The following is a 52,288-nucleotide window of genomic DNA, read 5'->3' on the forward strand; positions in this document are numbered from 1 at the left end:
AGCGCTGGAGCAGATCTTCTCCAATCTGATCGACAACGCCATCAAATATCTCAAGCCCGGCGTCGCCGGCGAGATCAGAATTCGCGGGCGCACCAAGCTCGGCTACGCTATCTTCGAGATCAGCGATAACGGCCGCGGCATCGACCCCAAGGACCACCAGCGGATCTTCGACCTGTTTCGCCGCGCCGGAACCCAGGACAAGCCCGGTCAGGGCATCGGTCTTGCGCATGTGCGTGCACTTGTGCGTCGCCTCGGCGGCACCATGTCGGTATCATCGGAACTGAATACGGGCAGTACCTTCACCATCACGTTGCCCATCACCTGGAACGCCAGCAACCGGAACGCGGATCAATGACCCAACCCGTCAGCATCATCATGATCGAGGACGACGAAGGACACGCGCGGCTGATCGAGCGGAACATCCGCAGGTCCGGCGTCAACAACGAGATCATCTCCTTTGCCAACGGCACGGACGCGATGAAACATCTGTTCGGCCCCGATGGCAGCGGGCTCGTGCAGAAGGGCAATGCGCTCCTGATCCTGCTCGATCTCAACCTCCCCGACATGACCGGGATCGACATTCTGAAGCAGATCAAGGAGAACAAATATCTGAAGGCCTCGCCCGTGGTGGTGCTGACCACCACCGACGATTCCCAGGAAATCAAACGCTGCTACGAGCTCGGCTGCAACGTCTACATCACGAAGCCCGTGAACTACGAGAATTTCGCCAATGCCATCCGGCAGCTCGGCTTGTTCTTCTCGGTCATCCAGGTCCCGCCCGCCGCCTCATGAACCAGCGCATGCCCACATTGCTCTACATCGACGACGACGGGGCGCTTGCGCGCCTGGTCGATCGCGGCCTGACACGGCGCGGCTTCAAGGTCGTTCACGCCGCGAGCGGCGAGGAAGGCCTCGAGCTCATCCGCCGCGCGGGTGCGCAGGACAGCATTGACGGCGGCATCGACGTCGTCGCGCTCGATCAGTACATGCCAGGCCTCGACGGACTGGAGACGCTGGAGCAGATCATGGCGATCCCGGGCGCGCCGCCAGTGGTCTTCGTCACGGCGTCGCAGGATTCCAGCATCGCGGTGACGGCGCTGAAGGCGGGCGCGGCCGATTATCTCGTCAAGGACGTCAAGGGCGACTTCATCCCCCTGCTTCACGTCGCGGCCGAGGGCGCGCTGCGCCAGGCCGAATTGCAGAAAGCCCGCGAGGAAGCCGAAGCCGAGATCCATGCCTCGCGCGACCGCTACGCTGCTCTTGCGGCCGAACGCGAGCTGCTGCTGCGCGAGGTCAACCACCGCGTCGGCAACTCGCTGCAGATCATCGCCTCCCTGCTGCACCTGCAGGCCAGCTCCGCCGCGCAGGACGAGGTCAAGGCTGCGTTGACCAATGCGATGGGCCGCGTCGCCGCGGTCGCACAGGTGCACCGCCGCCTCTACACCTCGCAGGACCTGAAGAGCGTGGTCCTGAACCAGTATCTGGACTCGCTGCTCGAGGACTTGCGCCGCTCGGCCGAGGGCAACCGGATGTCGCGCCTGACGCTGAAGGCCGAACCGATCGAGATCGATCCGGACCGTGCGGTCGCCGTCGGCATCATCGTCAACGAGCTGGTGATGAACGCGGTGAAATACGCCTACCCTGACGGCGCCGGCCCGATCCATGTCGAGCTGACCTCGCAGGGCGACGATCTCCTGCTGTCGATCAGCGACGATGGCGTCGGCGACAACGTCAAGGCCGATCCGCGTTCCACCGGCATGGGCCAGCGTATCGTCGCCGCCATGGCCAGCAAGCTCGACGCTTCGGTCGAGCGCGACCCCACCCATTCCGGAACCCGAATCATGTTGAGGTTCCGCCGTGTCCCGGCTGCCGCCGACAAGCCGGCTGCTGCCGCAGCGAACTGATCCGCTCCCGCCCATCGCAACCGCATTGCGATCCTGCTATTGTCGCGAGCCATGACTTCGCGCGACTCTGCCCCATCTGAAATCACGCCAGCCGTGCTGCTGCGCGCCTATGCCTGCGGCATCTTTCCGATGGCCGAAAGCGCCGATGATCCGACCCTGTTCTGGGTCGAGCCCGAGTTGCGCGGCGTCATCCCACTCGACGGATTTCGCGTGGCCTCGCGGCTTTCACGCACCGTGCGTTCGGATTCATTTCGTGTGACCGTCAATACCGCCTTCAAGGCCACGATCGCCGGCTGCGCCGCGCCGCAGGCCGGGCGCGAGGACACCTGGATCAACAAGCGCATCCGCGACCTCTATGGCGGGCTGTACGAGCTCGGCCATTGCCACAGCGTCGAGGCCTGGCAGGGCGAAGACCTCGTCGGCGGGCTCTACGGCGTCAGCCTGGGCCGGGCTTTTTTCGGCGAGAGCATGTTCCACACCGTGCGCGATGCCTCCAAGGTCGCGCTGGTGCATCTGGTCGCGCGGCTCATCCATGGCGGCTTCGAGCTGCTCGACACCCAGTACGTCACCGAGCACCTGAAGAGTTTCGGCGCGGCCGAGATTTCGCGGCGGCGCTACACCGCGCTGCTCGACAAGGCGCTCGCGGGCGAGCCCGGCGATTTCCTGAGGCTCCCCGCCGGTGAAGCGATCCCGGGTGCACGCGCGCTCGAGATCATCGCCGCGCGGCAATAATCAGCAATTGCCTGCCAAACCCGGGGCGATTGGCCTAGCGACCAAACGCTGGGGATTTGGCCTAGCGGCCAAACCCGGGAATACCGAACAGACCCGGCCGCTGCTCGGGCGGCGGAGGTGGCGGCGGCGGTGCCGGCTGCTGCTGCTGGATCGGCGGCAATTGCTGCGGCGGACGCTGCTGCACCTGCTTGGGCGCGGCCTTCTTCTGCGCGGGCGGCGGCGGTGCTGCCGGCTTGGTGCCGGGATCCGGTGCCGCGGTCGCAATCGTTTGCTGCGGCTCTTTGCAGTCGGTGAGCCAGATATCGTAGATCGGGTGCTCGACGCCGTGCAGGCCCGGACTTGCCGCGTACATCCAGCCCGAAAAGATGCGCTTCACCTCACCCTGCAAGGTGATCTCGTCAACCTCGACGAAGGCGTCGGTGTTGGCGGCCTCGGTCGCCGGCCGCGTGTAGCAGGCGTCGGTTTTGACGCGCAGCGCACCGAACTGCACGGTCTCGCCGATCTCCTCGTCGAAATTGATGATGCGCCCGGTGATCTTGTCCAGACCGGAGAAGGTCGCCTTCTTGTTCACGATCTTCTGGGCCGGCGGCTCGGTGACGACCTCGTCGCCCGGCTGAAGGCTCGCCGGCGTCTGCGGGACAGCGCCGCCCGGCCCGCCCTTCTGCTGTGGCTGGCGCTGACCGGGCGCACCCGGGGCGCCTTGCGGATTGGGCGGAGCGACCGCGACGGGCGGCGGCTGGTTTGGCGGAGCGGCGCTAGAACCGGGCGGCGGCGCCAGAGGCTGGGTCTCGACAGGCCCCGGCATCACATTGCCCTGCCGACCCGGCGGCGGCGCCATCGGACGCGATGGCAGCACACGGCCCTGCGGCGGCAGCTCCGGCACCTCTTCGTCGTCATCGGGAATCTGCGGCTGCGGCTGGGGCTGGCCACGCGGAATGTTACCGGGCGGCCGCAGCGGCGGCGGATCGGAGAAGATCGTGCCGATCTGCGCCTGCGCCGGCGTCGCAGCCGTCAGTGCGGTGGCGGCCAGAAGCGCCGCAAGACCTGTCAGAGTAAATGTTCGAAACATCTCGCGCGGCTTCAACAGCGAATCGGGCTTGCTGGACATTCTACAGGGGATACCGCCGCTCGCAGGCCATCCGGTTAACACGGCGAATACGGCGGGGGAAGGGCGGCACCCCTGCCCTTCCCGGCCCGGTCTGGCCAGATCGGCCGCCGGATGGGATAGTCGAGCACTCCTCCCAGGGGTCAGGCGGGCATCGCCCCCGAAAACGACGTCCAACGAACAATCAGAAACCCGCAAGGTCGCTTCCCATGCCCGTTGTGCTCGATCCCGATGCCGCCGCCGTCTACAAGGCCTTCCAGGAGGCCGGCCCGCCCGCCTACGAGAGCCTGACCGCGCCGGAAGCGCGGGCCTACTACGCGCAGGCGCGCTTTGCGACCAATCCCGAGCCACCGGACCTCGCACGCATCACGCCGCTGTCGATCCCGGCACCGCACGGCGCCATTCCCGCACGCCTCTATGTTCCGAAAGAGCCGCGCCGGCATGATGGCTTGTCCCCGGCGCTGGTGTTCTTCCACGGCGGCGGCTGGGTGATCGGCGATCTCGACTCCCATGACGTCGTCTGCCGCCAGCTCGCCGACGCCGGCGCGCTGATCGTGATCTCGGTGGACTACCGCCTCGCGCCCGAGCACAAGTTTCCCGCCGCCATTGATGACGCGATCGCCGCGACCAAATGGGTCGCTGCCAACGCGCGCGAACTCGGCATCGACGCCTCCCGGCTTTCGATCGGTGGCGACAGCGCCGGCGGCAATCTCGCCGCAGTCGTCGCGCTCGCCGCGCGCGATGGCAACGGTCCCGAGATCGCGGGCCAGTTGCTGATCTACCCCGCGACCGATTTCGCCATGACGCATGGCTCCCACAGCGAGGCCGAGACCAGCGTGCTGCTGACACATTCGGTGATCCGCTGGTTCCGCGACCATTATCTCAACGGCGCCGCCGATATCCACGACTGGCGCGCCTCGCCGGCACGGGCGACGAACCTGGCCGGCCTGCCGCCGGCCTATGTGCTCACCGCCGGTGCCGATCCCCTGCGCGACGAAGGCAACGAATATGCCGAGCGGCTGAGGCAAGCGGGTGTGCCCGTGGCTACCAAGCATTATCCCGGCCAGTTCCACGGCTTCTTCACCATGGGAAAATTGCTGCGAGAGGCCAATGTCGCCGTGAGCGAGATCGGCACGTGGCTGAAAGGATTGGGCTGAGACGCCATTCCCGATGACGCCCGCTCTTCAAAGCATCTTCGCCCTCCCCCTGCGCGGGCTGACATGGCTTGGCGGTCAGGGCACCCGCGCGGTGGCGGCCGTCGTGTTCATCGCGCTCGCCGTGCCGCCGCTCGGGGCGTTGCTGCGCCCCTACGTCACCGAGGCGATCTTCGTTCTGCTCTGCATCTCCTTCATGCGGGTCGATCTCGCCGCGCTCACCGGCCATCTGCGCCGGCCGGCGCTGGTGGCGGCCGCGACCGTCTGGACCATGATCGGCGTGCCTGTGATCGTCGGGCTGATCGTCCACGTCACCGGGCTCACGGCGCGCGCGCCCGACCTTGCGCTGGCCTTGATGCTGCAGAGCATGGCCTCGCCGATGATGGCCGCGCCGGCGCTGGCCGCGCTGATGGGCCTCGACGCCACGCTGGTGCTGGTCACGCTGGTGATCGCGACCGCGCTGGTGCCGTTCACGGCATCGCTGTTCGCAAGCCTGTTCCTCGATGGCATGCTCAGCATCTCGCCGCCTGCGCTGGGGCTGAAGCTGCTCGGCATCCTCGCAGCATCGCTGCTGGCGGCGACTGTGATCCGACACATCTTCGGTGCGGCCGCGATCCAGCGCCACAGGCAGCCGATCGACGGCTTCAACATCGTCATCCTGCTGGTCTTCGCGACCGCGATCATGGGCGACGTCGCGAGCGATCTCGTCGCCCGGCCGGTCTCCACCATCGGCTTCGCAGCGCTCGCCTTCGCGATTTATTTCACGCTGCTCGCCGTGACCACGCTGCTGTTCCGCCGCATCGGCTATGAGCGCGCGCTGGCGCTCGGGCTGATGGTGTCACAGCGCAATCTGGGCCTGATGCTCGCCGCGACCGCCGGCACGCTGCCGCCCACCACCTGGCTCTATTTCGCGATGACGCAGTTTCCCATTCACCTGGCGCCCTACATGCTGATGCCGATCGCGCGGCGCTTGACGGCGCGCGCACAGGCCTCGGGCGCCGCGGCGACCGGCGGCAAGGCCGCATCGGGCTGAACAACACGCAAGTCTTGTCAGCTCTGCCATCGCGAGGCCGCTGGTGACCAAGCGAATGTCGTCACGCAGCGCGCCAATGGCCCTTGTGAATATCGAACTTCACGGCGCCTTCGTCACGCATCTTCAACAGGAGCGATTGGCAGTCGTCCTGATTCTTGATGTTGACGCGCTTCATGACTTCGAAAGTCTTCAGAGGTTTTTCGCGAAGGGCAATCAGAATCTTTTCTCGATCGGTCATTGGAGTTCCTTGCATAGGTGTCGGCGACGGTACGTGTTGTACAGATCGTCTACAACGGGTGCATTCGCTTGACGAGGTCCGTTCCGGGCCAAAAGGCGGAATGCCGCGCAATATGCAAGTCTGCTCACCCGCTCAAGCGGTCTCTCCAAATCGGGGGATTCTCCCTACCCGGCCCTTGCCGCGCGCCGCAGCGCTTGCGGCGGCTGACCGAAGGCGCGGATAAAGGCACGACGCATGCGCTCGGGATCGCGGAAACCGGTCGCCTCCGCGACGAGTTCGATCGCCTCGCGCGAGGACTGCACGCGCTCGCGCGCGACCTCGATGCGCAAGCGCTCGATGGCCTTCGAGGGCGTCGTGCCGGTCTCGGCGGCAAAGGCGCGGGCAAAATGCCGCGCGCTCATGCCGGCGCGGTCGGCGAGATCTTCCACCGTCAAGCGGGCGTCGAGGTTCTCGCGCGCCCAGGACAGCAGCGCACCGAAGCGGCCGTTCGGCGTCTTCAGTTCCAGAAGTGACGAGAACTGCGACTGGCCGCCGCTGCGGCGATGATACAGCACGAGCTGCCGCGCGGTGTCATGCGCGATCTGCTCGCCGTGATCCTCCGTGACCATCGCGAGCGCAAGGTCGATGCCCGCCGTGATGCCTGCCGACGTCCACACATTGCCGTCGCGCGTGAAATCTGGTCCGGCTCGAACTTCACCTTGGGATAGCGCGCGACGAAATCCCGCGTGCGTCCCCAATGCGTGGTGGCGCGACGGCCGTCGAGCAGACCCGCTTCGGCCAGCACATAGGCACCCGAGCAGACGCTGGCGACCCGCACGCCGCGCCGCGCCAGCCGCTGCACGAAGGCGCGCGTGACCTCGCAGCGCGCGGCATCCGTCACCCCCGCGCCTCCCGCCACGACCAGCGTCGTGATCGCATTCGCCGACTTGAAATCGCGCGCCATCATCTCCACGCCGGACGAGCTGCGCACGGGCCCCGCGTTCACCGCCAGCACGCGGATCCCGGTCACCGTCTTTCCCGTGCAGCGCGCCGCGATCTCGAACACCGAGATCGGGCCGGCCGCATCGAGCAACTGGAAGTCCGGGAAGATTAGGATGCCGATCATGGTCATGTCCGAAAGCGAGGGAAATATGCCATTTTGGACGGAAGGGCATCATGAGAGGCTGCGTCCGTCAAGCTCATAATTGGAGGCTCGCATGTCGTCCCCGCTCCAGATCGGTCTTTTGGTGTTTCCGCGCGTCACCCAGCTCGACTTCACCGGCCCGTTGCAGGTGTTCTCGTCTCTGCCGGGCGCGAAGCTGCATCTGATCTGGAAACGGATCGAGCCGGTGCCGAGCGATACCGTGCTGACGCTGACACCGACCATGACGTTCGCCGGTTGCCCGCAGCTCGATGTGATCTGCGTGCCCGGCGGCCGCGGCACCGACGATCTGCTCAATGACGAGGAGGTGCTCAATTTCCTGCGCGGGCAGGCCGAAGGCGCCAAGTATGTCACCTCGGTCTGCACGGGATCGCTGGCGCTCGGCGCTGCCGGCCTCCTGAAGGGCTACCGCGCCGCCACCCATTGGAGCGCGATAGAGATGCTGGGCCAGTTCGGCGCGACGCCGACCAAGACGCGCGTCTGCATCGACCGCAATCGCGTTACGGGCGGCGGCGTCACCGCCGGAATCGATTTCGCGCTGACGCTGGTGTCGATCCTGGTCGACCGCACCACGGCGGAAGCGATCCAGCTCGGGATCGAATACAATCCGGCGCCTCCGTTCAATTCCGGTTCGCCGGATACTGCGTCAGCCGGCGTGCTGGAGCAGGTCAAGCAACGGATCGCGCCGAACCAGGTCCGCCGTCTCGAAGCCGTCCAACGGGCGGCGGAACGGTTGAACTAGCCTCTGCCGTCATGTCGCCAGCGCGCGGCACTGCTGACACGACTCTGTCAGGAGCCTGGTGCGACGATCCGGACTGCGATTGACAGCCACGGCCGCCCCAGGCCGCGCGCACAGGAGGAGCTGACCATGGCCCGATACCGGCTGCACTGCGTCGGAGCCTCCGGCAATTCCTTCAAGGTCGCACTGTTCCTCAACTGCGCCGGGCTCGACTGGGAGCCGGTCGGCGTCGACTTCGCCGGCGGCGAAACCCGCACACCGGACTGGCGGACCGCGACCAACGTCATGGGCGAAGTCCCCGTCCTCGAGGTCGATGGCCGGCGAATGAGTCAGTCGGGTGCGATCCTGGCTTGGCTTGCCGAGACTCACGACATGTACGGCCCGACGCCCGAGGAAGCATTCGAGGCGACGCGCTGGCTGCTGTTTGACAACCACAAATTCACGTCGAGCTTTGCGCAGCACCGGTTTCAGCGCTGCTTCATGCCGGAGCCCGCTCATCCCGTAGTGCTCGCTTATCTGCGAACTCGGACCGAAAGCGCCTTCTCGATCGTGGACAGGCACCTCTCCGACCGCAGCTTCATGCTGGGCAACCGGCTGACCATCGTCGACTTCTCACTGTTTGGTTACCTATACTATCCAACCGAGGAGACAGGTTTTGATCTTGCCACGGCATTTCCGGCCATTGATGCTTGGCGCCGGCGTATCGCCGAATTGCCTGGCTGGAAGGCCCCCTATCAGATGATGCCGGTCGGCAACTCACCGCGGCTTTATCTTTGAGCGGCCGCGCCAGCCGAAAAGCAGATCAAAGAAAAAGGCCGCCCGGTTTCCCGAGCGGCCTTTCCTGTCTTACGGCGGCTGCACATTTCATCGGGCGATTTCGGAGCTTCCAGACCGGGGGCCTATCTCCCGATCGAGTCCTGGTCGGCGGCCGCTGCATTTCGGGACAGTCGCGAACTGTTGCCCGAACCGAACGCGATGGTCTCCCATCTCCGTAAGATGCGACCATTGAGCCGCATCGCTCGCGTGGCTGCAATCAGCGCGCGGGACTCATCCCCGCTGTTCCCGCTGTCCACAGCAAAGCGAGGCGGATGCGGGTGCATCCACTCCCACGACAAGGAGTCAGAGGGGATCGGAAGCCTAGCTGGGCGTCCAGGGCTGGTAGTCGCCGGTCGCCTTCGGCCGCTTGCCGCTGACGAGCGTCGAGCCCGAGGGACGGTAGGCGTTGACCGTGCCGGTGAGATTGGGCTGGTGCGGCTTTTCCCACTCGCGCGGCTGGTAATTGTCCTGCGTCGGCGGCACGTCGACGGTGTGATGCATCCAGCCGTGCCAGGACGGCGGAATACGGCTGGCCTCGGCGTAGCCGTTATAGACCACCCAGCGCCGCTCGAAGCCGAGCGTCGGGTCGATCACCCCGCCACGGGTGCGATAATAGAGGTTGCCCTGCTCGTCCTGGCCGACCAGCTCGCCATAGCGCTTGGTCCAGAGTTGGGTGCCAAACGTCTGGCCATTCCACCAGGTGAAAAACTTGAGGAAGAACTGTTTCATGCGGCAAGGGCCCTGCTTCGTCGGGTCCTGATGCCATCCGGACGGCGAAATGTCCAGTTCGGCGCGGGCGGCGGTGCCCCGCTGCAGATGCGGTCTACCGGCACGGAACGCTGCCGCAAATCGGACGCGATCCGTTCATGCCGGATACAGCGTCGCCATGAGAACTTTTCGTCGCACGCAAACCCCCGTGATCCCAGGAACTCCGGCCCTTTCATGGGGTTTGCTTCCGGGAAAAGGAGTTTTGATCATGAAAAGTCTGAAAGTCTTGAGCGCGGCTGCGGCAGTGGCGTTGGTTCTCCCGTTGGCGACGCCGAGCTTCGCCCAGAGTCGGGCTGCAGCGGTCGGAGGCGGAGCACACTTTGGCGGCGGAGGTGGCGGTGCCCACTTCGGCGGCGGCGGCGCTCACTTCGGTGGTGGCGGGGCTCACTTTGGTGGTGGCGGTGCCCGCATGGGCGGCGGCAATTTCGGCGGCGCGAGGATCGGCGGCGGCGGTGGCAATTTCGCCGCCGGCGCAGCGGTACGTCCCGGCGGTGGCAGCTTCGTAGGCGGCATGGCGAGCCGACCGGCCTTCTCGCCGTCCTACAGCGGGACACGCAGCGTCGCGACTGCGGGCAACTGGCAGGGCGGTAGCGGCAATTGGAGTGGTCGTCCGTGGCATCATCGTCACGGCGGCGGCTTCTGGCCCGGCTTCGCAACGGGTGCTGCGATCGGTGGACTCGGCTCCTACGCCTATTACGGCGGCGGGTATTATGACGATCCCTACTACTATGGCGACAGCTACTATGACGAACCGTCAGTGGCAGTCGTGCCCGACAGCGGTGGCGATTCCGCGGGCTACTGCGCGCAGCGCTACAAGTCCTACGATCCGGCGTCGGGCACCTATCTCGGCTATGACGGCCAGCGTCATCCCTGCCCGTAACACGACCTGCAGCACTTGAAGAAGAAGGCGTCGCAGCGATGCGGCGCTTTTTTCATTCAGGCACGTCACCTGTGTCGCTCGCCTCGTATTCGTCATCGGCGATGCCGCGCATAATCGATGCGAGTGGACCTCTATTCACCGCACCGTGCATATCTACCCTTATCCAATCCCAAATTGACCCGACGCGCGATTCACCTGTATCAACTTGGCTGTGGGGACTTCGATGACTGGGAAGTGTCATGCCGCGCATTCTCGTGGTTGATGACGATCCGATGGTCGGTGCGACCATCGAGGTCCTCCTCCAACGTCAGGGCTTCGACGTCACGTTGACTGACGGCGGAGAAACGGGTTTGGCTGCGCTCGAAACTCAGAATTTCGACGTGATGTTGGTCGACATCTTCATGCCGCACATGCGCGGCTTCGAGTCCATTCGCATCTTTCACGAGCGCGCGCCGGCGGTTCCGCTGATCGCGATGTCCGGCTACGCCTTCGCGTCGTCCGCCTCGCCCTCTCCCGACTTCCTCCGGATGGCGCTGGAGCTCGGCGCGACCCGCTGCCTGCGCAAGCCGTTCACGCCGGACGCGCTGCTGACCACGATCCGGGAATGCATCGCCGAGCCGGGCGATGGCTCACAGCCGAAGGACAAGAAAGAAGCCCCTTGATCCCAACGCAGCGCGTCATTCTCGGTGCTGGACTTGCCATCCTCCTGATCATCACCGCAGCCTCGATTGGCCTCGACGTCAAGTCACGGTCCGATGCGGCCTGGGTCAATCATACAGTCGAGGTGCTGAAGAAGATCTCCGACCTGCGCGTGCTGATGCGCAGTGCCGAGAGCGCCGCACGCGGCTACGAGATCTATCGCAACCCGAGCTTCAGCGAAGAATTCCAGGCGGTGCACGCCCGGATCGCACCGGCACTCGCCGATCTCAAGCGCAGCGTGCGCGACACTCCCGAACATGTCGCGCTGCTCGAGGGCACCGAGCCGCTGGCGCTGCGCCGGATTGAGATCGCCGCCGAAGTGATGCGCCTGCGCGCCGGAAACGATCAGGCCGGGATTGCCGCGGTCCAGGGCAAGGGCGAGGGCCGTGGCCTCATGGACACGGTGATGGGCAATTTCGATCATTTGAGCGCAGAGGAAGAACGACTGCTCGCGGCGCGCTCCCAGGATTCGCGCCGCACCGGCATCGTGCTGCTCGGCATCGACGTCGCCGGCGCGCTGGTGATCCTGCTGCTGGTCGTGATGATGATGCGTGAGAGCCGGCGCACCGAGGGAGCACTCAAGAGCACGCTATTGGAGACTACGGCCGCCAAGCAGCAGCTCGAGGCCGCAGTGGCCGAGCGCACCGAGCATCTGGTCACCGCGCATGACGAGCTGCGTCTGTCGGTCAACGTGCTCCAGAGCACGTTTCACAGCATGGCGGAGGCGGTGCTGGTCATCGATGCCGAAGGCAATGTCCTTCTGTCCAATCCCGCCGCGGAGCGCATGCTGCTGCACCGGACCGGCATGAACCTGCGCAATCTGCGCGCGCTGTCCAGCGTGTTTCACGGCGACGGCGTCACCCCGCTCAAGCCCGACGAGCTGCCGTCGGCACGCGTGCTGCGCGGCGAGCCGTTCGAGAATATGGAGATGATCGTCCGCCCGCACAGCGGCAATCCTTCCCGCCATCTCATGATCAGCGGCCGGCCGATGCTGGACGGGCAAGGCAACGTCTCCGGCGCGGTGCTGGTTTATCACGACGCGACCACGTCGCGCGAGACCGAGCGGCAATTGTACCAGTCACAGAAGCTGGATGCGATCGGCAAGCTCACCGGCGGCGTCGCGCACGACTTCAACAACATGCTGACCGTGATCTCCGGCAATACCGAGACGCTGGTGGCAAGCCTGAAGCAGCAGCCCGAGCTCCAGCGCGTGGCGCGCCTGATCGACGAGGCCGCCGAACGCTGCGCCGAGCTGATCCAGCATCTGCTCGCCTTTGCGCGCAGGCAGCCGCTGCAGCCGCGCAACGTCGAGATCAACGCCGCGGTCGCGGACATCGCGAAACTGCTGCGCCCCACCCTCGGCGAGCAGATCGAGATCGAGACCGTGCTCGAACAGGGGCAGATGACCGCGCACATCGATCCGTCGCGCCTCACCAATGCGCTGCTCAACATGGCCATCAATGCCCGCGACGCCATGCCGAACGGCGGCAAGCTGCTGCTCGAGGCCCACCGGGTCGTGCTCGACCAGGCCTATGCGCAAAACAATCCCGACGTGCGGCCCGGCCCTTACGTGATGCTCGCCGTCAGCGACACCGGCACCGGCATGCCGGCCGAGGTGCAGCAGCAGGCGTTCGAGCCGTTCTTCACCACCAAGGAGGTCGGCAAGGGAAGCGGCCTTGGCCTTTCCATGGTCTACGGCTTCGTCAAGCAATCCGGCGGGCACATCAAGATCTACAGCGAGGAAGGCCACGGCACCACGATCAAGCTCTATCTGCCGCCGGGCGAAGGCATGGTCGAGGCGGCCCCCGCCACGACGCCGCAGGCGGAAGGCGGCGCCGAGACCATTTTCGTAGTCGAGGATGACCCGCTGGTGCGCAACTTCGTCACCGTGCAGCTCCAGAGCCTCGGCTACCGGACCGTCGCCGCGCCCGACGGCAAGGCCGCGCTGGAGCTGATCCAGGCCGGCCAGCCGTTCGATCTGCTGTTCACCGACGTCGTCATCCCCGGCGGCATGAGCGGGCGCGCGCTCGCGGACAAGGTGGCGACGATCCGCCCCGGCGTGAGGGTGCTCTACACCTCCGGCTACACCGACAACGCCATCGTCCACCACGGCAAGCTCGACGACGGCGTCATGCTCCTGACAAAACCCTACCGCCGCAACCAACTCGCCGAGATGATCAGGAAGGCGCTGGGCGGCGGGATGGCCGGCTAGCGTTTGTGCTTGGCAACGCATCCAATGGCGTTGCAGATGATCCGCGCTGCGCAGATCGCCCCAATATTCTGCAGATCACGCTCCGGCACCAATTCGACCAGATCGAGACCGACAATTCTGGCCTTCGAGGCGACGCCCGCGATCAGGTCTATGACGTCGAAATAGGACAGGCCGCCAGGTTGCGGAAGAAGCACACCCGGAATGACGGACGGATCCAGGCCGTCGCAGTCGATCGTGATCAGGCAATTCGCGTTTTCCCCGATTGCACTCAGGACGGCATGAACGCCCCGGCTTTTGGCCTCTCGTGCTGTAAAAATCCTGGAGCCCCAATTCCGCGCGCAACTGAGCTCCTGCAGGCCCGAGCCACCGATACCACGTAAACCAACCTGCACAATGCGTTCGACCCAAGGCAACTCGCTGGCGCGCCGCATCGTACTGGAAAAAGTATGTGCTGAGCCGTCGCGCCGGTCCTTCCAATCCAGATGCGCGTCGATCTGCAGGATGGTCAGCTTGCCCATGTCTTCGAACGCCTCGAAGAACGGTATGGGCACTGAATCATCTCCGCCGAGCAGCATGGGTACCGCGCCGGACCTCAGGATCTTTTTGGTGGCCGTCCTGATTGCATTCCGGTTTTGCTCGGGGGCATCGGGTGACGTGGCAAGATCGCCGCCATCAACGACCCGGATTTGCTCCGGGTCGAGCAGGATTCCGTCCTGGTCGAAATCCCACCTGGCAAGGTCGGTCTGGTAAACGCGCAACGCATTGCGAATGGCCGCTGGGCCGTTCGCGGCATGGCTGGTCCTGCCCTTCAAATGCGGCGTGGCATCCGCAGCTCCGAAGATGACAATGTCGGCTTCGCCAAGAGTCAGCGGAACAGGCAGAGCAAGGTCGCACGCCGCGACGCCGAGGAATGTATTGCGCTCGCTCGCCATAACCGTCTCGATAGGGGCACTCAGTCCGGGCGACAGAGCTAATCCGCAACGCTTGGACCAGTTCCTGACTTGCTCTTGGCCTGACGCCGAGCCGAACGGTCGAAGCCGCTCTCGCCTAGGACGTGACCTCGTAAACGTCGGGCTTACCAAGGCAAAGCGGAAGCTCCCACCTTGGGCGTGATCCGCGGCTTGTGACCACAGCGGACTCTCGCGCGTCGAGCTGCCCCTAAAGGAGTGGACGAGTCGGCGGGCCGCTTTCTTCTGGAACCAAATTAAATTGATTTAATTTAGTTATTGTGATTTAATTTGTGGGCTTATCTCTGGACGGAGAAAACGCATGCCGGATCAGGACGACCGTCGCGAGTTCTTAAAAACCTGCGGAAGGTTCGCGGCGGTGACGCCTCCAGCCATCACCCTACTCCTGTCGACATCCCTCACATCGGATGCAATCGCGAAGTCGGGCGCAGGCGCGGTCCACCACGACCATCACCATCACGGTAACAACGGCTGGGGCAACGGCGGCGGAGACGGCAGCCCCGACGGCAAGGACGATAGAGGCCGCTGAGACGACGACACACGGCCTCCGGAAGGAGACACAATGCAGCCCAGGCGCCGCGACGTAGATTGGCATTTCGCCAGCTTCGTTGTTTCGATGATCTGGCTGGCGGTCGTTGCTGCCGCTCTTCTTGCAGTGCTCTTCCGAGGGCACCCTTGAGGAGTTATGAAGTACATTTTCATCGCGGTCGGCTGCTGGCTGCTGCTGAACGTGCTCTTCGTTGTGCTAGTCACTCCGCCGCGTAGGCGCCGGCCGCGACAACTTGCTCGCACGATTGATGCAGTCAAGAAATTCATTTTCAGCAGACGGCAGCCCCCTACCTGACGAGGGCAGTGACGCGCTGCAAAAAACGACAGTAAGGCTGGCTGTTTATTTCCAGCGACGCCGCCCCGCAGTTCGCTGTATCGTTCCGTTTTTCCAACAGCGGATTTGATTGCCATGCACCACATCCAGAGTACGCATATTGCCGCGATATTGAAACTGACCGCCCAGCAGCTTGAAGCACTCCGCACCCGCCCAGAGATCCAAAAGGAATATTCCGAAATCCTCGTTTTGAGAGAGAAAATAAAACTGGCGACCGATCTGAAGAAGGCTCGCCGGCAGCTCCTTACTCGGCGCCTGCCAAGCGCCTGAAGCGAGATAACTCCACCCGTTCCTTGCGCTGTGAGGCTCGAGCAAGGAGCTGCTCGTTGGCATTCCCGCTTGTGGACCCTTGCGGTCATTCCGCTGTACAGGTCTGCGTCGGAGCGGTGAATAAATGCCGGGAATGTTCTATGGCCTGTTCAGCTTCCTGGTGCAGACTGGATCGCCTTTGGGCAGGGTTGGCAATCCCGTCCGAGGCGAAGCCGGTCGGCCGGCCCGCTGCACGACCCGACTGACCGGAAGAAGGCGGAAAGTCCACTGCGCCCGCCGGCAACATAGGAGATCTCCGCGCGAGTGGCCTTCTTGTATGATGCTTCTCTCTGAGCAACGGCTTCGGACAGCAGGAGTTAGCTAGAACTGGCCGTCGATCGATGCCGATCGGGTTCAGCCCCAGAGTTCAGGTCCTTACCAACCGCGGCGATGCACGGGGTTTTGCCCCGTGTTGACATGAAGCACCGTGAGCTCATGAGGATCGAACTCGGCAAACGCCTCGCGCATGAAGCGCAAGAATGCCGCCACGCGCGGAATGCCGGCGCTGCCACGCCGGTATAAAAGATGAATGCCGAAGCTTGGCGGGCATGACCATCCCGGCAGCAGTCGCGTGAGCCGACCCGACGTCAGGAAAGCCGGATCGAAGCAGGCCATGTAGATGACGCCGACGCCTGCACAGGCCGCCACGATCAGGCCTTCGCGATCCGGTGTGACGAACGAAGGTCGGACTTGGATCGCTTCGAGCATCCCATTGCGTTCGAATTTCCAATGGTCGACGGAACCAATCGACCAAGCTGGACGAAACAGCAGACAGCGATGATTGACGAAGTCGGCAGGCTGCTCCGGTGCGCCGAAACGACGGACATAGTCCGGCGAGGCATACGCGGCCGGCTTACCCTGACCGAGCCGTTGCGCCACCAGCCGGGACGGCGGAGGTTCGCCGACATGCAGCAGAACGTCGAGGTTTTCAGACTGCATGTCGCGGGGATCCTGGGTCAGCCGCGTCTCGACGAGCAACTCGGGGTATCGATCGTTCAGACTGGCCAGCCTCGGCATCAGGACATAGCGAGCGAGAGGCGCCTGCACGCCTACCCGCACAATTCCGCTGATCCGCCCATGCCTCTTCGTGAAGCCTTCTGTTAGCTCGGTAATGCGGGCAACAATGTCCACGGCCCTGCGATAGACGTCGATCCCTTCTTGGGTGAGCTTGAGCTGACGCGTCGTCCGGTTGAACAAGGGGACCTTAAGCTCGCGCTCCAGCTCGGCGATACCGCGACTGACCGCCGACGGTGTCAGGTCCATGATCCGTGCCGCCGCAGCAAAGCTGCCGCCGTCGGCGGCGCAGATCAGCATTTCGAGGCGACGGCCGCGATTCAAGACGAAACCTCACAAGCTTGGCGGTACCCGTATTCGTGATAATAACTCACGACTGAAGTTCGTCAAAGCTTCTCGACGCGACCGGCCCTGGTGCCTACGCTGCATCCTAGAATTTGCATTGTCGAGGAAGCGTGATGAGGAAGCCAGCTTTAACGACATGTCGCCGGGCTCCCGACGGGCTAGGCGTTTCGAAGTCGTCAGTCGACGGCTGCCTCGTTTTGTAACCAAAGCGGTCCGGCTCATATCCTGTGTCTTGAGGAGAATGTCATGCGTCGTCAGCGCTGGACTTTGTTGATGTTGCTGCTTTGCAGCCTGACGCCTGTCCTGCCAAAGGCAGCCATGGCCGAATGGCCCGAGCGGGCTGTGAAGATCGTGGTGACGTTTCCTCCAGGCAGCGCCAACGACGCGGCAGCACGTATTTTCGCGGATGCGTTGTCCAAACGGTGGGGCAAACCGGTGATCGTCGAAGATCGAACGGGTGCCGAAGGGACAATCGGCGTCGGCGCGTTCGTTTCGGCGCAGGACGATCACACCTTGCTCTATACTGTAATCGGTTCGGTGACGGTCGCGCCGCTGCTGATCGACAAGCTTCCTTATGATGTGGATCGCGATCTGCTGCCGATCGCCTCCACTACATCGATCGTTCTCACTCTCACGGTTAGCAACGGCATTGGCGTCGGTACCATTCCGGAATTAATCGACGCCCTCAAGGCGCAGCCCGGCAACTATGCCTGGGCTTCGGCTCCCACGCTGCCGAGATACGTGTTTGCGGGCTTTCTCAAGCGTCACTCGCTCTCGATGAACTATGTGAGCTATCGCGACGGAGCTCAGCCGCAAGCCGATCTGGGAGAGGGCAGAATCCAGGTGCTTGTCACCTCGCTGACGGCATCCCAATCTCCCGTGCAAACCGGCAAGGCGCACTTCTTGGCGGTGATCAATCCAAGCAGAGCTGCGCTATTGCCTGAGGTGAAAACCGTGCGCGAGCTTGGCTACCCCGAACTCGAGATCGATGGTCTCGCCGGAATCTATGGCGGCCGCAACATGCCGGAGATCGTAAAGGCGCGGATTGCGGCCGACGTTGCCGCCATCTGTGCAGACAGCGAGGTTCGTCGCAAGCTCGAAGCCGGCGGGCACAACGTGCTTGCCGGAACCGCAAGCGAATTGAGGGCCGGAATCGAGCGGCAGCGGAGTTGGCTCGCCGGAATACGTCAGTTGGTCGATATCCGTGACGCAAGATAACAGGCAGGAGATCCCGACGATGTCGTCACCGGCAGCACTCATACTTCTCGACTGATCCAGTCGCATCGGATCTTGCGCAGCTCGGCCTGGCTAATCGCGCAGCTTTCCTGGCCGGCGATTTCTTCGCGTCCGTCCCAGGCATTTGCGAAAGCCTCGACTTGAGTTGCATCAAGGACGTCTGCCGCTTCGACGTTTAGGCTTGTTCGAAAGGAGAGCAGCCATGTTCATAGCGCCCGACGATTTCCGGATCAAAGCAGACAACTTCGACCTCACGCGAATGGACAACGTGATTCGCATCGCTTGCGGCGCCTTCTATCTTCCTCACGTCGCCGGAAAGTTCGTCGGCTTCGGCGTTCTCAATCCGGCCATCGTCAAGTTCTTCGCGTCTGCCGGCTTGTCGCCGCCCGAGGCCTGGGTCTACGTCGCCGCCGCGGCCGAATTGTCGGTCGCCATTGCGCTGACGCTTGGCATCTGCACGCGCTTCGCCGCGCTCGGTTCGGTCGGGCTGATGGCCGTGGCGGTCTATTCGCTCCAGACTGTGAAGGGCTTTGGCTGGACCTGGAACACGGGCGGATACGAATATCCGGTGTTCTGGGGCATCTGCTCCCTCGCTTTGGCCGCGCAGGCCTGGCAGGTCTGGCTGGGCCGGCGGCAGGACGTCACCCCGGCTGGCAAGCAGGTGCGGATTGTCGCCGCGGAGTAATGGCCTCACCGCCTCGCCAGCACCACCGCCGCCAGCGTGAAGATCAGTGCTGCAATCTGCCCCGCTCTCCTGTTCGCTGTTTGTCGGTCGCCCGGGCCAGCCCCAAAACATCCCTGGTCGTCACCTGGCAAGCCAATACCCTTTACAAGCCCGAATATCGCCGGGATGACGATCAGCGTGAGCAGGGTCGACGAAATCATCCCGCCGATCATTGGCACCGCAATGCGCTGCATGATCTCCGAGCCCGTCCCGGTGCTCCACATGATCGGCAGCAGGCCCGCCATGATCGCGACGACTGTCATCATCTTGGGCCGTACGCGCTCCACCGCGCCATCCATGATGGCGTCATAGAGGTCGCCGCGGGTCAGGGCCCGCCCCTCGGCGGCACGCCTGGCTGCGGTCTCCGCCAGCGCCTGATTGAGATAGATCAGCATGACGACGCCGGTCTCTGCGGCGACGCCGGCGAGCGCGATGAAGCCAACGGCGACCGCCACTGAAAGGTTGAAGCTCAACCACCACATCAGCCAAAGCCCGCCGACCAGCGCGAACGGCAGCGAGAGCATCACGATCATCGTCTCCGCGATCGAACGGAAGTTCAGATACAGCAGCAGGAAGATGATCAGCAGCGTCACGGGCACGACGATCTTCAGCCGCGCGGTTGCGCGCTCCAGGTATTCGTATTGACCACTCCACATCACGTAGTAGCCCGGCGGAAATTTGATGCTGGCCTGCACAGAGGCTTTAGCGTCCGCGACGTAGCCCCCGAGGTCGCGATCGCGGATGTCGACGTAGATGTAGGTCGCGAGCTGGCCGTTCTCGGTCCGGATCGAGGTCGGCCCGCGCGCCGGCGCGACCTTGGCGACCTCGCCGAGCGGTACCGCGCCGCCGGCGGGCATCGGCACCAACACATCGTTGGCGATGGCCTGCGGATTGTCGCGCAGATCGCGCGGATAGCGCATGTTCACGGTAAAGCGCTGCCGCCCTTCCACGGTCGTGGTCACGGTCTGGCCGCTGAGCGCGGTCGCGATCGTGTCCTGAACGTCCTGGACCATGATGCCGTAGCGCGCCAGCGCGGCACGGTCCGGGGTGACCTCCAGATAGTAGCCGCCGATGCCACGCTCGGCGTAGGCCGATGAGGTGCCCGGCACGGCCTTGAGGACCTGCTCGATCTGCTTGGCGAGTTTATCGATCTCGACCAGGTCGGTCCCGATCACCTTGACGCCGATCGGCGTTCGTATGCCCGTGGACAGCATGTCGATGCGGGCCTTGATCGGCATGGTCCAGGCGTTGGAGACCCCAGGAAACTGCAGTGCCTTGTCCATTTCGGCGATCAGTCCATCGATGGTCACACCGGGCCGCCACTCCTGCTTGGGCTTGAGGTTGACCACCGTCTCAAACATCTCGGAGGGTGCCGGATCGGTTGCCGTCGCGGCGCGCCCCGCCTTGCCGTAGACCGAGGCCACTTCCGGAAAGGAACGGATGATCCGGTCCTGGGTCTGCATCAGTTCGCCGGCCTTCGTGACCGAGATGCCCGGCAGCGTCGTCGGCATGTAGAGCAGCGTGCCTTCGTTCAGGTTCGGCATGAACTCGGTACCGAGTTGCCGCGCCGGCCAGATGCTCACGGCCAGAATAGCGAGCGCGAGCACGACCACCAGCGTCTTGGCGCGCATGACGCCCTTGATCACCGGGCGGTAGATCCAGATCAGGACGCGGTTGATCGGATTCCCGCGCTCCGGAACGATCCGCCCGCGCACGAAGATCACCATCAGAGCCGGCACCAACGTCACCGACAGGAGCGCAGCGGCCGCCATCGAGAACGTCTTCGTGAACGCCAGCGGGCTGAACAGCCGCCCCTCCTGCGATTCCAGCGTGAAGATCGGCATGAAGGACACCGTGATGATCAGCAGGCTGAAGAAAAGTGCGGGCCCCACCTCCGAGGCGGCGGCGATCAGGACGTCGATCCTGGGCTTTCCCGGCTCGGCCCGTTCGAGGTGCTTGTGGGCGTTCTCGATCATGACGATGGCCGCATCGACCATGGCGCCGATCGCGATCGCGATCCCGCCGAGGCTCATGATGTTGGAGCCTAAGCCCAGCAGTTTCATGGCGCCGAACGCCATCAAGACCCCGATGGGCAGCATCAGGATCGCGACAAGGGCGCTACGGACGTGCAGCAGGAACACGATGCAGACCAGCGCGACCACGACGCTTTCCTCGAACAGCGTGTGCTTGAGCGTGTCGATGGCCGCGTAGATCAGGTTGGAGCGATCGTAGACCGGAACGATCTCGACCGACTTCGGAAGGCTGGAGGCGATCTCCCGGAAGCGCTTCTTGACGTTCTCAATCACCTCCAGCGCATTGACGCCGAAGCGCTGTAGCACGATGCCGCTGGCGACCTCGCCCTCGCCGTTCAGCTCCGTGATGCCGCGCCGCTCGTCGGGGCCCAGTTCGACACGCGCGACGTCGCGCAGCAGCACCGGCGTCCCGTTGTTCGTCTTCAGCACGATGTCGCCGAGGTCGTTGATCGACTTGATGTAGCCCTTGCCGCGGATGACGTACTCGAACTCGGACAGTTCGACGGTCCGGCCGCCGACGTCGGCATTGCTGGCGCGGATGGCATCGCGCATCTTCTGCATGGTGATGCCGCGGTCGCGCATGCGTTGCGGATCGAGGATCACGTTGTACTGCTTGACGAAGCCGCCGACGCTCGCAACCTCGGCGACACCCTCGGCCTTGGCCAACGCGAACTTCAAATTCCAATCCTGGATGGTCCGAGTGTCGGCGAGGTTCAATTCCTTCGACATCAAGGCGTACTGGTAGACCCAGCCGACGCCGGTCGCGTCGGGACCGATCGTGGGGTTCACGCCTGTCGGCAAGCGCGCGCTGGCGCCGTTGAGGAATTCCAGCACCCGCGAGCGCGCCCAGTAGATGTCGGTGCCATCCTCGAAGATGACGTAGACGAAGGAGACGCCGAAGAAAGAGAAGCCGCGCACGACCTTCGATTTCGGCACGGTCAGCATCGCCGTCGTCAACGGATAGGTGACCTGGTCCTCGATCACCTGCGGGGCTTGGCCCGGGTACTCCGTGTAGACGATGACCTGGGTGTCCGAGAGATCCGGGATGGCATCGAGCGGCAGATGCAGAAGCGCGTACAGCCCCGCCGCGGCGGCGAAGCCGGTCCCGAACAGGACCAGCAGCAGGTTGCGGGCGGACCAGGCGATGAGACGCGCGATCATTGCTGCGCTCCCTCGGTAAAGCCCTTCAGCGCGGCCTTCAGGTTGCTTTCGGCATCGATCAGAAAATTCGCCGAGACCACCACGGCCTCGCCCTCCGCGAGACCCTGACGGACCTCCACGAAGCCGCCGCCCCGGTGGCCGAGCCTGACCTCACGAGGCTCCAGCCGACCCTGGCCCTTATCGACGAAAACGGCTTGCCGGCTGCCGGTGTCCATCACCGCGCTCTCCGGCACTGCGAGGACGGCATCGCCGCTGCCGGTGTCGATGTCGGCGTCGACGTACATGTCGTGCAGCAGGATCAGGTCCGGATTCTGCAGTTCGATCCGCACGCGCGCCGTCCGGGTCTCCTTGTTGATCTCGGGGTAGATGACCTGGACCTTTCCCGTGAACTCCCGTCCCGGAAAGCTCCGCGCCTTGACCGTGACGGGCTGGCCCGTGGCGATCATGCCGAGGTCGCGTTCGGCGACGTCGATCAGGGCCCACACCATCGAGTGGTCAGCGATCCGGAACAGGACGCCGCCCGGCTCGACGCGCATGCCCTCGATGGCGTTGCGCTCCAGCACGATGCCGTCGCGCGGCGAAGTCCATCCGATCGACGTCGGCACGGTCCGGCTCTTCTCGATCGCCGATATCGCAGCATCGGGCACGTCCAGATTCATCAGGCGCTGGCGCGATCCACGGCCATACTGAACGTCGCCGCTGGTCGTCTTCGAGGTGATGGTGGTGAGGTACTCGGCGGCAGCAGAGGAGATGGATGGGCTGTAGACCTCCATCAGCGGCTGCCCCTTGATCACGTGAGATCCGGTCGTGACGTCGGCGACCTTCAGGATGAAGCTTTCCGCCCGCATGGCGACGACGGAGATCCGCCGCTCGTCCAGCGCGATCGTGCCCGGCGCCCTGATGACGGTCCGGATCACGCGCATCGCTGCGGGCTCCGACTTGACGCCGGTCCGCTGGATCTTGCCGGGCGAGAGTTTGATCGACCCGTCGTCGCTGTCGTCGCCCTCGTAGACGGGGATGTAGTCCATTCCCATCGAATCCTTCTTCGGCGTCGGCGATGTGTCCGGCAGGCCCATGGGATTGCGGTAGTATTTGATCTTGCGCTCTCCGGAGGCGCCGGCCGGTGTCGCCGGCGGCGGGGCTGCCACCTGCTCGTCGTCGAAGCTGACGTCGGCGCCTGCGGGCACCGCGCGGAAATCCCGGCCATCCCGGGTCTTTCTCGGCACCAGCGAGTACGACGGTTTGCCGTCCGGATCCTGGTAGTAGATCGCGGCGCCGCTCTCCTCGGCCGCAGCGGGGCCGATCACGGCGGCGATTCGCGCCGTCGGCCGCTGCGGGCCGGCGACGACGAACGCGATGCCCGCCGCCGCGATCAACGCGGCGGCCAGGCTTGCTGCGATGGGGCGGGTCACTTCTGCGCCGTGATGACGAGCTTGTTCTCGACGGTGCCGGTCTCGCCCTGGACCTTGGCTCCGAGCGAAAGCTGCCACCGCCCCGCCATGCCGAAGGTCGCCTTGAAGCGGTACGTGCCCGGCTCCGTCCCCGGCATGGGCGCGACCTTGGTCGCCATCTCCTGCATGCCGTCCGGAGCCATGTCCAAACGGCTGGCGAAGATCACCGCATCCGGCACCGGTTTGCCGGTCTTGGTGTTCACGAGCCGGACGGTGACGACCTTGTCTGGCCCGGCCTGCACCGATTGGTCGACGAGCTCGAACTTATAGTCCTTGATGTCGGCCAATGCGGCCGAGCTTGCGCCGCCGATGGCCGCAGCGATCAACGCGGCCTGGACGGCGCGCGCGAAGGTAGACGTCTTCATGTTGTATCCTCGATGTCCTGAATTCGCCGCCGAGGCGGCGCGCGTCATCCGCGCGCGCGAGGCGCACGGACGCGATCGGCGTCAAGCGCCGCTCAGGCCAGGGTTCGAGGGGGTTGGTCGGGAGGTGGACGGACCAAACCGTCGCCGACCAAATCGTCCGCCACCGAGTGGGTGGTCCGGATCGCGTGTCGCAGCGGCAAAGCGACGGCCTCGGAGGGTCCCGCCTGGGTCGTCTTCAGAACGCACATCGCAACCAGCGGGCAGTCCAGGCAGTCATTGCTCTTCTGGTCGTTGGGGCAGCAGGGCATGTCGGCCGACATCGACATGTCGCTCATGCCGTCAAGACGAGCTTGCGCAGCGGCCGCCGGCGCCGCCAAGGGCGCCAACGTCAAACCGACGGTCACCAAGACCGCGAACGCAACTCTGAGCAATCGCCGCAGATTCATGGCCCGAACATCCCACGGGCGGCGGAACTTTGGAAGCTCGCCGCCTTCACATGTTCGAAATCTTCAGCCGCAGCAAGGCGGACATCGGGCGGCCAAACTTCATGAGTCCGCGCCCTATTACCGCGTCGCCAGCACCACCGCCGCCAGCGTGAAGATCAGCGCGGCGATCTGCCCTGCTCCCAACGGCTCGTGGAGCGCGATCGCGGACGCCACCACGCCGATGACAGGCACTGCCATGGTCCCGATCGCGGCGACGGAGGCCGGCAGGCGCGCAAGGGCAGCGAACCAGCTGACATAGGCGATGCAGAACTGCACCACGGTCGAATAGACCAGCAGCCACCATCCGACCGGCGTCACCAGCTCCAGATGCGTGGTCTCGATGGCGAGGCCGATGATCGTGATCGGCAGGCAGCCGATCCCGATCTGCCAGGCCGCGGCCGTGATCGGCGGCAGACGGATGGGGTACTTCTTCGAAAACACCGTGCCGAGTGCGAAGCCGAGCGCGCCGCACAGCGCCATGATGATGCCCGGCAGCTTGTCCGCGGTGGCGGCAAAGCCGTTGCCGCCCATGATCGAGGCGAGGCCGGCAAAAGCCATCACCAGCGCGATGGTGCGCAACAAGGTCGGCCGCTCGCCCAGCACCGGCCAGGCGATCAGCGAGGCCCAGACCGGCATGGTGTAGGCGATCAGCGCGGCTTCGCTCGCCGGCAGCCACAGCAGCGCCAGGCCCATCAGCACCATCCAGCCGGTGACGTTGAGGACCGCGGCGGTCACAAGGCGCGGCCAGATCTCGCGCGGGACCCTGAGGCTGTCAGCGCGCATCAGCGCCAGCGCCGCCAGCAGCACCGCGCCCAACACGCCGGTCACCCCGCGCAAGGTCAGCGGCGGCAGCTCGGAGAGCAGGAATTTCGTCACCGGCCAGTTGAAGCCCCAGCCCACCGAGGTGATGGCGAGGAACATCAGGCCGGCCGGGGCGATGCGCGCTCGCAGCACCGGCCGAGTCGAATCAAGCATGTGGGTAGTCCGGCAAAATTTGACCGAGCTTGGCGCGGATTCGCCCCTCCCACCACCACCCCGGCGGGCATGCCTGCCCTCACCTTCCGTAGCCCTACGTGAGTCCCCCGGAGGCAAGCCCGCCATTCAAAAATATACCTGCCCTGTGAACAGCGGGGTGAAGCCTCAGCGGCGCCCCAAGATGGAAATTTTTTCGGTTGGGAATCCCTGAGGACTCACTGATACTTGGCTCAACAACAGGCGCGGGCCTGCCCCCTGTTATCCCCCACAATCCACCATATTTAGTATTTGATTCAGGAACTCGCACTAGTTCTTGACGGGCGTAACGGAGAGTCCTAGTTTTCGATCCGTTCGGCGCGAGTGTGTTTGCGTCCCGCCGGCACTCCCCCAAAGGGTCTGCAAAACAGCACTCCGCCGAGCCAGACAAAGGCAGCGGGATACGGGCTTGTCTGCCCGGCGAGAGCGGATCTTTCGGGCGCCTGAACGGGCTGGAAACAGGCTCGGATGGCAATGGTTGAAGACGTGACGTTGTGGGGCGTTGAACGCATGTCGGGCTCATCCCTTTGGGGCGGATGGGTCTGGACGTGCCGGCGGATGATCGGTGCGCGCATCGAGCAATCGCGTCGGGAGAAAACGGGCCGGGTCTACCGGCTGAACTGCGATGCCAAGGGCCACGCGGCCTCGAGCACCGCGAAATGAAATGATGACCCGGCACGCCTGAACGGAGGCGGTCCGGTCAAAGATAGGACGGGGCAAGACCATGCGGATTGAGCGGCGCCACACCACTTCGGGACAGTCACCTTACGCCGGCATCGAGTTCCGGCTGACCACGTCGGAGATCAGGAATCCCGACGGCTCGGTCGTGTTCAAGCTCGACAATGTCGAGGTGCCGACCGCGTGGTCGCAGGTCGCCTCCGACGTCCTGGCCCAGAAGTATTTTCGCAAGGCCGGCGTCGCCGCGCGCCTGAAGAAGGTCGAGGAAGAGTCCGTCCCGTCCTTCCTGTGGCGCTCCGTGCCCGATACCGAGGCGCTCGCCCTCCTGCCCGAGAAGGAGCGCTATGTCAGCGAGCTCTCGGCCAAGCAGGTGTTCGACCGTCTCGCCGGCTGCTGGACCTATTGGGGCTGGAAGGGCAACTACTTCTCCTCCGACGAGGACGCCCAGACCTTCTACGACGAGCTCCGCTACATGCTGACCATGCAGATGGTCGCGCCGAACTCGCCGCAATGGTTCAACACCGGTCTGCACTGGGCCTATGGCATCGACGGCCCCGGCCAGGGCCATTATTACGTCGACCCCTTCACCGGCAAGCTGACCCGGTCGAAATCCTCCTACGAGCATCCGCAGCCGCACGCCTGCTTCATCCAGGGCGTCGGTGACGACCTCGTCAACGAGGGCGGCATCATGGACCTCTGGGTCCGCGAAGCCCGCCTGTTCAAATACGGCTCCGGCACCGGCTCCAACTTCTCGCGGCTGCGCGGCGAAGGCGAACGCCTCTCCGGCGGCGGCCGCTCGTCCGGCCTGATGAGCTTCCTCAAGATCGGCGACCGCGCGGCGGGCGCGATCAAGTCCGGCGGCACCACGCGCCGCGCCGCCAAGATGGTCGTCGTCGACGTCGATCACCCCGACATCGAGACCTATATCGACTGGAAGGTGAAGGAGGAGCAGAAGGTTGCGGCTCTCGTCACCGGATCCAAGATCAACCAGAAGCACCTCAAGGCGGTGCTGAAGGCCTGCGTCAATTGCGAGGGCTCGGGCGACGACTGCTTCGACCCCGAGAAGAACCCGGCGCTCCGCCGCGAGATCAAGCTCGCGCGCCGCAGCCTCGTGCCTGACAATTACATCAAGCGCGTCATCCAGTTCGCCAAGCAAGGCTACAAGGACATCCAGTTCGACGTCTACGACACCGACTGGGATTCGGAAGCCTACCTCACGGTATCAGGCCAGAACTCCAACAATTCGGTGTCGCTGAAGGACGACTTCCTGCGCGCGGTCGAGACCGACGGCGACTGGAATCTCGTCGGGCGCACCACCAAGAAGATCACCAAGACGCTGAAGGCGCGCGACCTCTGGGAAAAGATCGGCTACGCCGCCTGGGCGTCGGCCGACCCCGGCCTGCACTTCAACACCACCATGAACGACTGGCACACCTGCAAGGCGTCCGGCGACATCCGCGCCTCCAATCCGTGCTCGGAATACATGTTCCTGGACGACACGGCGTGCAACCTCGCCTCTGCCAATCTGCTGACGTTCTACGACATCCCCTCCAAGCGCTTCGACGTCGAGGGCTACGAGCATCTCTGCCGGCTCTGGACCATCGTGCTCGAAATCTCGGTGATGATGGCGCAGTTCCCGTCGAAGTCGATCGCCGAGCTGTCCTACGAGTTCCGCACGCTCGGCCTCGGCTACGCCAATATCGGCGGCCTGCTGATGACCATGGGCCTGTCCTATGACAGCAAAGAAGGCCGCGCGATCGCCGGCGCGCTGACCGCGATCATGACCGGCATCACCTACAAGACTTCGGCCGAGATGGCGTCCGAGCTCGGCACCTTCCCCGGCTACAAAAAGAACGCCGCGCACATGCTGCGCGTAATCCGCAACCACCGCCGCGCCGCCCATGGCCAGTCCAACGGCTACGAGGCGCTGAGCGTCAACCCCGTGCCGATGGACCTGGTGTCCTGCCCGCAAGGAGACCTCGTCACCCATGCGCAAGCGGCCTGGGATGCGGCGCTCGAGCTCGGCGAGAAGCACGGCTATCGCAACGCCCAGACCACGGTGATCGCGCCGACCGGCACGATCGGCCTCGTCATGGATTGCGACACCACCGGCATCGAGCCCGACTTCGCGCTGGTGAAATTCAAGAAGCTCGCCGGCGGCGGCTACTTCAAGATCATCAACCGCGCGGTCCCCGCAGCGCTTCGCGCGCTCGGCTATCGCGAAAGCGAGATCGCGGAGATCGAGGCCTACGCCGTCGGCCACGGCTCGCTCTCCAACGCGCCCGGCATCAACGCCACGACGCTGAAGGCCAAGGGCTTCACCGACGAAGCCATCGCCAAGGTCGAGAAGGCGCTGCCGACCGCGTTCGACATCAAGTTCGCCTTCAACAAATGGACTTTTGGCGAGGACTTCATCCGCGACCAGCTCGGCATCGGCGCAGAGGCGATCGCGGCCCCCGGCTTCGACCTGCTCCAGGCCGTCGGCTTCACCAAGCGCGAGATCGAGGCGGCCAACGTCCACATCTGCGGCGCGATGACCGTGGAAGGTGCCCCGCACCTCAAGGCCGAGCACTATCCGGTGTTCGACTGCGCTAACCCTTGCGGCAAGGTCGGCAAGCGCTATCTCTCGGTCGAGAGCCACATCCGCATGATGTCGGCGGCCCAGCCCTTCATCTCGGGTGCGATCTCCAAGACCATCAACATGCCGAACGACGCCACGGTGGAGGACTGCAAGTCCGCCTACATGCTGTCGTGGAAGCTCGCATTGAAGGCCAACGCGCTCTACCGCGACGGCTCCAAGCTCAGCCAGCCGCTCAACTCGCAGCTCATCGCCGACGATGAGGACGAGGACGATGCGATCGAGCATCTCTACGACAAGCCGATGGCGGCCCGCACCGCCCAGGTCTCGGAAAAGATCGTCGAGAAGCTGGTCGAGCGCATCATCGTGATGCGCGAGCGCGAGAAGATGCCGGATCGCCGCAAGGGCTACACCCAGAAGGCAGTCGTCGGCGGCCACAAGGTCTATTTGCGCACCGGCGAGTATGACGACGGCCGCATCGGCGAGATCTTCATCGACATGCACAAGGAAGGCGCGGCCTTGCGCTCCTTCATCAACAACTTCGCCATCGCGGTGTCGCTGGGTCTCCAGTACGGCGTGCCGCTCGACGAATATGTCGACGCCTTCACCTTCACCCGCTTCGAGCCGGCGGGCCCGGTGCAGGGCAACGACAGCATCAAATATGCGACCTCGATCCTCGACTACGTCTTCCGCGAACTGGCGGTGAGCTATCTCAGCCGCTTCGACCTCGCCCATGTCGATCCCAGCGAGACCGGGTTCGACGTGCTCGGCAAGGGCGTCGAGGAAGGCAAGGAGCCGGATGATCACGGCCAGCGCGCCTCCAAGCTGGTGTCGCGCGGTCTCACCCGCTCCCGCACCGACAACCTCGTGGTGATGCGCGGCGGCTCGACCGCGGTCGCGCAAGGCAACGACAGCGCCCCGGCCGGCGGCAGCAAGGTCACCTCGCTCGCCTCGCACGGCGCAGGCCGTGCCGGCGACGTCCTGGAAGGCGCGGTCGCGCTGAAGCAGGAAGTGGCCCACGACCTCTCGCCCACCGAGAAGTTAGAGGCCCTGCAATGGAGCAAGGCCGGCACCGCGCAAACCGCAGTGCCCAGCAAGGCCGAGCGCCGCGCGGAGGCGAAGGCCAAGGGCTATGAGGGCGAGATGTGCTCGGAGTGCGGTAACTTCACGCTGGTGCGGAATGGCACGTGTATGAAGTGCGATACGTGCGGCAGCACGACGGGGTGCAGCTGATACCAATAGCGCAAGCCGCCCGGAGGCATTGATGCCAGTTGCATTACGCCAGGACGGCTTGCGTTACTAGTTCTTCTCAAATGAGGGGCAGCCACCCGAGCTGCCCCATATTCATGTCAAAGGCGGCGGCCGGGACGCCAAGATTTGGCTTGAGCCTGGCATATCAATAGCCGACAGTTATGGCTTCAATCCGCGGGAACTTTCGAATATCCTGCGCGTCGTGGAAGACAACCGCGAGCTTCTTCTGAAGGCCTGGCATGACCATTTCGGCAACTAGCGTTCGCTTTGACGAACACACGATGTGGGTCGAACTGTCCGATGGAAGGACACTCGGGATCCCGCTTGCGTGGTTTCCGCGCCTGCTCCATGCAACGCCAGACGAACGCACCCAGGTCGAGCTCAGCCGCGTCGGCCTGCACTGGCAAGCGCTTGACGAAGATATCTCCGTTGCCGGCCTTCTCGCGGGCCGCGGCGATGTAACGCGATCCACGGAACACGCCGCCTAAATGACCGATGCCTTGCGCTGAAGCTGCAGGCAAAGCCCGAGGTCTACGACAGGGACATATGCTCGGTATTGCGGCGACAGCTCGTAGGATGGGTGGAGCGAAGCGATACCCATCGCCGCCAAATCCACAGAAGGGATGGGTTTCGCAAGGGCTCAACCCATCCTACGATTCATTAACACCCCGCTGCCGAAATTACCTTTGCCGTCGAGCCCTTCCCTCCTAAACTCCGACCACCGCCGGCATCGGTTCCGACGGGCCCGGTAGAAGCGGAGTCAAGTTATGCCCAAACCGGAAAGCTTCCCGATCGAGAAGATCTTCGTTCCCACGAAGCAGAAGAAAGCGATCAGGCCCGAGATCGTCGGGGAGATCGCGGAAAGCATGCTGGACATCGGGCAGCAGGCCCCCATTTCCGTCCGGCTCGACGGAGACCGCCTCGTTCTGGTCGAGGGACTGCATCGGCTCGAAGCCTGCAAGGCGCTCGGCGAGACAACCATTATCGGTGTCATCGTCCCGGCGGAGGTCGCTCAACACAGGCGGCTGCTGTCCGAAGGACCCGCAGTCGAGGCAGAGCGCATCAAGATGGCGCGATTGAAACAGCTGCGCCTCGAGAAGGAAGCTGCGGAAGCATCTATGGCTGGCTCGAAGAGCGTCAACGGAACGGAAGCGCCGCGCACCCGTCCGACGAAAGGCGTTCGCGACAATCCGAAGGCATCACCGGGCCGGACCGTGGGATCGACACCGAAAACATTGTCGGACTGGATCACGCAGCAAAAGGGCCACGGCGGCCGCTATTGATTGTTGGCTCCAGCTCGTAGGATGGGTGGAGCGAAGCGATACCCATCACCGCTCGATCGGAGAGAGATGATGGGTTTCGTAAGGGCTCAGCCCATCCTACGACCTAGAGCTCAACCCACCTTACGGCTATCTACGCCCGCCTCACCGTATCTCGCTCATCGACACCTTGGCGGCGATCCCGTTCAACTCGGGCTGTTGCGATGCGAACTCCTCGTTGGACGATGAGCCAAGCGAGACGTCGACCATCCTGCGCTTGACCTGTTCGCATGTCTTGCGGACGTCTTCGGTGAACAGCGCGCATTCTTCGATGCGCCTGAAGATCTTCCGACCCTCTTCACGATACTCCGCCGCCGTTTCTCGCATGAAGGCGATCGCATCATGGACCTGGGCTGTCAGCGCCTCGCATTTTTGCGCGGCGTCAATCAACTCGGTGCCCATGGCCTCGATCTCTTTTGCAGCGGACTCATAGTCCCGAACGACCGCCTCTGCACTGAGCGCGCCGACGCGCGTCACGCCCGCGGTGTGCTCGACGTAATCAGGCAGAGCAATGGAAGCAAGAGAGCTTCCCGAGCGTATCGATGCAATGTCCTCCTCGAGCTGGACCAGGTTCACTCCGTCCCGCCTGCGCAATTGTTCGACATTTGCCATTATTGATCCTCCCATACGCACCCAGAACCCCTAACAGCATTGGGTTTATTACGGGGATAAGCTCCGTTCTACCCTGATGTATCCTTGACAGCCGCAATTTTGCCGCTTTTTCCCGGCCGCCGCGAATGCACGCAGCGATCGACTTTTCGGCGTTCAACCTCTCATGGTGGCGGCCGGCGAAGATGGCACGCACGCCTCGCTAGAATTCGACCTGTCGAGCAACAGACACGCCAATACGCACGGTCAAGCGAGCACAGCCCGGATCCCGTGTGTGCGGGCCCGGAACTCGAATCACCTCTCCCCGCTCGGAGAGAGGTGCTCCGCGCACAGCCGACCCATCGGTGCTCTGGCCGCTGCGCCAAGACCGGCTACAAGACCGGCTAGTAGCAGGGCGGGTAAGGTTCGTAGCCGCAGCGGCGATAGCCGCCGTAGGCTCCGTAAGCCCCGTAAGCTGCCGCACCAACCGCAGCAGCTCCGACGCCCACGGCAACTCCGCGGCGCACGGCTGCACCACGATAGACGCCACCGCGATAGACACCGCCGTGATGAACACCAACTCGACCAACCCCGACGCCTCTTCGATACGCGAAGGCGTCGGTCGAAACAGTCGCGATGCAGGCGATGCCAATGATTGCGGATGCGGTAAGTGAAACGATGGTTCGGCGCGACATGTCCACTCTCCTTCCTGGATTGGAACGGTGCGTCAGCGTAATTCTCCAATCAGCGGGTTTTGTTGATTTAGAACAATGCGGGCCGTTGCGATCTGGCGGCCGAGTTCATAACGAGACAGCGAAACTGTCACGCTTACCTACATAGGGCATCAGCGGGAGCCACACCGCTTTCGGTCATGTACCTGACGCTCGCGACGCATGCCGGTTCGGCAACGCCCACGCCCGCCCCCGAAGCCCGCCATAATTTCTCCTTCGCACGCGCGTTGTGTTGGACAGCGGCGCGACCTATCGTTCCAACGATCGGACTGCAGCACTCCCATTGACGCCGACTGGATCGAGAGCGCATCGGTGCCCGAGACGAACGACCCCAAACCTGACGATCACAAGCCTGATGCCCCTAAGCCGGACGCTCCCAAGCCGGACGAGGTGCGCGCCGATGGCGGGCTGGCGCGGGCCTACGACCGGATCAAGAGCGCGGAGCAAGACCTTGCGCGGCTGGACCGGCTGGTTTCCGGAATGGAACGCGGCAGCGAAGGCCCGCGGGTCTCGCGAGCAAGCGCCGGTGCGGAGACTATCCAGGCTCCCAAGGACAAGATTCCCGAGGACAAGACTCCCAAGGCCGCGGCGCCGGCGCCAGATAGCGAGGTTCGCAACCAAGGCCTGAAGGGAGATCGGCCCATGCTGCGTGCTCTGGTCGGTCTCGTGCTGGCGATCGGCATTCTCGGTGCAGCCTTCGCTTCGCAATATAGCGATCAGGCCGGGTCGATGACCAAATCGATCATGGCGCGATGGGCTCCACCGGCCGCCACTCGGCCTCCGCAAGCGTCCGCGGTTGAAAGTCCGGCGCAACCGGCGGCCGTGCAGCTGGCTGCCGCGGATGAGCCCGGCACGGTGCCCGCGCCGCCGGTCGGCAAGGACACGGAGAGCAATGCAGGGTTTGACGCTTCAAGACCCGACGCTTCAAGAACGGGCGCCACGACGCCTGACCCGTCGTCGTCTGATCTCGCGCAATCGCTCAAGACCATCACCAGCGAGCTTGCGAACATCAACGGAAAGCTCGAGCAACTGAAAAGCCGCAACGAACAGACGCTGCGCGAGCAGGCCGACACCATTCAGCAGCTCAAGGCGGCGCAGGAGAAGGATGCGGCGGCTAACGCACGCCTCGCCGCACAGGTCCAGGCGCTGCAAAAGGAGCCGACGACGTCGTCCGCATCGTCATCCGCACCTGCATCCGCGAAACCCGCCGCGCGCAGCGTGATGAACAACGATGCCGCTACGCCTCCACGGCCGCACGCGCAGGCGGCCGCACCGCGGCGGCCCCGGCCGTCGCGAGGGCCCTGGATGCCCCCGCCCTATATGGTCGATCCCTACTACGGCGATCCGGATTGGTGAGCCCGCGGGATGGGTGGAGCGAAGGGATACCCATCGCTAGCTAATCGACAGAAGCGATGGGTTTCGCAAGGGCTCAACCCATCCTACTAGCTGCATATCCATTCACCCCTCTCCCAAGCCGAGAATGAAGGTTTCAAGATCGGGCGCGAGTTCGTTTGTGTTCGGGAAATCGGCGAACATGTCGCCACCGTCCACCGGTTCATGCTCGTGATCCCAGTAGAAGACCTGCCCATAACTGTCCTCCTCCAGACTCAGCAGGAACAGGTCGCCGCCGGGATCGGGTGCGAAGGGGCAGCTCAGCCGGGGGATTCGATTCATGCTCCGATACACATCGTAATTGTCGATGACGCCGTAGCTGTCGGTCGGATGCGTCGTGAATAGCACGTCCAAAACGGTGCGGTCGTTGCGCCAAGGCAGCTCGACGCCGCAGCGGTCGAAGCCGCCGCCGTCCGATTGCGCCAGCAGCTCCTTGTAGGGCGCGGGCAACGGCGCACCGATGTGTTGCTCCAGCGCGCGGATGGCGTTGGAGGGCGCCGGTGTCCGTCGGTCGTCCATGAGATCCAGATAGTTCATCGGCCTAAACTTCGTGCCCCGTGGGCCATCAAAGCGCCCGCGCTAGTGAGCACACCACTAGATCGGTGTGGCCAAATCCATGGCGTAGTCGAGCACCGAGCCCGAAGGATGGGTAGAGCACTTGCGAAACCCATCGTGCGATGACGGCGATTGGTGGGTTTCGCTTCCGCTCTACCCATCCTACAGCCTTTAGACGATCGCTTCGGTATCTGCCACTGAACGTTCTCCGCCGTCTGAACCGCCAGAGGGACGCGTTCTGCTCCCAGCCGCGAAAATGTCGTGCACGAGGCCAAGCTTCCCGAGCCCGAGAATGATCAGGCCGTTGATGTCGATCTCGTACCAGGCGTGCGAGATGTAGGCGTCGCGCGGAAACCGGTGATGGTTGTTGTGCAGGCCTTCACCGAAGGTGAGGATCGTGGTCACGAACTCGTTGGTGGTGCCGTCGTCGAGATCGAAGCGGCGGTAGCCATAGCGGCCGTCGCTGTGGCAGACCGAATTGACCAGCGAGGTCGCCATGGTCATGAGGTAGCTGCGGAACAGGCCGGAGAACAGGATGCAGCCGGTCATGGTGTGCACGCCGCCAAAGGCGTAGCCGATCGCGCCCGGAATGATCATCGCCGAGAGCGCGTACCAGTACCAGCGCGTCCTGGTGAAGAACATGGCGATCGGATCGGCCAGGATATCCTTGGCGTAGTATCCGGCATCGGTGGTGGCCTGATCCCACACCCAGCCGCCTTGCGCATGCATCATCCCCTTGGCGAAGGTGACATAGGGATTGCCGTCGCCGTCATAGTAAGGGCTGTGGACGTCGCCCGGCTTGTCGGAGTGAAGATGGTGCCGGCGATGATTGCTCACCCATTTCAGGATCGAGCCCTGCACCGCCATGGTGGCGATGGCCGCGAACAACGTCCGCATCACCGGACCGCAGCGGAAGCTGCGGTGGACGAAGTAGCGATGCATGAAGCCGATCCCGACCGTGGACAGCGCGAACGTGCCGGCGAAGACCGAAACCTCCACCCAGCCGATGCCTTGCCAGAACGCCCAGACCAGCGCCGCGATCGAACCGCTGATCATGATGACGAAGGAGATGTAGGAATCGCGAAACTTGGCGTCGACCACCGGCCCTTCGACCAGCACGCCCGGCGGCATCTTCCGCTCCGCAGCTTCCGCCGACACCACGCTTTCAATGACGGTCATTCCAACGATCCATTCACACAAAATTAACCCTGTTGCGGCGCACAGTACAACCTCGGGTTATTTCCATCAAGGATACGAGCTGCCGTGGGAGTACGGAGCGGCGACTTGAAAAGACGCGACCAGAGAGAAAAGAAGCCGGATTTCAAGGGCTGGTGACCGCGTTAACCAGCTACAAAGCCTCCGCAATGCACTCCCAGAAGACCGATGCCAGGACGAAGCAAGCCCCTCCTCTCTCGCCTTCGCAAGCTCAGGCGTAGCGCGCGATGGATGCGAAAGACTTTCGCGCGCGCACCGCGGATGGTTCAGATCGGGGGCGCCGTGGCGATGCTGCTTGCGGTCGTCGCGCTCGTGAACATCGCCTATCAAACGATGCGCAAGCCGACCGAGCTGTTCGTCCTTGTCGGCCACGCGCTCGACAAGGAGCCATCGGAGACTTGGCGGCAATACGGGTCGCTGTTCCGCAAGCATGCCACCGCGACGATCACGCCCGAATTGCTGGCCGCCCTGGCGCAGGTCGAAACATCGGGCAATCCGCTCGCGCGCACCTACTGGCGCTGGCGATGGAGTTTTAATCCCCTCGCGATCTACCGGCCCGCATCGAGTGCCGTCGGCCTCTTCCAGATGCTGGACGCAGCCTATGCCGACGCTGCGCGGTTCTGTATTCGCAGCAACGCGGTCACGGAAGCCGGCTGCGGGTCTCCCTTCCTCTATAGCCGCGCGATCCCGAGCCACGCGATCGAGCTGGCATCGGTGTATCTCGACCGCAATGTCGCCGATGTTCTCGCCCGCGCGGGCGATGTGAAGGCGAGTGCGCGCGAGCGGCAGGATCTCGCCGCCTTCATCCATCTCTGCGGCGCAGGCCCCGCCATGGCCTACGCACGCCGCAAGTTTGCGATGATCGCCGACGAGCGCTGCGGCGATCACCTCGTCGCGAGCTATATCGCCAGGGTCAACGCGATGAAGCGGCAGTTTCAGCGGCTTGCGGCCGACGACGATTAAGGACGTAGCCCGGATGAGCGCAAGCGAAATCCGGGATTCGTGCCATGCGGGCGATCGTGCGATGCGGATGGTCCGGATTACGCTTGCGCTCCATCCGGGCTACGGGATCACCACCAATACGGCCACCGCCAGCCCTCATACCGAACCCACGACGACACCAGCGGCGGGCCGTAGGGATCGACCCGGTCGTCTTCCGGGCGATAACGATAACGCGGAACAATATTGTAATCCCACGGCGTCGGCCTGAGCACGGGGACATCCACCCTCAGCCGTTGTTCATCCACCACGCGAGCCTTCCGCGTCCGGGCGTCGGCATCCGATATTCCGAGATTGCACAGCACCAGGGCGGTTCCGAGCGCAAACGCGACAGTCATGATCTTCATGCGTTGGTCTCCTTCCCGCCAGAGTGCAAAAGGACGCCAGGCAAGGCAAGCGAATTTGCGATCAAGCTTTGCCGGAATGACCGATGCCGGCCACACCGCCTCCGTCGGCTTCATCCTTCTTGTCCCACCGGCTCTGCTCCGCCTCGGCGCGCTCTCCAGCGCAGCGTGCTGCGCTTTGATCGACTCCGCTCTCGCCAGGATTGCAAACAGCGATCCAACACGCTAAACGTCTGGCGATTGAAGCAAATCGATTCCAGCCTTTGGGGGATATATGTACAAGCCGATGGCATTTTTCGTCGTGGCGTTTTTGTCCCTGGGTATCTCGATGGCCAAGGCTGCCCCCGTTTACGAGTGTGGCGGCAACGCTGCGTGCCAGGCCAAGCGCGAGCGCATGTCCCAGGACGCTTACGATCGCAACATCGGCCGGTGCCTGACCGCAGCGGGCGCCACGCGCGAGCAGTGGCGCGCCCATGCCGTGCCCCGCGCGCAGGCAGACAAGGTCCGCGCTTGCCTCGAAGCGCGCGGCTGAGCCCTACTCCCGCGCACGTCGCACCGCCTCCGTCAGCTTCATCCGCTGCTTGTCCCACCGGCTCTGCTCTGCCTCGGCACGCCCATCGAGCGCAGCGCGCTCCGCGTCGATCGCCTCCGCCCGCTCCTCGTGCTCCCGCCTCGCCTCGTCCAGCGCCGCCTGTGCACTCGCGACCGCTTTCTCGCGGCGCGCGCGCTCCTTGGCGCGAGCGATCTCCTCCTTGCGGCGCTCGGCTTCCCGCCGGCGCTCTTCCTTCGCGAACGCCGCGGCGGCCTTGCGCGCCTGTTGATCGTCGATCTTGCGGGATGGTTGCTTTGCAGCCTTTGAAGGACTCTTTTTCGGCTTGGATTTCGGCCTGCGCTTCGGCTTGGCCGCGTCGTCAGCGAGATCGGTCGGCAACTCAGAATGCTCGGTGAACGCCCCATCCGATCCGACCGGACGCCTGAGCACCACGCCCGGCTTCTCCATGGTCGCCGCGACGATGTCGGGGTCGTCAGTCTCCTTCGCGGCGCCCTGATGAAACAGATTGGACCTGGCGCCCCAGGCGTCCAGCGCTGCCTTCATCGAGGGCGCGGCGATCGCCTGGTCGTAGAAGCCGAGCGAGGTCTGGAAGGTCTTCAGTTTTCTTTTTGGTTTTGCTTTTTTCGGCATGTCGCTCCGCAGCTGGCGAGCCACCAGCTTCCAGCGGCGCCATCATGCCATACTGCTCCTGTTTTGCCCGACGAGTCAAATTCGATTCGGTATCACCGAAGTGGATTTGAGGCCGTAGCTCCGATGGAGCGCAGCGTAATCCGGGACCGGTGCCCCCGCAGGATTCCCGGATTGCGCTTCGTTCCATCCGGGCTACGGCCCATCGTCAATGATTTTTCGGATTTGCAACATTCTGAAATCCCTCGGGATTTCTACTGTGCATGGGGTTGTTTTCGACGTTTTTGTTTTGACAGGTCGTCACCTACGCCGCGTTGACATCCTCAGGCGCCGGTCCCGCGACGAGCCCGTCGAGGCCGACCATCAGCAGATCAGCGATGTGCATCAGCTGATAGAGCGGAATGTCCGCCTGGCCCTGCTCGGCCAGCGACACGAAGGCGGGCGTGGCGCCGATGAGCTCGGCGAGCTGGCCTTGCGTGTAGCCGCGCTTTTCGCGCGCAGCCTTGAGGCGCGCACCGATCCCGAGCCGGTGCCGGGACTGCTCGTCCGCGGTCATCATCACGGCCTGCTCATCCGCGCTTGCATAGCCGTCCACGAACGCGCTGCCGATCAGCCTGCCTTTGCGCCAGGCGACCCGGCAGTCCTTGCGCAGTCCGCTGCTGAAGACCAGCGTGAACTGCTCGGCCACCCAGAGCGAGGCGTTGAGGCCGAGGCGCGCGCCGGTGCCGGAGACATCGCGAATCGTGCAGGGTGCGCTGATGGTCTTGCCGGTGCCGTTGTCGAACTCGACAATGCCGGTCCGCAAAATGTGATGTCTGACTGCGGCGCGGTGCTCGCTCATGACGGGACGTGGCTCCTGGACGCTCCTTGCGCAGCGACGTCGAACCGACGCAGCCGCAAAAATCCCGGACCTCGATACCGCAGATTTTTTCCTGAACTCCTAAATTTCCAAGGGTTCCCCAAGGACTGAAAGCCATGGTAAAGGATTTGCTCCCAATCCATCTTTTTCCGGCGGAAAGCGTGCGGCGCGCCCGTGACGGGCGACGAGGCGAACGATGACCGACGCGATGAAATGTCCGACCTGCAACTCCGAGCACGCCTATCAGGATCGCGGCCTCTGGGTCTGCCCGGAATGCGGCCATGAATGGAGCGGCACGGCGGAGGCCGCCGCGGATGCCGCGCAGGAGGCCGGCGTGCGCGATGCCAACGGCAATGCGCTCGCCGATGGAGACAGCGTCATCGTGATGAAAGATCTCAAGGTCAAGGGCTCGTCCTCCGTCGTCAAGGGCGGCACCAAGGTCCGCAACATCCACCTGCAGGACGCGACCGACGGCCACAACATCGCCTGCAAGATCGACGGCATCGGCGCGATGAATCTGAAATCGGAGTTCGTGAGGAAGGCGTAAGCCGAGCCCCCGGACTCGCCAGGGCAAATCCGCTAGCGAACGCGCCGAGCGGCTCGGGCGGGAGCTGACCTGTCGCGGCGTCAAGTTTGCCGCCATCGAATGGTAAGCGCCGTGCGGAGGCCGCAATCTATCGCTGCCGCTGCGCCAGATAGAATCCGCACAGCACCGTCACCAATCCCGCCGTCTGCAATAGTGTCGGTGGCTCGCCGAGCAGGAGCCAGCCGGTGAGCACCGTCAGCGCCGGCACGCAGGCGGGGACAACGGCGGCGCGGGCCACGCCGAGGTGCTGCACCGAGACGGCGAACAGATAAAGCGCAGCGGGACCTGCAAGCACGCCCTGCGCCAGCGCCTGAATGGCGTTCTCACCGATACCGATCGCCGCGATCCGCGCGAGCCCGCCGGTCATGAGGTAGATCGGCAACAGCAGCAGCGACAGCACGTTGATGACGAGCGCAGCCGACACGGCGGAGACACGCCAGTGGCGCAGCAGCGCGCCGAAACCTGCGAACATCAATCCGGTCAGCACGAAGGTCAGATCGCCGAGCACGCCGTCGACGCCGATATGGCCGATCGATTCCGCGCCGATCACACCGAGCCCGCCGACGATGACGACAGCGCCGGCGATGCGCGACGCGGAAACATGCTCCTTCAGGAACAGGGCCGCGAGCAGCAGGCCGCCGAGCGTCGCACAGGAGGGCTGGATCACGCTGCCATGGCCGAGCGGCACGAACAGAAAACCAGTGTAGGAGATCAGCGACATCACCGGGCCGCCGAGCACCATCAGCACAAGGCCCCTGCCCCAACCGATGCCGCAGAGATCGGAGATTCCGCCGCGTACCACCAACGGCAGGAATGCGATGCCGGACCAGACATAGCGATGCACGAGCAGATCGACCGGCGTGAAGCCGACCTTGAGGCCGTGCCGCGTGCCGGCGAAGCCAAGCGCCCAGAACACCGCCGCGGCGAGGCCGCAGAGCACGCCGACAAGGGCCGGCGCCTGATCGTTCCTCCGAATGAGAGCGTCGGCGCTCGTTCGCTGATCCATGGAGCATGCCTTATGTCAGCAAGCGACGAGGCTCAACCCATGCGGTTGCAGGGCTGGCACGCGGCGGAAAATATGCCTGCTCATCGAGCCTCCTCGCCGAACACCATCCGCCATCTCTTGCGCGTGTCCACGTATTCCCGCACCTCGCGGATCTTGTCGCCGGCCACCGTGAACACGAAGCTATAGTCATTCTCGTAACGCGCTCCCCCGGCAAGTGTAGCGCGCATCCGCTCCTCCACGATCACCACATCGCCGTCGGCATAGACGCCGCGAAAGCCGATATCGATCCCGGAGAACATCCTGTGCATCTCCTGCGATGAAGCGCGCGATCGCTTGCGCGCGGATCATGTGGTCGGTGTAATCGAGCGCGACCGCGGTGGCGTTGCCCTTCGGCGCGATCCACTCAGCGTCGTCGGTGAACAGCGCGGCGATGCGCATCGAGTCGCATACTGAAACAATCTTCCAGGCGTTGAGGACGATGTCTTTCGGGCTGGTCACGCCGGGCTCCAAGACTGGCATCGCAGGGGGGCTTGCGTCGAGGGCGGCTTTCTAAGCCGCCCTGCCCATCGCGGCTCGCCGCAATCGGACTCGGTCATCCCGCGGCCCTTTCGCCTGCGCGGCCATGCGCTATCATCAGGCCATGCTGAGCTTTGATGTCTGCAATGCAGCGCGCCTGCGCCGCGATCCCCGCTATGACGGCCGCTTCTTCACGGCGGTGAAGACCACGGGCATCTATTGCCGCCCGGTCTGTCCGGCCAAGCAGCCGCTGACGCGCAACGTCTCCTACTATCCGTCAGCCGCCGCGGCCGAAGCCGCAGGCTTCCGCCCTTGCCTGCGATGCCGTCCCGAGACCGCACCGTTCTGCCCGGCCTGGAACGGCACGCGCTCGACGGTCGCACGCGCGGTGAAGCTCATCAATGAGGGCGCGCTCGACGAGGATTCGGTGGTGTCTTTCGCGATGCGGCTCGGCATCTCCTCGCGTCATCTGGCGCGATTGTTCGAGCGTCACGTCGGCACCACGCCGCAGCAGCTTGCGAAGACGCTGCGCGTCCAGCGCGCAAAACGCCTGCTCGATGCCGGCGATCACACCATGGCTGACATCGCATTCCAGGCCGGCTTCGGCAGCCTGCGCCGTTTCAACGCCGCCTTCGCAGAGCTCTACGGCCGCTCGCCGTCGAGCCTGCGCTTATCGAAGCATGCGTAGCCCGTCAGAAAAACCCGGGGCTAAGATCAAGCCCATACGTCAGGCTGAGCACGAACACGAACAGCGCGGCGGCTGCGAACGACGCGAGATGCCTGAGAATGAACGCGCGCGGCGAGACGCTTGCAACAACGGCTTTCTGTGCAACGGGCATGACTACTCCATTATGAAAAATGATTCTTGGCTGCTCAATAAGCGGCGGCCGCATCAAGTGCCGCGATCTGCAAAGCAACTATTAAAGAGATCACACTCGCTTTGAACGGCCGTACACAAGTGGCACGTGATCATCACTCGCTGCGCCAAAAAAAGACCGCGCTCCCGAAAGGGAACGCGGTCCGGGCAGGCTCGGAGAAAACGAGCCTGCATCACGTTGACTTGATGTTGGCTAGTGGCGCCCCCAAATCAGCGGGCGCTGCCCGTCGTGACATCAGCGGTCTTCATCTTGCGCGGCGACAGAACGCGGGTCTGGTGGACCGAAGCGATCGTGGTGGGCGCCGAGGCCTGCTGCTCGACATGCGCGGCACCGAGCACGCGCACCTGCATCGGGGACACCGGAAAACCGTTGGCCTCGTAAGTCGGCAGCTCGGCGGCGAAAGCCACGGTGCTGCCAGCGATCGTCAGGATGGCGGCGGCGATCGACAGAGTCTTCTTGTTCATGGGTGATGCTCCTGAATGAAACGTTCGGAGCACATCTAAGCGCATTTTGCTGCATTGCGACATGCACTGCTGCAACGCAACAACGCGCCGAGTGCATGGCAATATGTTTAATGCGCGTGGGCGGGGCTCAGCCGCCGAGCACATGGCCCCAGCCGTCGAAAACGTAGTCCTTCCAGATCACGGTTCCGTCACCGCCTGGCCGGCTGGCCCGCCTGAAATCATCGGCCTGCTCAGCGGTCCAGGTGATGATCGTATCGGAGAGCTGGTCGTGCAGGATGGCGGGCTCGGTGGGGTCGAAGGCGTCCATCGGACGAAGCGAGGAGTGCGTCATGGGCGCCTAACGCGCCGACCGTGACAAGGTTGCGCAACGTGTGGGCGAAACACCCTTACGCCGGCCGGCGCCAAAATATTCGTCTTTATCGAATTTTCTACACCGCCCGCGCGCAAGCGCCGGTGGAACCGCGATGGGAACCCGCGTTGCCGCCGCGCAACACCTGGTCGAAAAGCCCGCTTTCGCCGAATTGCGCCATTGCGCTGCCACACCGTCCTCCGAACAATCGGCGCGCGGCGTGCCTTTTCGTGCAAGACTGTTTGGCCAAGACTGTTTGGCCAAGACTGTCTGGTCAGACTGTTCGGAGAAGACGAGGTTCAATAGAACCGTTTGGAGGCAGGGATCATGAATGATCGGCGGTCTCTTCTGGTGGCGGTCTCCTGCCCCTCGGCGGTTCTCGCCGGCTGGCTGGCGCTCTCTTTGTCCGCCTACGCCCCTGCCCTGATCGAAAACAGCGGCGCCAATGCTTCTGCCGTCTCGCGCGCAAAAGATCTTGGTCGGCTCGACCTCGCCGACATCCCGCACGCTGCGGCCATCGAGGACGGCGTCGCCCTGACCGCGGATATCGCCGCCGCGGTCGCTGCGACACCAAGCGCAGTCACCGCTGAAGCGGCAGCGCCCGAGGCGCCAGTTCCGGCCATCAAGCTCGCCTCGGCCGACCCAGTGCTGATCTTGCCGACCGAAGCGCCACTCGCGCCGCAGATTTCGCCTGATCCGACACCAATCGCCAGCGAGGTTGCGCCGGCTCCGGCTCCGGCGCCGGAGCCCGTGGTAAAGCTCGCATCCGCCGATCCCACCGAGATCGTGACGACCGAGGCGCTGTCGCCCGCGACGATCGCGACCGGCCCCGCGCCCGCGGCGAGCAAGACCTCGCCGTCTGCGGACACGACCGCGGTCCTCGACGAATGCTACGTCATGGAAGCCTGCATCGACCGCTATCTCTGGGCGCTCTACCAGCGCACGCCCAAGGAAGACTCGATCAAGGTCGAGGATCGCCGCGCCGTCACCGTCAAGCGCAAGGGCAAGATGGTGACCGTGATGCGCAGCTTCACGAAACTGGTCGACGAGGACTTTGGCTGGAAGGATCCGAAGGCGGCCGACCGCGCCGGCATGTCGATGATGGACTACGTCATCGGCGGCATGGACAAGAGTTTCAAGAAAAAGCTGTTTCGCACGTTGCTCGCGGCTGAGGCTGCCGGGCTTTCGCCGGGCATCACCAGCGCGTTCCGCGATGACTATCGCCAGTCGATCGCGAGCGGCTTGAAGGCTGCCTCCGACCGTTCCTATCACGGCGGCAGCACGCGCGGCGGCTACGGGCACGGCATGGCGGCCGACATCGTCAGCACCAAGGGCGACAACCGCGCGCAGCGCTGGGTCTCGACCGAGGTGCTGTGGAAGTGGGTCGATGCCAATGGCAAGGCGCTCGGCATCGGCCGACCCTATCTCGGCCGCGATCCCCCGCATGTCGGCCCGGTCGACGGTACGGAATACGTCTCGCGCCGAGGCACGTCGGACCGCAAGGAAGCCAACGTCAAGCCGAGTAAGGCGCGGGCCGTGGCAAGCGCGAAGTTGCCAAAGGCGAAGGCACAGGCGACGCGCGAGCAGAAGGTCCCCGCGAAGCCGCAGAAATCAGCGCAATCGGCCGCGAAGCGCGCGACCTGAGTATGACGGTCTACCGTCCCGGCGGCGGCAGCGGTACGAGCCGCATCTCGGCGGTGCCGGCCTCCTGCGTCCGCACCAGCACTGCAAAGACGGTTTCGACTGCGAGCCGCACCGCCGTCTCGGTCGCTGTGCCCTTGGCCAGATGTGCCGCGATCAGTCCGGTGAGAAGATCGCCGGTGCCTGAGGGGCGGATCGGCAGGCGCGACGTCGCAAAGCGCGACAACTGACCGTCGGCGGACAGAATCGTTTCCACCTGCCCTTCCGCCGTGTCAGTGAGCGTGCAACCGGTGGCGACCACGTCGATGCGGCCGGTCCCGGCCAGCATCGCGCACGCCGCGCGCAGACCCTGCGCATCCGAGATGTCGAGGCCTGCGAGCAGCCCGAGCTCGAACTGGTTCGGCGTGGTCAGATTGGCGGCCGGCAGCAGCCGGTGCCGGACCACATCCAGGATGCCGTCGGCGACATAGACCCGGCCGTCATCGCCGATCACGGGATCGCAGATATAGACCAGCTTCGAATTGCGGGTCAGCGCCCGCTCGACGAAATCGGCAATGACAGCGGCATTGCCGGGCGAACCGAGATAGCCGGTGACGAGGACCGCGGCCTCGTCGACAAGATCGCGCTCCTCGACGCCTCTCAGCAGATCTGCAACGAGCTCGGTCTCCAGCACCCGCCCGCGCAGGGTCGGATAGCGCGGATGGTTCGACAGCAGCGTTGTCGGCACCGCCGCGACATTCACGCCCTCCGCCTGCATGGCATAGGCGGCGGCGCTGTTGCCGACATGGCCGTGGACCACCTGGCTTTGAATGGAGATGACGAGCATGAAAGAGGTCCGTAGGGTCAAATGCCGAAGGGCGCAAGAGTAGCCCGGATCACGAACCGTGATACCCAAGCCCGGGCCGCAAAGCCTGCATCTTCCGCGCCAGCCGCCGATGCCCGTTCTCCTCCGACCGCGCCAGCCGGTCCACGACCGCGACATGATCCACATCACTTTTGTGCTGGTTGAGCTTGGCCTGCCCCTCGACGGTATCCACCACGAGATCGATGACGCGAATGGCGGCCAACATGGTTTCGCGCTTGTCTGGCTCCATCTGTGCGAGGTCCCAAGGTGCTTTTGGCAAGCGCGCTTCCGAGACCGCGAGTAGTGCATCGCCGTGCCTGCGGTTCACGTCGAGCCCGCGCAGATGCGCCACGCCCGACAAATGCACGGCCTCGTAAAGCCAGGTCGAGACGTTGTCGCGCGAAGAATACCAGTCGTTGGAGATGTAGGCGTCGTCGCCGGCAATGATCAGCAGAAAGCGCCGCGCGCCATCGGCGAGCGGGACGAGCGGATTCCTGGCGGTGAGATGGATCTGGACGATCGCACGCCCGTCGCGCTGCTCCAGCACGAACGGCACATGCGAGGCGCGCGGGCCGCGCTCATCCGCCGCGACGATCATGCCGAAGCCGCGCTGGCTTGCGAATTCCAGCGCTTGCTGCTCCTCGATGCGGAATTGGGGGCGGAGGACATGCATGGCGGGGCGCTCGATGACTGGCTGGAGGACAAACCGAGGCTAACTCATGATCCAGTCAAGTCGGAAACGATATTGGCCCGCAAACGCGGATGTCAGGAATGACTTCGCCGCCGCGCAAGCTCATCGATATAGGCACAAAACATGTCGGCCATTGCGTTCGCATGACGCGCGATCTCCGCCTCGTTGCGCGGTGTCTCCGAGAACTGCTTGCCAACCTCGCTCAGCGTCGTCTTGATCAGCTCGCCGGCAAGCTCCCGCGTCGCATCCGGCGCCTCGGGCAGGGCCTCCCGCATGAAGGCCGCGACGATGCCCTTACCGGCGGCCCGCGCGTCGTGTGCTTCGGGCGCATCGCGATAAAGCGGCGCGGCGTCACTGAGCGCCGTGCGGATCGCAGCCTCCTCGCACTCGGAACGAATGAAGGCGTGGACCAGCGCGCGCAGCCGCACCAGTGGCGGTTTCGCTCGGTCGGCCAGGATGCCGCGCAGGAGCTCGCTCGTGCGCCGCCACTCGTCGCTCTGGAGGCGGAACAGGATCGCCGCCTTGTTCGGAAAATATTGATAGAGCGACCCGACGCTCACCCCGGCCCGCTCGGCCACCCGCGCCGTCGTGAAGCGCTGCGCCCCCTCCTTCGCCAGGACCTGAACAGCCGCCTCCAGAATGTCCGACACCAGCTCGTTCGAGCGGGCCTGCTGCGGCTGTTTTCGTGAGGAAACTGAACGGCTTCGGCGATCGGCCATAGCGCCCTCGGGCAATGCGAATAGCGAATGCGACGAATTAGTCGTATTTCAACTCTTACGCAAGCACTCGCCTCGCGGCGACATCTGGAGACGACGCATGAGCATCCCGACCATCACATCACTTGCGCCACTGCTCGATCGTCTTTTCGACCAGGACGAAGCGGCGCGCGGCGCGATGCGAGCCGCCTTCGCCGATGTGACCGACGCCGACCGCGCACGGATGATGCGGAGCAAGACCGCTTACCGCGACCTCTACGGGCGGCTGAAGGACGCACCGCTCGCGGTCTCCCGCGAGACCGGTCACCTGCTTTACATGCTCGCACGCAGCTCCCGCGCCAAAGCGATCGTCGAGTTCGGCACCTCGTTCGGCACCTCGACCCTGCACCTTGCCGCGGGTTTGCGCGACAATGGCGGCGGCCGCCTCATCACCACCGAATTCGAACCGTCCAAGGCGGCCCGGGCGCGCGAGAACCTCGCGGCCGGCGGGCTGCTGGACCTCGTCGAAATCCGCGAAGGCGACGCGCTGAAGATGCTTCGAGTCGATCTGCCTGATACGATCGATCTCGTGCTGCTCGACGGCGCCAAGGCGCTCTACCCCGATATCCTGGATCTGGTCGAAGGCCATCTCCGGCCGGGCGCGATCATCGTCGCCGACAATGCCGACGACAGCCCCGACTATCTGGCGCGCATGCGCAGGCCCGGAAGCGGCTACATGTCCACGCCCTTTGCCGAGGACGTCGAACTCTCGGTGCGGATCAACTGACGCCCCGCCACATCGAGCCGGCGCGACCCAATGAGCCGCGGCGCAAACCATCGCGCGGCGGTGTCGTGCCGCGCTCGGCCGTGTCGCAGGCTCGTCACTGACACGTGATAGCTGGACCCGGGCAAACGTCATATTCCCCGTACCGCGCGGTATCTTTCTTTGCACAACACGCCCGAGCCCGTGATGACTTCCGCCTTCAATGCCTACGCAGCACTTGCCCTCGCTATCGTCCTCGAGGTCACGGCGTCCGCCTTCCTCCAGCAATCCGTGCAGTTCACGCGGCTGTGGCCGACACTGGCGATGGTGCTGTTCTATGTCGCGTCGTTCTACGCGCTGTCGGTCGCGATCCGGGTCATCCCCCTGAGCATCGCCTATGCGATTTGGGGCGGGGTCGGCATCATCCTCACTGCAACGGTCTCCTTCGTGCTGTTTCGCCAGATGCTCGACGCTGCGGCCTTCGTCGGCATCGCGCTGATCGTGTCCGGAGTCGTGGTCATCAACCTGTTCTCGGCGAGCACGGTGCATTGATGCCGGCAAGCACGGTGTTCACCGGCAGGCCTTGCTTCGCGACGCCCTGCCAGCGGCCGACTCACGCCTATTGGGTTTGCGACGGCTTGGGAGCACGCGGCCCGGATCGCTTTGTGCCAGGCTTGGCCGCAGCTCGCGGGGACGCCGTATCGACCGATTCCAGATAGGCGGCAAGCGCCTTGGCTGTGTCCGAACTGGTTGCGTAATGGTCCTTCAGGAACCAGGACAGCGTCAGGTTGAAGCGCCCTTTGGCAAGGCCGCGTGGGCTGCGATGGCAGGTCGTGCAACCATCGGCGAAGAGCTTTTGCGGCGACTTGCCGGCATCGAGATTTTGCGAGGCGGAAAATGTCGTCGTCAGGACGGCCGCGGCTGCAAGAGTCACTAGGGGCGTGATCAGGTCGCGCCCCGGTCGAAAGTGCGAAATCAATGTCGTCCCCTGCCCCGTCTTGCGGTCAGGCCGCCAATAGCTGATCGAATTCGGGCGGCGCGTAGGCCTTGCCGTCCTGGTCGGTGATGACGACCTTCCACCCCTCGCTTGCCCAAACCTTCGCCTTCGCCACGATGAGCAAACGGCTCTCGCGGGCAAAACTGCACTTCTCGTTGTCGCGTTCTGCGACCATCTTGTAGGCCAATGCGCATCCCCTTGCGTTGCCCCTGCACCCGCTCTCGTCGTGGCAGCGGGCTTTGGCGGCAATTCGCCGGGAGCGTGGCAATTTGATGCCATCCAAGGCAGCATTGTGCCTGGTTCCGGCCGAACGATGGAGATGGATCGTGCGCCGCATCATGAATGCGATTCTGCTTGTAGCGGGCTGGCCTAGTGCGGGCTTGCTCGGCGTGACGCCGACAGCCGCGCAGACCTATGATCCGCGCCATCCCGTCTGCATCGAGATCTACACGATCGACGGCCGCAGCATCGATTGCAGTTTTGCGACAATCGCGCAGTGCGCCGCGACCGCCTCCGGGCAGTCCGCCCAGTGCTACGCCAATCCTTATGCCACGCCGAGCCGGCAGCTGAGCCCGGTTCCGTCGCCGCCGCGACGAAGCCGATAGCATCAGGTCTGCGCTCCGATCAGTGGACGCGAATGATATGGGGACGGCCGAGATCGATCAGCCCCTGCACCGCCGAGAGGCGGTCATCGAGGGCTGCGATGGTGAGCAGCAAATTGTTGCGGCGTTCGTCGAGAAGGCCCATCTCGGCGCCGGAAAGTTTTGTGCTCGATCGCTCCTTGTGAATCACCTCGAGAGATTGGCGCAATCCGGCAATCAGGCCGGACAGCTGCTTGGCTTCCTTGGTCATCGACCGCTTCGCGACATTATGGCGGCGCGTCTCCGCCTGGTTCTGTCTCATCGTCGTCATCCTCCCGTGCCCCGCTGCCCCGAGTGGAATGCTTACAGCTTTGAGTAGACATATTACGATCGATGAAATCTGCCCGCGAAGAAGCTTCTTAAATTGTACGCGCACGGAACCCGGTCCGCCCCGAGCAGAAAGCCCGGCGCGAGGGCCGGGCTTTCGTTGGCAACTCTAGTGCTTTTGGTGCCCGCCACCGGGACCGCCGGCCGGCGCACCGCCGCCATGCGGCGCGGCGTTGATGTGAGGAGCGCCGCCGCCACCGCCATGAGGCATCGCAGGCGCAGCCGCGCGCGGCGCCGGCATCTGGGCATGAGCATTCATCGGCGAGCCGTGGCTCACATTGGGCTGGGCCACATGCGGCATCGCAGGCCGGCTTGCGGGAGCGGCTGAGACACGCGGCGCCGCGTGTGCGCGTGCCATCGGTTGCGCACGCACCGCTGCGCGGCCCGCGGCCTGCTCGTGCATGACGCGGGCCTGTGCATCGCGCGGATTGCGGCTCTGCAGATTGGTCCGCTCATGCGCGATGCGGTCGCTTCGTCCCGCGCGGGCCCGGTCCGTCGTCACCGCAGTCTCGCGCCTGGCGATCGCGGCGTCGTGCCGTGAAGCCGGGGCATCACGGCCCGAGACCGCGGCCGCGCCTCTAAGGCTTTCCTTCGCATTTTCCCTTGCACTTTGCTTGGCATTCGCGCCGTTGCGCCCCAGTGCGACTGCCGCATCGCGCGTTGCCGCGCGGCCGATGCGAGCCGCGCGCGGATCGATCGTCATCCGCATCGCGTCGCGCTGATGCGAAGTCCAGTAGCTATTCCAGTGGGCATGCCGCCGATACCAGGGCCGCCCCTGATAGTAGCTCGACCAGTACGAGGTCAGCACGAACGGAACGATCGGCACATCGACCTCGTCGACATAGTCGGGGAGATAGACGTAATGATTGCGGTAGAGATATTCGAGATATTGCGACGACACCCAGCCGCGGTCATCCGAGAAGCTCACGTCGCACCAGGCATTGCCGCGCAGGCAACCATGGATGTCGACGCGGGCGCCCTCGGGGATGCGGTCGACCAGCGGAAAGCCCGGACCCGGCCCGGCGCGCAGGCCGGTCGAGACGGTGACCATGCCCGGTGCGGCCAGCGCGGCCGTCGGGGCGAGCAGCAATGCGGCTAACAACACGCTTCGGAATTTCATGGCGTAATCCTCCTCTTTCGAGTCGGAACGCGCCAGCGGAACGGGCGTTCCGCGTACGAAGGTCTCATTCGCCGAAAGATCGAGACGGATGCCGCGCGCGGTTCAATATTCATTCGCTGTTCATCGAGACCGCGCGCAGAGAGAGTGTGCGCCGCCGTCCCGTCAGTTCACTTGCTGCATAAAACCGTCGAAGTACGCAGCAAGCGCAGCAAAATCATCGAGCGGCAGCACGGTCGCGACATACTGATCCGGCCGCACCACGACCATGCAGCCGGCCTTGCGATCGATACCGCGCATGGTGAAAACGTCTTGACCATTCTTGAGGTCCGGACAGAACATCTTCTCGTAGTCGATCAGGCCGTACCGGCCCTTGCGCGGAAGCAGCAGCGCCGGCATCGCCTCCATGGCGAGTTCGCGATGATCCTGCTGGAAGACCGCCCGCAGGTCGATCACGCTGTCGATGTCGGCGGCCGCTGGCGTGTAACGCCGGACCGGCGACTCCCGGGCGTCGGAGAGAAAACTGCACAAGGCGCGAATGGCCGAGCCGGCTGCTGCCGGATCCTCAGCGCCGGAGAAAGCGTAGATGCGGAAGCGGCCATCCGCCGGCGCGGCGTGACCGAGATGCACCGGCTTGGCATCCGCAAGCCGGATCACCGGTGCGGAATGAAAGCGCGTGCCGATGACGAAGCCTTGCGCAAGATGCTGGTGGGACGTCGCTCCGGTCAGAACCGACGGGCGGTAATGCGTCGCCGTGCCCGCGGTGTAGCGACCGTGCCTCACGAAATAGTCCTGCGTCCTGGCGGCATCGGCGCCGCCGGCCTTGGCGGCGGACGCGAGAATTCCCGCCCATTCGCGGTCGAAATCGATCAGCTCTTTCGCAACCGCCTGGCGCTCGGCCGAATAGGAATGCAGCAGGCTCGGCGCAGACTGCTTCCGCAAAACGGCAGCGAGCTTCCAGCCGAGATTGAAGGCGTCCTGCATCGAGACGTTCATGCCCTGCCCCGCCTTCGGGCTGTGGGTGTGGCAGGCATCTCCGGCGATGAAGATCCGCGGCAGACGCGTTGCGATCTCGGTCTCCGGCACGTCGTCGAACTTGTCGGTCAGGCGCTGGCCGATCTCGTAGACCGACCACCACGCGATCTCCTTCACATCGAGCATATGCGGCTTCAGGATCCGCTGCGCCTTCGCGATCACGTCATCGGCGGTGATGTTGCGATTGGCGACGCGCTCGCCGACGTCGAGCTTGGCGAGCTCGACATAGAGGCGGACCATGTAACCGCCCTCGCGCGGAATGATCAGAAGGCTGCCGTCCTTCGCCGACTGGATCAGGGCCTTGAAGCGGATGTCGGGAAAATCGGTCACCGCCAGCACGTCCATCACGCCCCAGGCATGATTGGCGGAATCGCCGAGCAACTCGCGGCCGATCGATTTGCGCACCATGCTGCGGGCGCCGTCGCAGCCGACGACGTAGCGCGCCTTGATCGTCTCGATCTTGCCCTCGTTCTCGGCATCGACCCGTTCGAGCCGCGCCGTCACGGCATGGTCAGCCGGCCCCGCGGCCGGGTCGACCTGAAGGTCGAGCAGGCGCCGGCTGTAATGGGGCTCGAGCCTGGCCGGCGCCTTGCGCATGACGTCGAGAAAGCCGTCATGGATGCGCGCCTGGTTGAGGATGACG

General features: G+C 64.3%; 59 protein-coding genes and 1 pseudogene (2 of these 60 running past the window's edge). 29 read left to right on the forward strand and 31 right to left on the reverse strand.

Translation table 11 applies throughout. The annotated features are described in order from the left end of the window. The 4 genes in view from ABIB90_RS10950 to aat are tightly spaced (at most 51 nt apart) and all read left to right on the forward strand, a layout consistent with a single transcriptional unit that may run on beyond the window. Positions 1-355 carry the 3' portion of a sensor histidine kinase gene (locus tag ABIB90_RS10950; protein ID WP_007591615.1) on the forward strand. It extends 1,163 nt beyond the left edge of the window, so only the last 355 of its 1,518 coding nucleotides appear in the window; its start codon lies off the left edge, out of view; it ends in the stop codon at positions 353-355. Further along, positions 352-792 (forward strand): response regulator, encoded by a 441-nt coding sequence (locus tag ABIB90_RS10955; RefSeq protein WP_007591617.1) that lies wholly within the window; start codon positions 352-354, stop codon positions 790-792. Before ABIB90_RS10950 ends, ABIB90_RS10955 begins: the two co-directional genes overlap by 4 nt. After that, positions 789-1,904 (forward strand): sensor histidine kinase, encoded by a 1,116-nt coding sequence (locus tag ABIB90_RS10960; protein ID WP_354167589.1) that lies wholly within the window; start codon positions 789-791, stop codon positions 1,902-1,904. The genes ABIB90_RS10955 and ABIB90_RS10960 overlap by 4 nt, the downstream gene beginning before the upstream one ends. A 51-nt stretch (positions 1,905-1,955) precedes the next feature. Beyond that, entirely contained in the window at positions 1,956-2,636 is a 681-nt protein-coding gene (aat, locus tag ABIB90_RS10965; protein ID WP_354167586.1) for a leucyl/phenylalanyl-tRNA--protein transferase, read from the forward strand. A 61-nt stretch (positions 2,637-2,697) separates the two neighbouring features. Here the strand turns inward: aat and ABIB90_RS10970 are convergent, their stop codons facing one another. Then, positions 2,698-3,744, reverse strand: coding sequence for a DUF2155 domain-containing protein (locus ABIB90_RS10970; RefSeq protein WP_354167583.1), 1,047 nt, complete (start codon positions 3,742-3,744; stop codon positions 2,698-2,700). A 206-nt stretch (positions 3,745-3,950) separates the two neighbouring features. Between ABIB90_RS10970 and lipP1 the strand changes: the two genes are divergently transcribed. Both lipP1 and ABIB90_RS10980 read left to right on the forward strand, forming a co-directional pair. After that, on the forward strand, positions 3,951-4,898 hold the full coding sequence (gene lipP1, locus ABIB90_RS10975) for a LipP1 family hormone-sensitive lipase (RefSeq protein ID WP_354167580.1): 948 nt from the start codon (positions 3,951-3,953) through the stop codon (positions 4,896-4,898). Between the two features lie 13 nt (positions 4,899-4,911). Continuing rightward, complete coding sequence (locus ABIB90_RS10980) at positions 4,912-5,928, forward strand: Na+-dependent transporter (RefSeq protein ID WP_354167577.1); 1,017 nt, start codon at positions 4,912-4,914, stop codon at positions 5,926-5,928. 61 nt (positions 5,929-5,989) lie between these two features. Here the strand turns inward: ABIB90_RS10980 and ABIB90_RS10985 are convergent, their stop codons facing one another. Continuing rightward, complete coding sequence (locus ABIB90_RS10985; protein WP_018454491.1) at positions 5,990-6,166, reverse strand: hypothetical protein; 177 nt, start codon at positions 6,164-6,166, stop codon at positions 5,990-5,992. A 164-nt stretch (positions 6,167-6,330) separates the two neighbouring features. Further along, positions 6,331-7,271, reverse strand: a pseudogene (locus ABIB90_RS10990) (GlxA family transcriptional regulator). Positions 7,272-7,362: 91 nt separating this feature from the next. Between ABIB90_RS10990 and ABIB90_RS10995 the strand changes: the two are divergent. Together ABIB90_RS10995 and ABIB90_RS11000 are read left to right on the forward strand one after the other, a co-directional pair. After that, positions 7,363-8,049 carry a DJ-1/PfpI family protein gene (locus tag ABIB90_RS10995; protein ID WP_354167574.1) on the forward strand — a complete coding sequence of 229 codons (687 nt, stop codon included), beginning with the start codon at positions 7,363-7,365 and terminating at the stop codon, positions 8,047-8,049. 126 nt (positions 8,050-8,175) lie between these two features. After that, on the forward strand, positions 8,176-8,823 hold the full coding sequence (locus ABIB90_RS11000; protein WP_354167571.1) for a glutathione S-transferase family protein: 648 nt from the start codon (positions 8,176-8,178) through the stop codon (positions 8,821-8,823). 360 nt (positions 8,824-9,183) lie between these two features. Here the strand turns inward: ABIB90_RS11000 and ABIB90_RS11005 are convergent, their stop codons facing one another. Beyond that, the gene (locus tag ABIB90_RS11005) at positions 9,184-9,591 is read right to left on the reverse strand and encodes an NADH:ubiquinone oxidoreductase subunit NDUFA12 (protein ID WP_354167568.1); all 408 of its coding nucleotides are present in this window, start codon (positions 9,589-9,591) and stop codon (positions 9,184-9,186) included. Positions 9,592-9,838: 247 nt separating this feature from the next. On the opposite strand from ABIB90_RS11005, the gene ABIB90_RS11010 reads away from it, so the two are divergent. The 3 genes from ABIB90_RS11010 (at position 9,839) to ABIB90_RS11020 (ending at position 13,421) form a co-directional block, all read left to right on the forward strand. After that, positions 9,839-10,510, forward strand: coding sequence for a BA14K family protein (locus tag ABIB90_RS11010; protein WP_354167565.1), 672 nt, complete (start codon positions 9,839-9,841; stop codon positions 10,508-10,510). Between the two features lie 239 nt (positions 10,511-10,749). Then, the gene (locus ABIB90_RS11015; protein WP_007591637.1) at positions 10,750-11,172 is read left to right on the forward strand and encodes a response regulator; all 423 of its coding nucleotides are present in this window, start codon (positions 10,750-10,752) and stop codon (positions 11,170-11,172) included. Further along, a complete protein-coding gene (locus ABIB90_RS11020) occupies positions 11,169-13,421 on the forward strand; it encodes a CHASE3 domain-containing protein (RefSeq protein WP_354167561.1) in 2,253 nt (750 codons plus the stop codon). The genes ABIB90_RS11015 and ABIB90_RS11020 overlap by 4 nt, the downstream gene beginning before the upstream one ends. Here the strand turns inward: ABIB90_RS11020 and ABIB90_RS11025 are convergent. Further along, positions 13,418-14,353 carry an arginase family protein gene (locus ABIB90_RS11025; protein WP_354167558.1) on the reverse strand — a complete coding sequence of 312 codons (936 nt, stop codon included), beginning with the start codon at positions 14,351-14,353 and terminating at the stop codon, positions 13,418-13,420. The two genes, ABIB90_RS11020 and ABIB90_RS11025, sit on opposite strands and share 4 nt — an antisense overlap. Before the next feature lie 337 nt (positions 14,354-14,690). Here ABIB90_RS11025 and ABIB90_RS11030 point away from each other — a divergent pair, with 337 nt between their 5' ends. Continuing rightward, entirely contained in the window at positions 14,691-14,918 is a 228-nt protein-coding gene (locus ABIB90_RS11030; protein ID WP_354167555.1) for a hypothetical protein, read from the forward strand. A gap of 429 nt (positions 14,919-15,347) precedes the next feature. Further along, positions 15,348-15,542 carry a hypothetical protein gene (locus ABIB90_RS11035; RefSeq protein ID WP_219683931.1) on the forward strand — a complete coding sequence of 65 codons (195 nt, stop codon included), beginning with the start codon at positions 15,348-15,350 and terminating at the stop codon, positions 15,540-15,542. A 414-nt stretch (positions 15,543-15,956) separates the two neighbouring features. Here ABIB90_RS11035 and ABIB90_RS11040 read toward each other — a convergent pair whose 3' ends face one another. Further along, complete coding sequence (locus tag ABIB90_RS11040; RefSeq protein ID WP_354167549.1) at positions 15,957-16,919, reverse strand: LysR family transcriptional regulator; 963 nt, start codon at positions 16,917-16,919, stop codon at positions 15,957-15,959. A 267-nt stretch (positions 16,920-17,186) separates the two neighbouring features. On the opposite strand from ABIB90_RS11040, the gene ABIB90_RS11045 reads away from it, so the two are divergent. Beyond that, positions 17,187-18,158 (forward strand): Bug family tripartite tricarboxylate transporter substrate binding protein, encoded by a 972-nt coding sequence (locus ABIB90_RS11045; protein ID WP_354167546.1) that lies wholly within the window; start codon positions 17,187-17,189, stop codon positions 18,156-18,158. A 220-nt stretch (positions 18,159-18,378) separates the two neighbouring features. Further along, on the forward strand, positions 18,379-18,861 hold the full coding sequence (locus ABIB90_RS11050) for a DoxX family protein (RefSeq protein ID WP_354167543.1): 483 nt from the start codon (positions 18,379-18,381) through the stop codon (positions 18,859-18,861). Between the two features lie 5 nt (positions 18,862-18,866). Here the strand turns inward: ABIB90_RS11050 and ABIB90_RS11055 are convergent, their stop codons facing one another. The 5 genes from ABIB90_RS11055 to ABIB90_RS11075 all read right to left on the reverse strand — a co-directional run bounded on the left by ABIB90_RS11055 (position 18,867) and on the right by ABIB90_RS11075 (position 25,370). Continuing rightward, entirely contained in the window at positions 18,867-22,094 is a 3,228-nt protein-coding gene (locus tag ABIB90_RS11055) for an efflux RND transporter permease subunit (RefSeq protein WP_354167540.1), read from the reverse strand. Continuing rightward, the gene (locus tag ABIB90_RS11060) at positions 22,091-23,506 is read right to left on the reverse strand and encodes an efflux RND transporter periplasmic adaptor subunit (protein WP_354167537.1); all 1,416 of its coding nucleotides are present in this window, start codon (positions 23,504-23,506) and stop codon (positions 22,091-22,093) included. Before ABIB90_RS11060 ends, ABIB90_RS11055 begins: the two co-directional genes overlap by 4 nt. Next, a complete protein-coding gene (locus ABIB90_RS11065; RefSeq protein ID WP_007591658.1) occupies positions 23,503-23,910 on the reverse strand; it encodes a FixH family protein in 408 nt (135 codons plus the stop codon). The genes ABIB90_RS11060 and ABIB90_RS11065 overlap by 4 nt, the downstream gene beginning before the upstream one ends. A gap of 92 nt (positions 23,911-24,002) precedes the next feature. Continuing rightward, a complete protein-coding gene (locus ABIB90_RS11070; protein ID WP_354167534.1) occupies positions 24,003-24,356 on the reverse strand; it encodes a hypothetical protein in 354 nt (117 codons plus the stop codon). Positions 24,357-24,473: 117 nt separating this feature from the next. Further along, a complete protein-coding gene (locus ABIB90_RS11075) occupies positions 24,474-25,370 on the reverse strand; it encodes a DMT family transporter (RefSeq protein ID WP_354167531.1) in 897 nt (298 codons plus the stop codon). Between the two features lie 510 nt (positions 25,371-25,880). Here ABIB90_RS11075 and ABIB90_RS11080 point away from each other — a divergent pair. The 5 genes from ABIB90_RS11080 to ABIB90_RS11100 all read left to right on the forward strand — a co-directional run bounded on the left by ABIB90_RS11080 (position 25,881) and on the right by ABIB90_RS11100 (position 31,196). Further along, positions 25,881-26,069: a hypothetical protein gene (locus ABIB90_RS11080; RefSeq protein WP_354167528.1), complete on the forward strand. Its 189-nt coding sequence runs from the start codon at positions 25,881-25,883 to the stop codon at positions 26,067-26,069. Positions 26,070-26,130: 61 nt separating this feature from the next. Continuing rightward, a complete protein-coding gene (locus tag ABIB90_RS11085) occupies positions 26,131-29,895 on the forward strand; it encodes a vitamin B12-dependent ribonucleotide reductase (RefSeq protein WP_354167525.1) in 3,765 nt (1,254 codons plus the stop codon). Positions 29,896-30,004: 109 nt separating this feature from the next. Continuing rightward, positions 30,005-30,172, forward strand: a complete 168-nt coding sequence (locus ABIB90_RS11090) for a DUF4160 domain-containing protein (protein ID WP_354200681.1) — start codon at positions 30,005-30,007, stop codon at positions 30,170-30,172. Continuing rightward, positions 30,153-30,401, forward strand: a complete 249-nt coding sequence (locus ABIB90_RS11095) for a DUF2442 domain-containing protein (RefSeq protein WP_354167522.1) — start codon at positions 30,153-30,155, stop codon at positions 30,399-30,401. Before ABIB90_RS11090 ends, ABIB90_RS11095 begins: the two co-directional genes overlap by 20 nt. A 279-nt stretch (positions 30,402-30,680) precedes the next feature. Beyond that, the gene (locus ABIB90_RS11100; RefSeq protein ID WP_354167519.1) at positions 30,681-31,196 is read left to right on the forward strand and encodes a ParB N-terminal domain-containing protein; all 516 of its coding nucleotides are present in this window, start codon (positions 30,681-30,683) and stop codon (positions 31,194-31,196) included. 141 nt (positions 31,197-31,337) lie between these two features. On the opposite strand, the gene ABIB90_RS11105 is transcribed toward ABIB90_RS11100, so the two are convergent. Together ABIB90_RS11105 and ABIB90_RS11110 are read right to left on the reverse strand one after the other, a co-directional pair. Then, the gene (locus ABIB90_RS11105; RefSeq protein WP_088940854.1) at positions 31,338-31,859 is read right to left on the reverse strand and encodes a hypothetical protein; all 522 of its coding nucleotides are present in this window, start codon (positions 31,857-31,859) and stop codon (positions 31,338-31,340) included. A 365-nt stretch (positions 31,860-32,224) separates the two neighbouring features. Then, positions 32,225-32,515 carry a hypothetical protein gene (locus tag ABIB90_RS11110; protein ID WP_007591676.1) on the reverse strand — a complete coding sequence of 97 codons (291 nt, stop codon included), beginning with the start codon at positions 32,513-32,515 and terminating at the stop codon, positions 32,225-32,227. A 348-nt stretch (positions 32,516-32,863) separates the two neighbouring features. Here ABIB90_RS11110 and ABIB90_RS11115 point away from each other — a divergent pair, with 348 nt between their 5' ends. Then, the gene (locus ABIB90_RS11115) at positions 32,864-33,907 is read left to right on the forward strand and encodes a hypothetical protein (RefSeq protein ID WP_354167516.1); all 1,044 of its coding nucleotides are present in this window, start codon (positions 32,864-32,866) and stop codon (positions 33,905-33,907) included. A gap of 102 nt (positions 33,908-34,009) precedes the next feature. Here ABIB90_RS11115 and ABIB90_RS11120 read toward each other — a convergent pair whose 3' ends face one another. Beyond that, positions 34,010-34,480: an SMI1/KNR4 family protein gene (locus ABIB90_RS11120; protein ID WP_007591679.1), complete on the reverse strand. Its 471-nt coding sequence runs from the start codon at positions 34,478-34,480 to the stop codon at positions 34,010-34,012. A 189-nt stretch (positions 34,481-34,669) separates the two neighbouring features. Beyond that, positions 34,670-35,677, reverse strand: a complete 1,008-nt coding sequence (locus tag ABIB90_RS11125) for an acyl-CoA desaturase (RefSeq protein WP_354167513.1) — start codon at positions 35,675-35,677, stop codon at positions 34,670-34,672. 204 nt (positions 35,678-35,881) lie between these two features. Here ABIB90_RS11125 and ABIB90_RS11130 point away from each other — a divergent pair, with 204 nt between their 5' ends. Continuing rightward, positions 35,882-36,676, forward strand: a complete 795-nt coding sequence (locus tag ABIB90_RS11130) for a lytic transglycosylase domain-containing protein (protein WP_354167510.1) — start codon at positions 35,882-35,884, stop codon at positions 36,674-36,676. A gap of 107 nt (positions 36,677-36,783) precedes the next feature. On the opposite strand, the gene ABIB90_RS11135 is transcribed toward ABIB90_RS11130, so the two are convergent. Further along, positions 36,784-37,059 carry a hypothetical protein gene (locus ABIB90_RS11135; RefSeq protein ID WP_354167507.1) on the reverse strand — a complete coding sequence of 92 codons (276 nt, stop codon included), beginning with the start codon at positions 37,057-37,059 and terminating at the stop codon, positions 36,784-36,786. 271 nt (positions 37,060-37,330) lie between these two features. Between ABIB90_RS11135 and ABIB90_RS11140 the strand changes: the two genes are divergently transcribed. Further along, positions 37,331-37,588, forward strand: coding sequence for a hypothetical protein (locus tag ABIB90_RS11140; RefSeq protein ID WP_157158545.1), 258 nt, complete (start codon positions 37,331-37,333; stop codon positions 37,586-37,588). A 3-nt stretch (positions 37,589-37,591) separates the two neighbouring features. On the opposite strand, the gene ABIB90_RS11145 is transcribed toward ABIB90_RS11140, so the two are convergent. Continuing rightward, the gene (locus tag ABIB90_RS11145) at positions 37,592-38,239 is read right to left on the reverse strand and encodes a cell envelope biogenesis protein TolA (RefSeq protein WP_354167504.1); all 648 of its coding nucleotides are present in this window, start codon (positions 38,237-38,239) and stop codon (positions 37,592-37,594) included. 301 nt (positions 38,240-38,540) lie between these two features. Then, positions 38,541-39,077, reverse strand: coding sequence for a helix-turn-helix domain-containing protein (locus ABIB90_RS11150; RefSeq protein ID WP_219683916.1), 537 nt, complete (start codon positions 39,075-39,077; stop codon positions 38,541-38,543). Positions 39,078-39,291: 214 nt separating this feature from the next. On the opposite strand from ABIB90_RS11150, the gene ABIB90_RS11155 reads away from it, so the two are divergent. Continuing rightward, a complete protein-coding gene (locus ABIB90_RS11155; RefSeq protein WP_354167500.1) occupies positions 39,292-39,642 on the forward strand; it encodes a zinc ribbon domain-containing protein YjdM in 351 nt (116 codons plus the stop codon). 127 nt (positions 39,643-39,769) lie between these two features. Here ABIB90_RS11155 and ABIB90_RS11160 read toward each other — a convergent pair whose 3' ends face one another. Then, positions 39,770-40,687, reverse strand: coding sequence for a DMT family transporter (locus tag ABIB90_RS11160; protein WP_354167497.1), 918 nt, complete (start codon positions 40,685-40,687; stop codon positions 39,770-39,772). Positions 40,688-40,767: 80 nt separating this feature from the next. Continuing rightward, entirely contained in the window at positions 40,768-40,986 is a 219-nt protein-coding gene (locus tag ABIB90_RS11165) for a nuclear transport factor 2 family protein (protein ID WP_245285861.1), read from the reverse strand. Positions 40,987-41,309: 323 nt separating this feature from the next. Between ABIB90_RS11165 and ABIB90_RS11170 the strand changes: the two genes are divergently transcribed. Then, positions 41,310-41,891, forward strand: a complete 582-nt coding sequence (locus ABIB90_RS11170; protein ID WP_354167493.1) for a bifunctional transcriptional activator/DNA repair enzyme AdaA — start codon at positions 41,310-41,312, stop codon at positions 41,889-41,891. A 4-nt stretch (positions 41,892-41,895) separates the two neighbouring features. Here the strand turns inward: ABIB90_RS11170 and ABIB90_RS11175 are convergent, their stop codons facing one another. The 3 genes from ABIB90_RS11175 to ABIB90_RS11185 form a co-directional block, all read right to left on the reverse strand. Beyond that, complete coding sequence (locus ABIB90_RS11175) at positions 41,896-42,042, reverse strand: hypothetical protein (RefSeq protein WP_354167490.1); 147 nt, start codon at positions 42,040-42,042, stop codon at positions 41,896-41,898. Positions 42,043-42,290: 248 nt separating this feature from the next. Further along, the gene (locus ABIB90_RS11180) at positions 42,291-42,545 is read right to left on the reverse strand and encodes a hypothetical protein (RefSeq protein ID WP_007591705.1); all 255 of its coding nucleotides are present in this window, start codon (positions 42,543-42,545) and stop codon (positions 42,291-42,293) included. A gap of 127 nt (positions 42,546-42,672) precedes the next feature. Beyond that, on the reverse strand, positions 42,673-42,876 hold the full coding sequence (locus tag ABIB90_RS11185) for a hypothetical protein (protein ID WP_219683912.1): 204 nt from the start codon (positions 42,874-42,876) through the stop codon (positions 42,673-42,675). 345 nt (positions 42,877-43,221) lie between these two features. Between ABIB90_RS11185 and ABIB90_RS11190 the strand changes: the two genes are divergently transcribed. Beyond that, positions 43,222-44,538, forward strand: a complete 1,317-nt coding sequence (locus ABIB90_RS11190) for a hypothetical protein (RefSeq protein ID WP_354167484.1) — start codon at positions 43,222-43,224, stop codon at positions 44,536-44,538. 10 nt (positions 44,539-44,548) lie between these two features. Here ABIB90_RS11190 and pdxY read toward each other — a convergent pair whose 3' ends face one another. The 3 genes from pdxY to ABIB90_RS11205 all read right to left on the reverse strand — a co-directional run bounded on the left by pdxY (position 44,549) and on the right by ABIB90_RS11205 (position 46,789). Beyond that, positions 44,549-45,361 (reverse strand): pyridoxal kinase, encoded by an 813-nt coding sequence (gene pdxY / locus ABIB90_RS11195; RefSeq protein WP_354167481.1) that lies wholly within the window; start codon positions 45,359-45,361, stop codon positions 44,549-44,551. 49 nt (positions 45,362-45,410) lie between these two features. Beyond that, positions 45,411-46,052, reverse strand: a complete 642-nt coding sequence (locus ABIB90_RS11200) for an FMN-binding negative transcriptional regulator (RefSeq protein WP_354167478.1) — start codon at positions 46,050-46,052, stop codon at positions 45,411-45,413. 92 nt (positions 46,053-46,144) lie between these two features. Further along, on the reverse strand, positions 46,145-46,789 hold the full coding sequence (locus tag ABIB90_RS11205; RefSeq protein WP_354167475.1) for a TetR/AcrR family transcriptional regulator: 645 nt from the start codon (positions 46,787-46,789) through the stop codon (positions 46,145-46,147). 97 nt (positions 46,790-46,886) lie between these two features. Here ABIB90_RS11205 and ABIB90_RS11210 point away from each other — a divergent pair, with 97 nt between their 5' ends. Both ABIB90_RS11210 and ABIB90_RS11215 read left to right on the forward strand, forming a co-directional pair. Continuing rightward, positions 46,887-47,552 (forward strand): O-methyltransferase, encoded by a 666-nt coding sequence (locus ABIB90_RS11210; protein WP_354167472.1) that lies wholly within the window; start codon positions 46,887-46,889, stop codon positions 47,550-47,552. A 183-nt stretch (positions 47,553-47,735) separates the two neighbouring features. Then, positions 47,736-48,080 carry a DMT family transporter gene (locus ABIB90_RS11215; protein ID WP_007591712.1) on the forward strand — a complete coding sequence of 115 codons (345 nt, stop codon included), beginning with the start codon at positions 47,736-47,738 and terminating at the stop codon, positions 48,078-48,080. Between the two features lie 67 nt (positions 48,081-48,147). On the opposite strand, the gene ABIB90_RS11220 is transcribed toward ABIB90_RS11215, so the two are convergent. Both ABIB90_RS11220 and ABIB90_RS11225 read right to left on the reverse strand, forming a co-directional pair. Continuing rightward, positions 48,148-48,507 (reverse strand): hypothetical protein, encoded by a 360-nt coding sequence (locus ABIB90_RS11220; protein ID WP_354200678.1) that lies wholly within the window; start codon positions 48,505-48,507, stop codon positions 48,148-48,150. 25 nt (positions 48,508-48,532) lie between these two features. Next, complete coding sequence (locus ABIB90_RS11225) at positions 48,533-48,712, reverse strand: hypothetical protein (RefSeq protein WP_035992796.1); 180 nt, start codon at positions 48,710-48,712, stop codon at positions 48,533-48,535. A gap of 139 nt (positions 48,713-48,851) precedes the next feature. On the opposite strand from ABIB90_RS11225, the gene ABIB90_RS11230 reads away from it, so the two are divergent. Then, complete coding sequence (locus tag ABIB90_RS11230) at positions 48,852-49,130, forward strand: DUF3551 domain-containing protein (protein ID WP_354167466.1); 279 nt, start codon at positions 48,852-48,854, stop codon at positions 49,128-49,130. Positions 49,131-49,149: 19 nt separating this feature from the next. On the opposite strand, the gene ABIB90_RS11235 is transcribed toward ABIB90_RS11230, so the two are convergent. From ABIB90_RS11235 to ABIB90_RS11245, 3 genes are all read right to left on the reverse strand, one after another. Next, entirely contained in the window at positions 49,150-49,428 is a 279-nt protein-coding gene (locus ABIB90_RS11235; protein WP_027517641.1) for a hypothetical protein, read from the reverse strand. 174 nt (positions 49,429-49,602) lie between these two features. Next, on the reverse strand, positions 49,603-50,613 hold the full coding sequence (locus ABIB90_RS11240; protein ID WP_354200679.1) for an SH3 domain-containing protein: 1,011 nt from the start codon (positions 50,611-50,613) through the stop codon (positions 49,603-49,605). A 162-nt stretch (positions 50,614-50,775) separates the two neighbouring features. Next, a protein-coding gene (locus ABIB90_RS11245; RefSeq protein ID WP_354167459.1) for an FAD-binding monooxygenase crosses the window boundary here: on the reverse strand, positions 50,776-52,288 show its 3' portion. Its footprint extends 410 nt past the window's final position; only the last 1,513 of its 1,923 coding nucleotides appear in the window; its start codon lies off the right edge, out of view — the gene reads right to left on this strand; its stop codon occupies positions 50,776-50,778.

The organism is Bradyrhizobium sp. JR4.1 (genome assembly GCF_040548605.1).
GTDB lineage: Bacteria > Pseudomonadota > Alphaproteobacteria > Rhizobiales > Xanthobacteraceae > Bradyrhizobium > Bradyrhizobium canariense.

What these genes read in the sequence shown, in the direction of transcription:
- ABIB90_RS10955 (WP_007591617.1), top strand. Translation starts at nt 352, where the DNA reads ATGACCCAACCCGTCAGCATCATCATGATCGAGGACGACGAAGGACAC.
- ABIB90_RS10960 (WP_354167589.1), top strand. Translation starts at nt 789, where the DNA reads ATGAACCAGCGCATGCCCACATTGCTCTACATCGACGACGACGGGGCG.
- aat (WP_354167586.1), top strand. Translation starts at nt 1,956, where the DNA reads ATGACTTCGCGCGACTCTGCCCCATCTGAAATCACGCCAGCCGTGCTG.
- ABIB90_RS10970 (WP_354167583.1), bottom strand. Translation starts at nt 3,744, where the DNA reads ATGTCCAGCAAGCCCGATTCGCTGTTGAAGCCGCGCGAGATGTTTCGA.
- lipP1 (WP_354167580.1), top strand. Translation starts at nt 3,951, where the DNA reads ATGCCCGTTGTGCTCGATCCCGATGCCGCCGCCGTCTACAAGGCCTTC.
- ABIB90_RS10980 (WP_354167577.1), top strand. Translation starts at nt 4,912, where the DNA reads ATGACGCCCGCTCTTCAAAGCATCTTCGCCCTCCCCCTGCGCGGGCTG.
- ABIB90_RS10985 (WP_018454491.1), bottom strand. Translation starts at nt 6,166, where the DNA reads ATGACCGATCGAGAAAAGATTCTGATTGCCCTTCGCGAAAAACCTCTG.
- ABIB90_RS10995 (WP_354167574.1), top strand. Translation starts at nt 7,363, where the DNA reads ATGTCGTCCCCGCTCCAGATCGGTCTTTTGGTGTTTCCGCGCGTCACC.
- ABIB90_RS11000 (WP_354167571.1), top strand. Translation starts at nt 8,176, where the DNA reads ATGGCCCGATACCGGCTGCACTGCGTCGGAGCCTCCGGCAATTCCTTC.
- ABIB90_RS11005 (WP_354167568.1), bottom strand. Translation starts at nt 9,591, where the DNA reads ATGAAACAGTTCTTCCTCAAGTTTTTCACCTGGTGGAATGGCCAGACG.
- ABIB90_RS11010 (WP_354167565.1), top strand. Translation starts at nt 9,839, where the DNA reads ATGAAAAGTCTGAAAGTCTTGAGCGCGGCTGCGGCAGTGGCGTTGGTT.
- ABIB90_RS11015 (WP_007591637.1), top strand. Translation starts at nt 10,750, where the DNA reads ATGCCGCGCATTCTCGTGGTTGATGACGATCCGATGGTCGGTGCGACC.
- ABIB90_RS11025 (WP_354167558.1), bottom strand. Translation starts at nt 14,353, where the DNA reads ATGGCGAGCGAGCGCAATACATTCCTCGGCGTCGCGGCGTGCGACCTT.
- ABIB90_RS11030 (WP_354167555.1), top strand. Translation starts at nt 14,691, where the DNA reads ATGCCGGATCAGGACGACCGTCGCGAGTTCTTAAAAACCTGCGGAAGG.
- ABIB90_RS11035 (WP_219683931.1), top strand. Translation starts at nt 15,348, where the DNA reads ATGCACCACATCCAGAGTACGCATATTGCCGCGATATTGAAACTGACC.
- ABIB90_RS11045 (WP_354167546.1), top strand. Translation starts at nt 17,187, where the DNA reads ATGCGTCGTCAGCGCTGGACTTTGTTGATGTTGCTGCTTTGCAGCCTG.
- ABIB90_RS11050 (WP_354167543.1), top strand. Translation starts at nt 18,379, where the DNA reads ATGTTCATAGCGCCCGACGATTTCCGGATCAAAGCAGACAACTTCGAC.
- ABIB90_RS11055 (WP_354167540.1), bottom strand. Translation starts at nt 22,094, where the DNA reads ATGATCGCGCGTCTCATCGCCTGGTCCGCCCGCAACCTGCTGCTGGTC.
- ABIB90_RS11065 (WP_007591658.1), bottom strand. Translation starts at nt 23,910, where the DNA reads ATGAAGACGTCTACCTTCGCGCGCGCCGTCCAGGCCGCGTTGATCGCT.
- ABIB90_RS11070 (WP_354167534.1), bottom strand. Translation starts at nt 24,356, where the DNA reads ATGAATCTGCGGCGATTGCTCAGAGTTGCGTTCGCGGTCTTGGTGACC.
- ABIB90_RS11075 (WP_354167531.1), bottom strand. Translation starts at nt 25,370, where the DNA reads ATGCTTGATTCGACTCGGCCGGTGCTGCGAGCGCGCATCGCCCCGGCC.
- ABIB90_RS11080 (WP_354167528.1), top strand. Translation starts at nt 25,881, where the DNA reads ATGGTTGAAGACGTGACGTTGTGGGGCGTTGAACGCATGTCGGGCTCA.
- ABIB90_RS11085 (WP_354167525.1), top strand. Translation starts at nt 26,131, where the DNA reads ATGCGGATTGAGCGGCGCCACACCACTTCGGGACAGTCACCTTACGCC.
- ABIB90_RS11095 (WP_354167522.1), top strand. Translation starts at nt 30,153, where the DNA reads ATGACCATTTCGGCAACTAGCGTTCGCTTTGACGAACACACGATGTGG.
- ABIB90_RS11100 (WP_354167519.1), top strand. Translation starts at nt 30,681, where the DNA reads ATGCCCAAACCGGAAAGCTTCCCGATCGAGAAGATCTTCGTTCCCACG.
- ABIB90_RS11105 (WP_088940854.1), bottom strand. Translation starts at nt 31,859, where the DNA reads ATGGGAGGATCAATAATGGCAAATGTCGAACAATTGCGCAGGCGGGAC.
- ABIB90_RS11110 (WP_007591676.1), bottom strand. Translation starts at nt 32,515, where the DNA reads ATGTCGCGCCGAACCATCGTTTCACTTACCGCATCCGCAATCATTGGC.
- ABIB90_RS11120 (WP_007591679.1), bottom strand. Translation starts at nt 34,480, where the DNA reads ATGAACTATCTGGATCTCATGGACGACCGACGGACACCGGCGCCCTCC.
- ABIB90_RS11125 (WP_354167513.1), bottom strand. Translation starts at nt 35,677, where the DNA reads ATGACCGTCATTGAAAGCGTGGTGTCGGCGGAAGCTGCGGAGCGGAAG.
- ABIB90_RS11130 (WP_354167510.1), top strand. Translation starts at nt 35,882, where the DNA reads ATGCCAGGACGAAGCAAGCCCCTCCTCTCTCGCCTTCGCAAGCTCAGG.
- ABIB90_RS11135 (WP_354167507.1), bottom strand. Translation starts at nt 37,059, where the DNA reads ATGAAGATCATGACTGTCGCGTTTGCGCTCGGAACCGCCCTGGTGCTG.
- ABIB90_RS11140 (WP_157158545.1), top strand. Translation starts at nt 37,331, where the DNA reads ATGTACAAGCCGATGGCATTTTTCGTCGTGGCGTTTTTGTCCCTGGGT.
- ABIB90_RS11145 (WP_354167504.1), bottom strand. Translation starts at nt 38,239, where the DNA reads ATGCCGAAAAAAGCAAAACCAAAAAGAAAACTGAAGACCTTCCAGACC.
- ABIB90_RS11150 (WP_219683916.1), bottom strand. Translation starts at nt 39,077, where the DNA reads ATGAGCGAGCACCGCGCCGCAGTCAGACATCACATTTTGCGGACCGGC.
- ABIB90_RS11155 (WP_354167500.1), top strand. Translation starts at nt 39,292, where the DNA reads ATGACCGACGCGATGAAATGTCCGACCTGCAACTCCGAGCACGCCTAT.
- ABIB90_RS11160 (WP_354167497.1), bottom strand. Translation starts at nt 40,687, where the DNA reads ATGGATCAGCGAACGAGCGCCGACGCTCTCATTCGGAGGAACGATCAG.
- ABIB90_RS11165 (WP_245285861.1), bottom strand. Translation starts at nt 40,986, where the DNA reads ATGTTCTCCGGGATCGATATCGGCTTTCGCGGCGTCTATGCCGACGGC.
- ABIB90_RS11170 (WP_354167493.1), top strand. Translation starts at nt 41,310, where the DNA reads ATGCGCTATCATCAGGCCATGCTGAGCTTTGATGTCTGCAATGCAGCG.
- ABIB90_RS11175 (WP_354167490.1), bottom strand. Translation starts at nt 42,042, where the DNA reads ATGCCCGTTGCACAGAAAGCCGTTGTTGCAAGCGTCTCGCCGCGCGCG.
- ABIB90_RS11180 (WP_007591705.1), bottom strand. Translation starts at nt 42,545, where the DNA reads ATGAACAAGAAGACTCTGTCGATCGCCGCCGCCATCCTGACGATCGCT.
- ABIB90_RS11185 (WP_219683912.1), bottom strand. Translation starts at nt 42,876, where the DNA reads ATGACGCACTCCTCGCTTCGTCCGATGGACGCCTTCGACCCCACCGAG.
- ABIB90_RS11190 (WP_354167484.1), top strand. Translation starts at nt 43,222, where the DNA reads ATGAATGATCGGCGGTCTCTTCTGGTGGCGGTCTCCTGCCCCTCGGCG.
- pdxY (WP_354167481.1), bottom strand. Translation starts at nt 45,361, where the DNA reads ATGCTCGTCATCTCCATTCAAAGCCAGGTGGTCCACGGCCATGTCGGC.
- ABIB90_RS11200 (WP_354167478.1), bottom strand. Translation starts at nt 46,052, where the DNA reads ATGCATGTCCTCCGCCCCCAATTCCGCATCGAGGAGCAGCAAGCGCTG.
- ABIB90_RS11205 (WP_354167475.1), bottom strand. Translation starts at nt 46,789, where the DNA reads ATGGCCGATCGCCGAAGCCGTTCAGTTTCCTCACGAAAACAGCCGCAG.
- ABIB90_RS11210 (WP_354167472.1), top strand. Translation starts at nt 46,887, where the DNA reads ATGAGCATCCCGACCATCACATCACTTGCGCCACTGCTCGATCGTCTT.
- ABIB90_RS11215 (WP_007591712.1), top strand. Translation starts at nt 47,736, where the DNA reads ATGACTTCCGCCTTCAATGCCTACGCAGCACTTGCCCTCGCTATCGTC.
- ABIB90_RS11235 (WP_027517641.1), bottom strand. Translation starts at nt 49,428, where the DNA reads ATGAGACAGAACCAGGCGGAGACGCGCCGCCATAATGTCGCGAAGCGG.
- ABIB90_RS11240 (WP_354200679.1), bottom strand. Translation starts at nt 50,613, where the DNA reads ATGAAATTCCGAAGCGTGTTGTTAGCCGCATTGCTGCTCGCCCCGACG.